This is a genomic window from Diaphorobacter sp. MNS-0 (assembly GCF_019602835.1).
Taxonomy (GTDB): Bacteria; Pseudomonadota; Gammaproteobacteria; order Burkholderiales; family Burkholderiaceae_C; genus Diaphorobacter; species Diaphorobacter nitroreducens.
Genome location: NZ_CP080761.1, coordinates 2225736 through 2281796, shown reverse-complemented (window position 1 = coordinate 2281796; position 56061 = coordinate 2225736). Strand labels below are relative to the sequence as shown.

The following is a 56061-nucleotide window of genomic DNA, read 5'->3' as shown; positions in this document are numbered from 1 at the left end:
AGGTAGCCCGCGATGAACACCACCCCGAACATCAACATGCCCTCATACAACCAGCAGGCCATGCGGCGCCGCAGCGGAGGGGCGATCGCGCTGGATGCCGCCGGGGCGGCAGCGTCGGAAGGGTGGGGGGTCTGCGGATTGGCGCGCGAGGCAGTCATGCGGGACGGCGAACGGAGATCATGCACCGATCATTGCGGCGGATGCAGGGGGGTCAGGTCCACTGGCGGTTCCGGAGCGGGTTCGGGGACCGAGGCGGGCGCAAGGGGGGGGAGCGGCGCAGGCAGTGCGGACGGGATCGTGACCGGCGATGTTTGCACGACCACGGGGGGCGGCACCGGCAAGGCCTGGGGCGAATGGAATTCCGCTGGCGGCTGGATTTTCGGAGGGTTGGGGACGGCCGGTGGCGCATTGGTGGCTGCAGGGACGCGGGCCAGTTTCTTGGGGGACACCGGGCGTACCGTGGTGGCGGCGCCGGTCGGCCGCGGCGCGGCCTTGGCCGCCAGACGCTTCTTCTCTTCCGCACTCAGCGCCTGGTATGCCTCCCATCGGGCACGCCGGCTGTCGGCCGGGAGCCTGCTGGCGGCGGCATAGTTCAGTCGCGCCTGGCTGCGCTGCTGGGTGCTGAGGCTGGCCCAATCGGTAATGCGTGCGAGCATCTTCGCCTGCTCGTCCTCAGAGAGTGCGTGAAAGCCCGCCGCCAGGTTGAGCCAGTTGCGCTTTTGCCCTTCGCTGAGCACGCTCCAGCGGCCTGCAAGGGGGTAGAGCGCTTCTTTCTGAGGAGTGCTCAGTTCTGTCCAGCGGGGGCCGGCCTCGGCTTGCGGAGCCTGCCGGGGCTCGCTGTAGATTTTGTGCCTGCCATCTCCCAGCGCCTCGGCCGGGACAGGGGTACTGGGCGCCACCCGCACATAGGCAGCCATCCACCACCCCGTCGTCGCCAGCGCACCCAGCAAGACAAAAGCCAGCAAGAATGCTGGCAGGTGGGGGCGTGGGGCGTGCGGGGACGGCTCGTGCATGCAGGCAGTGATCTTATTGCGTCGTATTGGCTGTCTTGAGGTATTGCAGGAAGCCGGGGTCAGCATAGGCCGACGGGGGAAGATCGTCGGTCAGAAGCGCAGCGTCGACTTCGGCGATTTCGGTGGCCACCGTCTCGTCCTGCGCCATATTGATGAAGACCAGCCCCACCACCAGTGCCGTCAGCGGCACGGCGGATACCAGGGCGCGCCACCAGTTGCCACCTTCGCTGCCCCAGCCGCTGAGCGTGGCAGTGGAGCCTTGCGAAGACACGTGCGTGGCCGCGGCTGTCTGACGGGCAGACTGTACGGCGGGGCGCTTGCGCTGCGCCAACGCCTGCATGCGGGCGGCGCGCAGGCGCTCGGTGATGTCGTAGGGAAGGCTGGCATTGCCTTCGCTCAGGCGCGCCGTAAGGCGGCGGGCGAACGCATCCGCGGCCTGGGTGATTTCCGGCGGGTATTCTGGAGGGCGGTTCATAGCACGATTCCTTTGGCCTTCAGTGCCTTGCTGAGGGTTTGGATGGCCCGAAAGCAGTGTGTCTTGACGCTGCCTTCGGAGCAACCCATGGCGGCTGCGGTTTCTGCGACATCCATTTCTTCCCAGTAACGCATCAAAAATGCCTCCCGTTGACGCGGGGGCAGTTCTTGGATCTCGGCATCGATATCGCGCAGCACCTGTGCGCGACGCACGGAATCCTCTGCACTCTGTGCCATTTCGCCATTGGCAGCGGCGTGTACCTCGAGAAAATCAAAATCTGAACCATCGTCCGACGGGCCCTCGAAGTCGCTCAGGCTGGAAAAAAGCGCATTGCGTGTCTTCTGTCGCCGGAACCAATCCAGCATGCAGTTGGTGAGGATGCGCTGGAAGAGCATGGGCAGCTCGGCCGGCGGTTTGTCGCCATAGTGCTCGGCCAGCTTGAGCATGCTGTCCTGAACGATGTCCAACGCGGCCTCCTCATTGCGCACATGGTAAAGCGTGCGCTTGAAAGCACGCTTGTCCACGCTTTTGAGGAAGTCGGAGAGCTCTTGTTCAGTAGCCAAAGGCAAAAACCCAAGGAGGGCGAAACCGGAGTGCGCGCGCAGGTGCGTGCGGCAAGCTGCGAAAGGCGGATTATCGCATTGCCGCGTATTTTTTATGCCGTGCTGCGCCAACTGCATGTGTGCAGTGCAATAATGTGTACTGCAATTCAAAAAGGCAAACGGGTCCCGGTCCGGCGCAACACTCATGGCGCCCATGGCCGAGGCCTCAAGTCCCAAGTCGGCTTCACAAGAGTTCGTACAAGGGGCACCCAAGGTTTTTCGTTAGAGAAATTCGCAAAGGTTGATCATGGAAATCTCCAAGGCCGAACTCACGTCGGCGGCTGCGGCCTCTCGCGGCGGCAACTCCTCATCTTCTCCCGGCGCCCAGGACCTCATGGGGTCCGAGATCCTCGTCAAGGCTCTGCAGGCCGAGAACGTCCAGTACATCTGGGGCTACCCCGGCGGCGCCGTGCTGTACATCTACGACGCGCTGTACAAGCAGGACACCATTCAGCACGTGCTGGTGCGCCACGAACAGGCGGCGGTGCACGCGGCCGACGGTTATGCCCGCGCGACGGGCGAGGTCGGGGTGGCGCTGGTGACTTCCGGCCCCGGATTGACGAATGCCGTGACGGGCATCGCCACGGCGTATATGGATTCGATCCCCATGGTGATCATCTCCGGCCAGGTGCCCACGCCCGCGATCGGGCTGGACGCCTTCCAGGAGTGCGACACCGTTGGCATCACGCGCCCCATCGTCAAGCACAACTTCCTGGTCAAAGATGTGCGCGACCTGGCGGTGACGCTCAAAAAAGCCTTCCATATTGCGCGCACCGGCCGCCCCGGCCCCGTGGTGGTGGATATTCCGAAGGATGTCTCGTTCAAGAAGACGGCTTTCCATGGTTATCCGCAGAGCGTGGAAATGCGCTCTTACAACCCTGTCAAGAAGGGGCATGGCGGCCAGATCCGCAAGGCGTTGCAACTGCTGCTGGCCGCGAAACGACCTTATATCTATACCGGCGGCGGCGTGCTGCTGGGCAATGCGGTGCCCGAGCTGCGCACGCTGGTCGACATGCTGGGCTATCCGGTCACCCATACGCTGATGGGTCTGGGTGCCTACCCGGCCACCGACCGCAAATTCCTGGGCATGCTGGGCATGCACGGCACGATCGAGGCCAACAATGCCATGCAGAACTGCGACGTGCTGCTGGCCGTGGGCGCGCGCTTTGATGACCGCGTGATCGGCAATCCCAAGCATTTCGCGCAGAACGAGCGCAAGATCATCCATATCGATATCGACCCGTCGAGCATTTCCAAGCGCGTGAAGGTGGACATTCCGATCGTGGGCGATGTCAAGGACGTGTTGACTGAGCTGATCTCTATGATCCGCGAGACCACGACACGCCCCGACGCTGGTGCGTTGTCGGCGTGGTGGGAGCAGATCGAGAACTGGCGCGGCCGCGACTGCCTGAAGTACGACCGCGGGAACACCGAGGTGATCAAGCCGCAGTACGTGATCGAGACGCTGTGGAATATGACCCGTGATGCGGACGCCTACGTCACCTCCGATGTGGGGCAGCATCAGATGTGGGCCGCCCAGTTTTACAAATTCGACGAGCCGCGCCGCTGGATCAACTCCGGCGGCCTGGGCACCATGGGCGTGGGCATTCCCTATGCCATGGGCATCAAGCTGGCCAAGCCCGAGTCTGAGGTGTTCTGCGTGACGGGCGAAGGCTCGGTGCAGATGAACATCCAGGAGCTCTCCACCTGCCTGCAGTACAACACCCCTATCAAGGTGCTGTCGCTCAACAACCGCTACTTGGGCATGGTGCGCCAGTGGCAAGAAATTGAATACTCGGGCCGCTACAGCCACAGCTACATGGACGCGCTGCCCAACTTCGTGAAACTGGCCGAGGCCTATGGCCACGTGGGCATGCTCATCGAGCGCCCGCAGGACGTGGAGCCGGCGCTGCGCGAAGCGCGCAAGCTCAAGGACCGCACGGTGTTCCTGGACTTCCGGACCGACCCCACCGAGAACGTGTTCCCGATGGTGCAGGCTGGCAAGGGCATCACCGAGATGCTGCTGGGGTCGGAAGACCTTTAAGCATCAAAAAGGCCTGTAACGCTTGTCTGACGAGCGCTGGTAGCTATTTATTTAATAGCGTTTTCTGACGAATCTATTGTCTGCCAAGCCTGGCGCTTACCGGCGCCAGGGGAGGGCAGCGAGAAGAGGAAGCTCATCCCATGAAACACATCATCGCCGTCCTGCTGGAGAACGAACCGGGTGCGCTGTCGCGCGTCGTTGGCCTGTTTTCCGCGCGGGGCTACAACATCGAATCGCTGACCGTGGCGCCCACCGAGGACGCGTCCCTGTCGCGCATGACCATCCAGACCCATGGATCGGAAGACGTGATCGAGCAGATCACCAAGCACCTGAACCGCCTCATCGAGGTGGTCAAGGTGGTTGACCTGACCGAAGGCGCCTACACCGAGCGCGAACTCATGATGGTGAAGGTGCGCGCCGTGGGCAAGGAGCGCGAAGAGATGAAGCGCATGGCCGACATCTTTCGCGGACGCATCATCGACGTGACCGAAAAGAGCTACACGATCGAGCTGACCGGCGACCAGTCCAAGAACGACGCTTTCCTGCAGGCCATCGACCGTACCGCCATTTTGGAGACGGTGCGCACGGGCGCCAGCGGCATCGGCCGTGGCGAACGCATCCTGCGTGTGTAAGTACGACAATCCCCCCGTTTTCCTTTCCCCCTGAACAGAATCCCAACCGGAGCGACCATGAAAGTTTTCTACGACAAAGACTGTGATCTGAGCCTCATCAAGGGCAAGACCGTGGCCATCATCGGCTATGGCAGCCAAGGCCACGCCCATGCCCAAAACCTCAACGACAGCGGCGTGAAGGTCGTGGTCGGCCTGCGCAAGGGCGGCGCTTCGTGGGACAAGGTCGGCAAGGCCGGCCTGACGGTCAAGGAAGTGAACGACGCCGTGAAGGAAGCCGACGTCGTCATGATCCTGCTGCCCGACGAGCAGATCGCCGAGGTCTATAAGAACAACGTCGAGCCCCACATCAAGCAGGGCGCCTCGCTGGCCTTCGCCCACGGCTTCAACGTGCACTACAACCAAGTCGTGCCCCGCGCCGATCTGGATGTGTGGATGGTGGCGCCCAAGGCCCCCGGCCACACCGTGCGCAACACCTACACCCAGGGCGGCGGCGTGCCCCACCTGGTGGCCGTGCACCAGGACAAGTCCGGCAAGGCCCGTGACCTGGCGCTGTCCTACGCCATGGCCAATGGCGGCGGCAAGGCCGGCATCATCGAGACCAACTTCAAGGAAGAGACCGAGACCGACCTGTTCGGCGAGCAGGCCGTGCTGTGCGGTGGCGCTGTCGAGCTGATCAAGATGGGCTACGAGACGCTGGTGGAAGCCGGCTACGCCCCCGAGATGGCCTACTTCGAGTGCCTGCACGAGCTCAAGCTCATCGTGGACCTGATCTACGAAGGCGGCATCGCCAACATGAACTACTCGATCTCGAACAACGCCGAGTTCGGCGAGTACGTGACCGGCCCTGAAGTGATCAACGAGCAGTCGCGCGCCGCCATGCGCAATGCCCTGAAGCGCATCCAGAACGGCGACTACGCCAAGATGTTCATCCAGGAAGGCCGCCTGAACTACCCGAGCATGACGGCCCGCCGCCGCAACACCGCCGACCACAGCATCGAAGTGGTGGGTGCCCAGCTGCGTGCGATGATGCCCTGGATCGCCAAGAACAAGCTGGTGGACCAGACGCGCAACTGATGCGCGAGCGCGGCCGGGCCGCGCTGGCGTCTTTCCCTAAGGCCACCCTGGTGGCCTTTTTTGCGTGCGGGGCAGCGGCTACACTGCGTCCTTTTCCGCACGCGTGTGCGGAACAAAAATACTATTGATTTTATAGCTGTTGGCGCTTGCTGGATGGGCGCTGGAGGTCGATTGAATGCATGATGGCAACGACGCCGCCGAAAACACGGGCGTGATGGTGCGCAAGCGCCGCAAGGGCATCTACATCCTGCCCAACCTGTTCACGCTGGCAGCGTTGTTTGGCGGGTTCTACGCCATTGTCATGGCCATGAATGGCCGCTTCGACTATGCGGCGGTGGGAGTGTTCTGCGCCATGGTGCTGGACAGCCTGGATGGCCGCGTGGCGCGCATGACCAACACGCAAAGCGCGTTCGGCGAGCAGATGGATTCGCTGTCGGACATGGTGTCCTTCGGCGTGGCGCCTGCACTGATCGCCTACGAGTGGGCCCTCAGCGGCCTGGGGCGCTGGGGCTGGATCGCGGCCTTCGTCTACTGTTCATGCGCTGCCCTGCGGCTGGCGCGCTTCAACGTCAACACCGGCACCGTGGACAAGCGCTGGTTCCAGGGGCTTCCATCTCCGGCCGCGGCGGCGCTGGTGACGGGCTTTATCTGGCTGCTGTCCGACGCGGGTGTGCAGCGTGGGCAGGACGGCCTGCTGACCTGGAGCCAGCTCTCCTGGGTGATGTTCGGGCTGACGCTGTACGCCGGGCTCACCATGGTGACCAATGCGCCGTTCTACAGCTTCAAGGACCTGCACCTCAAGCGCAGCGTGCCCTTCACGGCCATCGTGCTCATCGTGCTGGGGATCGCCATCATCAACATCCATGCGCCCACGGTGCTGTTCAGCATTTTCGTGGCTTATGGATTGAGCGGCTACGGCGTGTATGCATGGCGGCGTGCCAAGGGGTATCGGGCCAGCGTGATCAGCACCTCTAAGGACGAGCCTGAGGAGCGCGGGTTGCACGAGTAGCCCTGCGTGTCGCCGTGTGTTTTTTGTGCTAGAGTCGTTCGCATGCATTTCCTGTCGCTAGCACTACTACTGAACTTGTCCCTCGGGCAGGCATAGTAGCGCGCGCGTACACACCTACTTCCCACGGCCCGTGAGCACCAGCGACGGGCCGTTTTTGTTTTTCCGGGGTCGCTGGAGCACAGGTCAGACACCTACCTTGTTCCACGAAAGAGAGAATTCCGATGCTGCAGAACCCCGCCGCCAAATACCGTCCCTTTGCCCCCGTGCGCTTGACGGACCGCACCTGGCCCGACGCGGTGATCGACCGCGCGCCCATCTGGTGCAGTGTGGACCTGCGCGACGGCAACCAGGCGTTGATCGAGCCCATGGACATCGCGCGCAAGATGCGCATGTTCGAGCAACTGGTGAAGATCGGATTCAAGGAGATCGAGGTAGGCTTCCCGTCGGCCTCCCAGGTCGAGTTCGACTTCGTGCGCAAGCTCATCGAGGAAGACCGCATTCCTGACGACGTGACCATTCAGGTGTTGACCCAGGCGCGTGACCATCTGATCCGTCGGACGTTTGAGGCTTTGGAAGGCGCGCCCCGCGCCATCGTCCACCTCTATAACGCCACCGCGCCCGTGATGCGCCGCGTGGTGCTGGACATGAGCGAGGAGGAAATCGTGGAACTGGCGCGTGGAAACGCGCAGATGTTCAAGGACATTGCTGCCCAGTACCCCCTTACCGACTGGACGTTCCAGTATTCGCCTGAGATGTACTCGGACACCGAACTGGAATTTTCCAAGCGTGTGATCGATGCGGTGACCGACGTGTGGCAGCCGACACCCCAGAAGAAGTGCATCATCAATCTGCCGACCACGGTGGAACACTCCACGCCGAACATCTTCGCGGACATGGTCGAGTGGACGCACCGCCACATCCAGCGCCGCGACAGCGTGGTGCTGTCGGTGCACCCGCACAACGACCGCGGCACCGGCACTGCAACGGCAGAGCTGGCCTTGATGGCGGGCGCTGACCGCCTGGAGGGCTGCCTCTTCGGCAACGGCGAACGTACGGGTAACCTGGACGTGGTGAACGTGGCCCTCAACATGTACACGCAAGGCGTGCATCCGGGGCTGGACTTTTCGGACATCGACGGCATCCGCAGCACCGTGGAGTACTGCAACCAGTTACCCGTGCACCCGCGCCATCCGTACGTGGGCGATCTGGTCTATACCTCTTTCTCCGGTTCGCATCAGGACGCCATCAAGAAAGCATTTGCCGCCCGGCGCGAGGGCGATATCTGGGAGATGCCCTACCTGCCGATCGATCCCAAGGATCTGGGGCGCAGTTATGAAGCCATCATTCGCGTCAACAGCCAGTCCGGCAAGGGCGGCATCGCGTATCTGTTGGAGAGTGAATACGGCGTGCAACTGCCGCGGCGCTTGCAGATCGAGTTCAGCCAGGCAGTGCAGCGCGAAATGGACGCCAGCGGCAAGGAGCTCACGGCCGCCGATCTGTGGAGTTTGTTCGAGCGCGAATACCGTCTGGACGAGGCAGCAACGCCGGTATACCGTATGGAAGGCGAAAACGGCACGGTTGCATTGCGCGGACAACTGCCCTGGCAAGGCCAGACGCTGCAGATTGAAGGCGAAGGCACAGGCCCGATCGACGCATTCGTGCAGGCCGTGGCCGCTGCGCTGGACTGCGATGTGCGCGTGCTGGACTACAACGAACATGCCATCAGCGAGGGCGCCCACGCCAAGGCCGTGGCCTATGTCGAGATGCGCATCGATGATCGCCACGCCGTATATGGGGTGGGCATGGATGCCAATATCGTGTCAGCCTCGATCCGTGCCATTCTTTCGGGGCTGCAGCGTGCTCCGCAAGTCCAAGCCCAGGTGATGGTTGCCTGATTCCCTATCCCCACAACGACCTCAAGAGACGATCCATGACCGACAAGCTCATCATTTTCGACACCACCTTGCGCGACGGCGAGCAGTCGCCGGGAGCTTCCATGACGCGCGATGAAAAGCTGCGCATTGCCCGTCAACTGGAGCGGCTGCGTGTGGATGTGATCGAGGCGGGTTTTGCCGCCAGTTCCAACGGCGACTTCGAATCGGTGCAGGCCATTGCGCGCGCAGTGAAGGACTCCACGGTCTGCTCGCTGGCACGTGCCAACGACCGGGACATCGCACGTGCTGCCGAGGCGCTCAAAGAAGCGAGCCGCGCGCGCATCCACACATTCATCGCCACCAGCGCGCTGCACATGGAAAAGAAGCTGCGCATGACGCCCGAGCAGGTGCTGGAGCAAGCCAGGCAGGCGGTGCGTTTTGCACGCAACCTGGTGGAGGACATCGAATTCAGCCCCGAGGATGGCTACCGCAGCGACCCGGACTTCCTGTGCCGCGTGATCGAGACGGTGATCGCGGAGGGCGCCACCACCATCAACGTGCCCGACACCGTGGGTTACGCCATTCCCGAGCTGTACGGCAACTTCATCAAGAACCTTCGCGAGCGCATTCCCAACAGTGACAAGGCCATCTGGTCCGTGCACTGCCACAACGATCTGGGCATGGCGGTCGCCAACTCGCTGGCGGGTGTGAAGATCGGCGGGGCACGCCAGGTGGAGTGCACCATCAACGGCCTGGGCGAGCGTGCGGGCAATTGTTCGCTGGAGGAGGTGGTGATGGCCGTGAAGACGCGGCGCGACTACTTCGGCCTGGACGTCGGCATCGATACCCAGCACATCGTGGCCGCCAGCCGCATGGTCAGCCAGACCACCGGCTTTGTGGTGCAGCCCAACAAGGCCGTGGTGGGCGCCAATGCGTTCGCCCACGCCTCGGGCATCCACCAGGACGGCGTGCTCAAGGCGCGCGACACGTACGAGATCATGCGCGCCGAGGATGTGGGCTGGAGCGCCAACAAGATCGTGCTGGGCAAACTCAGTGGCCGCAATGCGTTCAAGCAACGTCTGCAGGAACTGGGCGTCCAGTTGGAGAGCGAAGGCGAAATCAACGTGGCGTTTGCCAAATTCAAGGAACTCGCCGACCGCAAGAGCGAGATCTTTGACGAGGACATCCTGGCACTCGTGAGCGACGAAAGCGTGACCAGCGAGAAGGAGCAGTTCGGCTTCGTGTCCCTGGCGCAGCACAGCGAAACGGGCGAGCGGCCCGAGGCGACCATCGTGTTCACCGTGGACGGCAAGGAAGTCCGCAGCTCCTCGGAGGGCAATGGCCCGGTCGATGCCTCGATGAAGGCCATCGAGGCGCATGTGCGCAGCGGTGCCGAGATGGTGCTGTACTCGGTGAACGCCATCAGTGGCTCCACCGAAAGCCAGGGCGAAGTCACCGTGCGGTTGCAGAGCGCCGGCCGGGTGGTGAATGGCGTAGGGGCCGACCCCGACATCGTGGTGGCATCGGCCAAAGCCTACCTCAGTGCCCTGAATAAATTACAAAGTAAAGCTGAGCGCGTGGCAGCACAGGGCTGATACCGCGTCCTATAATTCAGGCACTTTCTAAAAGAGTCGCGCAAGGTATTGATCTTGCGCGACTTTTTTTGATTTTGTACACTGCCACACAGTTTTTGCTGCTTGGAGCATTTGATGCATATGCGCGCTCGCATCGTCTCCCGTATCTCTCAGGGATTGGCCCTTTTGGTGATGGGCATCGCACTGGCCTCGCCGGGCGTGCATGCGGCCGAACGCAAGAAGGCGGTGGCAAAAAAAGCCGCGTCCACCACGGTTGCCAAACGCACCCCCGCTAAATCGTCGGCCAAGGCGCCCCGCCGGACCGTGGCCGTGAAGGCGGCGCGCGCGTCTGCAGTGAGTGCCCGTGCGCCCGTGCGCGTAGCGGCGGAGCCCGCGCGCCTCTCGTTCGGGCAGTTGGCAGGGCTGCACGATGTGAGCGATCCGCTGGACCTGAAGTCGAGCGTGGCGCTGGTGATCGATCAGGACACGAAGGAAGTTCTCCTCAGCAAGAATGACCATGCCGTGCTGCCCATCGCCTCGTTGACCAAGCTGATGACCGGCTTGCTGGTTTCCGAGGCGAACTTGCCCATGGACGAGCTCATCACGATCACGCAGGACGACGTGGATACGGAAAAGGGCAGCGGCTCGCGGCTTGCGGTGGGAACGACACTCTCGCGCGGTGAACTGCTGCACCTGGCCCTCATGTCCAGTGAGAACCGCGCCGCCCATGCGCTGGGACGCACGTTCCCGGGCGGGCTGGATACGTTCGTGGCGCGCATGAATGCCAAGGCGAAGCTGCTGGGCATGGCGGATACGCGCTTTGTCGAGCCCACCGGCCTGTCCAGCCGCAACCAGTCCAGCGCGCACGATCTGGCGACGCTCGTGAATGTGGCGCATGGCGACGCATTGCTGCGTGAACTCTCCACGTCTCCAAGCCACGAGGTCGCCGTTGGCCGGCGCACCCTGCAGTACAACAACACCAACCGGCTGGTGAAGAGCCCTTCCTGGGATATCGGCCTGCAGAAGACCGGCTACATCTCGGAAGCGGGGCGCTGCCTGGTGATGCAGGCCGAGGTGGCGGGCCGCAAGCTGATCATGGTGTTCCTCGATTCGGCAGGAAAGTTCAGCCGTCTGGGCGACGCAGAGCGCGTGCGCTCCTGGGTCGAGAAGACTCACCCCAGCGCCGGCGCCATCCTGCACGCAGGAACCAACGGTTAGCCGCGGCTGACTGCGGCCACGGGTCGCATGCGTCTTGCGACACACCCGCCGGACGGCCGGCGTCAGGCCATTCAGGTCTTGAGCGGGCCGTCCAGGGCCGTGCGCTGCCCCGCCGTATAACCCAGCGCCTGGGAGATTTCATCGGCGGTGGACTGGAGCTTGGGCAGCCATCCGTCATCCAGTCGGTCAGCGGGCGCTGAAATTGACAGGCCTGCCACGAGCTGGCCCTGGTCGTCAAAGACCCCCGCCGCGATGCAGCGCACCCCGAGTTCCAACTCCTCGTTGTCCCGCGCAATGCCGTATTGGCGCGCCTTGCCCAGCTCACGTTCCAGGATGGGCAACTGGGTGATGCTGTTGCGCGTGTGCCCTGGCAGGCCGGTACGCGTGGCGTACGCGCGCACGCGCTGCGGATCGTCGGCCGCAAGGAAGAGCTTGCCCGTAGAGGTGAGGTGCAGCGGGGCGTGGCCGCCAATGGCGCGCACCACCTGCATGCCCGAACGCTCGCTGTAGGCGCGTTCCACGTACACGATCTCGTCCCCCTGGCGCACGCTGAGGTTCACCGGTTGCTGGATCTGCTTGTGCAATTGCCGCATGGGTGCCATGGCGGCGTCGCGCACGCTCAGGCGCCCCTTCACCAGATTGCCCAGCTCCAGCAGGCGCATGCCCAGGCGGTAGCTGCCCGACTCAGGACGGTCCACGAAACGGCCGATGGTCAGGTCATTGAGGATGCGGTGGGTGGTGGACGGATGCAGGCCCGTCTTCTCGCTGATCTCCTTCAGCGAGATGGCTTCCTCGCGCGAAGCGAGTACGTCAATCAACTGGAACATGCGCTCCAGCACCTGGACACTGGGTTTGGCGGGCGCGTCCGGCGAGTGTTTCTTCATGAGGCAGGGCAGAACCAAGGAACCGGTGATTTTATCTTGTGAAATGCCGCGCTGCTTTTACTCACTGGCTGTCCGGCCGGTCCGTGCCTCCCTCAGTGCAGCGCCAGGCCTCGTGCAGGGAACCGCCGCAGCGAAGACTTGAACGCAGGTTGATAAAAACTTGCGGCCTAGCCACCCCAATCGGTAGGCCAGGCCGGGACCGGATCTTCAACTGCGGAGCAAGGTCCCGCTGCGCTCAAGCGCCGCGGGTGACCGGTTGGGCCGCACCACGACCGTAGGTGCCGTATTTGCCCAGTTCCCATTTGGCGATGGCGTTGCGGTGCACCTCATCCGGGCCGTCGGCGAAGCGCAGGGTGCGCGCGTTGGCATAGGCGTAGGCCAGCGGGAAATCGTCGCTCACGCCGCCGCCGCCATGCACCTGCATGGCCCAGTCGATCACCTGGCACGCCATGCTGGGGGCGACGACCTTGATCATGGCGATCTCGGTCTTGGCGACCTTGTTGCCCACGGTGTCCATCATCCAGGCGGCCTTGAGCGTGAGCAGGCGCGCCATGTCGATCTTGCAGCGGGCTTCGGCAATGCGTTCCTGGGTCACGCTCTGTTGTGCCAGCGTCTTGCCGAAGGCCACCCGGTTGCTGGCGCGGCGGCACATCAGTTCCAGCGCGCGCTCGGCCTGGCCGATCAGGCGCATGCAGTGGTGGATGCGCCCGGGGCCCAGGCGTCCCTGGGCGATCTCGAACCCACGGCCTTCGCCCAGCAGGATGTTGTCCACCGGCACGCGCACGTTCTCGAAGAGGACTTCGGCGTGGCCGTGCGGCGCATCGTCATAACCGAACACGTTGAGTGCACGCACCACCGTGATGCCTGGCGTATCGGCTGGCACCACGATCATGCTTTGTTGCGAGTGCTTGGGCGCCTCGGGGTCGGTCTTGCCCATGGTGATGAACACCTTGCAGCGCGGGTCGTTGGCGCCGCTGGTCCACCACTTGCGCCCATTGATCACGTAATGGTCGCCCTGGCGCTCGATGCGCGTTTCGATGTTGGTGGCGTCGCTGGAGGCGACATCGGGCTCGGTCATGGCAAAGGCCGAGCGCATGCGCCCTTCCAGCAGCGGCTTGAGCCACTGGGCCTTGATGGCCTCGGACCCATAACGCGCGATGGTCTCCATGTTGCCCGTGTCGGGGGCCGAGCAGTTGAACACCTCGCTGGACCACAGCACGCGGCCCATGATCTCCGCCAGCGGCGCGTACTCGGCGTTGGTCAACCCGGCGCCTTCGTAGCCCGATGCTTGGGCGGTGTCCACCGGCAGGAACAGGTTCCACAGCCCCGCGGCCTGCGCCTTGGGTTTCAGGTTTTCGATGGTTTGCAGTGGTGTCCAGCGCCTGCCCGCGGCGGTGTTGGCCGCCATCTCCTCGGCATAGGCCTTCTCGGCGGGGTAGATGTGGTCGTCCATGAACTGGATCAGGCGCGCCTGCAGTTCCTTGGTCTTGGGCGAGTAATCGAAGTCCATGGGGTGCTTTCTCGTCAGTGGGGAAGGGGGATCAACTCTTTTGCGCGAAGGACCACGCCAGCTGCGCCATGGGCCGTGCGGTGGCGCCAGCGGCCTTGGCCTGTGCGCTGGCGGCCGTGCCGGCCTCCACGCGCTTGGCAATGCCTTGCAGGATGGCGGCGATGCGGAACATGTTGTAGGCCAGGTAGAAGTTCCAGTCCCGGTGCAGCGCATCCACGTCGGTGATGCCGGTGCGTTCGCAGTAGCGCTGGATGTAGTCGCGCTCGCACGGGATGCCCAGCGCCGCCAGGTCCAGCCCGCCGATGCCCCGGCTCAGCGATGCGGGGATGTGCCAGCTCATGCAGTGGTAGGCAAAGTCCGCGAGCGGATGGCCCAGGGTGGACAGCTCCCAGTCCAGCACCGCGATCACACGTGGCTCGGTGGGGTGAAACACGAGGTTGTCCAGCCGATAGTCGCCATGCACGATGGAAACGCGGGTTGCGTCGCGCGCGCTGTCGGGCATGTGCGAGGGCAGCCATTGCATCAGTGCGTCCATCTCGGCGATGGGCTGGGTGACCGAGGCGGTGTACTGCTTGCTCCAGCGCGAGATCTGGCGTTCGAAGTAATTGCCCGGCTTGCCGTAGTCCGCCAGGCCGCGCGCCGTGAAGTCCACCCGGTGCAGGGCGGCGATCACGCGGTTCATCTCGTCGTAGATCGCCGCGCGTTCGGCCGGCTGCATGCCGGGCAGCGACTGGTCCCACAGCACGCGGCCTTGCATGAACTCCATCAGATAAAACGCGCGCCCGATGACGGACTCGTCCTCGCACAGCGCAATCATGCGCGGCACGGGCACGTCGGTGCCGGCGAGCCCGCGCATGACCGCGTATTCGCGCTCGATGGCGTGTGCCGACGGCAGCAGCTTGGCCACCGGGCCGGGCTTGGCGCGCATCACATAGCTGCGCGTGGGGGTCACAAGCTTGTAGGTGGGGTTGGACTGGCCGCCTTTGAACATCTCCACCGTCAGCGGTCCGGCAAACCCTTCCACATGCTGCGACAGCCAGGCAGTGAGCGCGTCGGTATCGAAGGCATGCTGCTCGGAGACGGGGCGTGTGCCGATGAAGTGCTCGAAGTTGCTCATGGGGATGGAGGGTTCTTTCAAAAAAGTGAGCTGCTTGCGCTTGTCAGCTATGGAATTCAAAGACTTTTCACATGGAAGCCATTGCGGGACAAGCGCTGGAAGCTATGGTTTTTGTAAACCTGGCTCATTGGTTGGCTTCGGAGATGCGCATCAGCGCATCCCGGTCGCGTATCACGAGGCCGCCGGGCTCGATGCGGATGGCGTCCTCGCGCTCCATGGCCTTCAGCTCCTGGTTCACGCGCTGGCGTGACGCGCCCAGCAACTGCGCCAGTTCTTCCTGGGCCAGTTGCAGGCTGATGCGCACTTCGTTGCCGTCGGACAGGCTGGGCACGCCATAGCTGCGCACCAGGTGCAGCAACTGCTTGGCCAGCCGCGAGCGCAGGGGCAGGGTGTTGAGGTCTTCCACCAGCCCGAACAGCTGCCGGATGCGCCGCGCATGCAGCCGCAGCATGGCCTCGTACAGTTCCGAGTGCTGTGCAAGGATCTTCTTGAAGTCGGCCCGCGCCACGCACAGGATGGTGGTGTCGCCATGGGCGTAAGCATCGTGCGTGCGCCGGTCCCCGTCGAAGATCGCCACGTCGCCGAACCAGATGCCCGGCTCCACATAGGTCAGCGTGATCTGCTTGCCGGAGATCGAGGTGGAGCTCACGCGCACGGCGCCGCGCGCGCAGGCAATCCATTCCTCGGGCGGGTCGCCGCGTGCTGCGATGAGTGCGCCATCCTTGAAGCGTTTGACGTAGGAACATCGCAGTATGTCGTGGCGCAAAGAAGGGGAGAGGGAAGAAAACCAGCGACCTGAGTTGATCGCCTCGCGTTCATCGATGGTAAGAATCGGATCGTCCATGGTCTGTCGTTTGCGTGACTGGGTTGCAGTCCATTGTCGCGTGAGGGACCGGGGCGCGGGGAGCGGGCTGTCACATGGGCGTCCGCGGGCGCGCGCGTGCTGGCGCCGCTGCCGCGGAGCCAGCAATGCCATGGATGGGTTTGAATGAGGCAAGCCGCCGACGCTTGACCGTCAAGCGTTAGTAGCTATAAAAATAGTAGCTTTAAGCGCGTGGGTCGGCAGAAGCCGCCCAGGTTTCGCCCGCCGGGGCATGCTGGAGGTTGCGCACGAAGTGGCTGCGTTCCAGCGCGAGCTGTTCGGTGAAGCTGTGGTGCCGCGCCTCGCTCACCAGTTCCTTGATGCTCGCCAGCGCATGGGGCGGGCCATCGTTCAGGCGCTGGGCCAGCGCCAGCGCCTCATGCAGGGCGCGGCCGGGATCGGCCAGCCGGTTGACCATGCCCAGGGACTGCAGTCGTGCGGCGTCGATGCGGTCGCCGCACATCAGGATCTCATGCGCCAGCGCGCGGGGCAGCATTTGCGCCAGGCTCCAGCTGGCACCCCCATCGGGCGACAGGCCCGCGTGGACATGGTTCATGGCAAACACCGCGTTGCGCGCGGCCACCATCAGGTCGCATGCCAGCGCGAGTGAAAACCCCGCGCCCTTGGCTTCACCCTCCACGGCGGCGATCACGGGCTTGGGATGGGTGCGTATCGCCTCGATCCAGTGGTGCAGCAGATCCAGGCCATGCACCTGCGCTGGCGCGCTCTGATGCCGCAACGCCTGTAGCCGCTGGGGACTGCTGCCGGCGCTGAACAGGCCGTCCGCGCCCGTGATGACCACGCAGCGCACGTCGGGATTGCGCTCCGCCACGTTCAGGGCCTCGATGCCCGCCGCGCAGATGGCCGGCTCCAAGGCATTGCGCAGCTCGGGGTGGCGAAGGGTCAGGACCAGGGTCTGGCCCTGGCTGGTGCTTTGCAGTTCGGCGGGCATGGCGGCGCGGGTGGTTGCAGGGTCAGGGTTCTTCGTGCGTCAGGCTCAGGCCGATGGCGCCGCGCCGGCGCAGCCAGGGGCTGGGGCGGTAGCGCGGGTCGCCGTACACGGTCTGCATGTTGAAGAGCACTTCCAGGATGTTGGTGGGGCCCCAGCGGTCGCCCATGGCCAGCGGGCCCAGCGGGTAGCCCAGGCCCAGGGTCACGGCGGTCTCCAGGTCCTTGGGGCTGCAGATGCGCTGCTGGCAGATGTCCGCGGCGATGTTGACGATGCTGGCCACGACGCGCTGCGTGACGAAGCCGCCGCTGTCGCGGATCACGCTCACTGGCTTGCCGTCGCGCGCGAACAGCGCGTGCGCGGCGTCGCGCATGTCTTCGCGCGTGGCGGGGTTGGTCGCCAGCACGCGCCGGCGGGTGGCCGCGTCGTCGATCAGCATGTCGATGCCGATGGTGCGTGCGGGGTCCAGGCGCTCCACCACGGCCACGGTGGTCACGTCAAAGCCGAGTGGCGCGACCAGCGTGAGCGCCTGGGCCGAGGGCGAGGTGCCCGTCTCGATCGTTGCCCCCAGGTCCTTGAGCAACTGGTACAGCTCGGCGCGGCGGGCTGCGCGCGTGGAGACCCAGACCGGCGGGAGGCCCGATACCTCGGGCACCGGCGGCTCGGCCGGCAGCTCGGGCGCACCGTCCACGTAGCGGTAAAAGCCCTCGCCGGACTTGCGGCCCAGCAGGCCGCCGCTCAAGCGCTGCGCCGTGATCACGCTGGGGCGAAAGCGCGGCTCGTCGTAGTACTGGCGGTAGATCGACTCCATGACCGGGTGCGACACATCGAGCGCGGTGAGGTCCAGCAACTCGAAGGGGCCGAGCTTGAAGCCCACCTGGTCGCGCAGGATGCGGTCCACGGTGGCGAAATCGGCCACGCCCTCGCTCACGATGCGCAGCGCCTCGGTGCCGTAGCCCCGCCCTGCGTGGTTGACGATGAAGCCCGGCGTGTCCTGCGCCATCACCGGGGTGTGGCCCATGGCGCGCGCATAGCCGGCCAGGCGGGTGCAGACATGGGAGTCCGTGCGCAGGCCGGCCACGACCTCGACCACCTTCATCAGCGGCACCGGGTTGAAGAAGTGAAAGCCTGCCATGCGCTGCGGCCGCTGCAGCGGTGCGGCCACGGCGGTGATGGACAGCGATGACGTGTTGCTGGCCAGCACGGCTTCGGGCGAGACGATGGCTTCGAGCTGTTTGAGCAGTTCCTGCTTGGCATCCAGTCGCTCGACGATGGCTTCCACCACCAATTCGCAAGCCGCGAAGTCGTGCAGCGACGTGACGGGAACCAGCCGCTGCACCAGAGCCGGCAACAGGCTCTCGTCCAGCCGACCCTTGTCCACCAGACGCTGCCACTGCTGGTGGATGTGGGTGCGGGCGGCGTCGGCGGCGCCGCCATGGGTGTCATAGAGGTAGACCGTGCTGCCTGCCTGGGCGGCGATCTGCGCGATGCCGCGGCCCATGGCGCCAGTGCCCACGATGCCGATTGAAGTGAAGACCGTTTGCATGGCGGCAATTATCTAGCGCTATCGGATGCGGCAGGGTTATGGCAAAATTTATAAACAAATTGAAACCATTGTGTTTATGCGTAACCTACTTGTCGGCGCCTGGATCTATGCCGCAGCGTTTGGGGCCAGCGCGCTTTCGCTTGGCGGCAGCCACGGCACAGTGGTTCTGGGGTCCACGATCGATCTCACCTTCGAGGTACGGCCCGATCCCGGCAAGACCGTCGCGTCTTCCTGCCTCGGGGCGCGGCTGGTCTTAGGCGCAACCACTGTCCCCGAAACGCGTGTGCATGTCACTCCCCTGGAAGGAGGCGCCATTCCGATGGTGCGCGTGCAGGCGCTCATTCCCGTGGATGAGCCGGTGCTGACTGCCACGCTCACCGCCGGCTGCGAAGGGCGTGTGTCGCGCACCTACACGTTCCTGGCAGACCCGCCCGGCACTGCACCCCCAGCGGCACGGCAGCCCATCGATCTGTCGCGCCTGGCGGTGCCCGCACCACGCGCTACGCCGCAAGTGCGGAATGCATTGGGCGGCGAGGGGGAGGGCGCACGCACGGTCCGGCGGCCTCGTGCGCAGCCGCGTGTTCCCGCGGCGTCCACGCATGCCCCGGCCGAGCGGGCGGCACGCCCATCGCGGGCGGCTAAGACCGCCACGACGCTGCGCATCGGCGCCAAAGCCTCGCCGCCCGCGGCTGCGGCGGCTCCCTCCCGCCTGGTAATGGAACCCCTGGATTTGGGTCCTGACAATGCGTCCGCGCTGCAGCTCACGCGCGAGCCGCCCCAGATGTCGCCGCGCCCCAGCGAGGCCTTGCGTGCGGAGTCGGCCGCGTGGTGGCAGGCGCTGGACACTTCGACGGCCCAAACACATCGGTTTGAAGAGCGGCTCAAGAGGCTCGAGGCCGATGCGGCCGCGCAGGGCCAGCTGGTGGAGCGCGAGCGCGCAACGGCGGCTGAGCTGCGCGAGCGCCTGGCGCAGGTGGAGTCGCAGGGGTTCCCCGCGACCGTGGTGTACATGCTCGCGGGGCTGCTGGTGCTCGCGCTGGCCTGCATTGCCTGGCTGCTGCGCCGCACGCGGCGCGAGGCGCTGCAGGCATGGCGTGACTCGGTGGCACTCAGCGGTGGCCTGCGGGCCGGGGCCGTGGCCGCGGAGGGCCCTGACGGCAAGCTCCGGCTGCAGGTGGAGCCGGATGCGCGCGATGTCTGGCAGCCGACAGCGCCGCCGCCGCAAGGGTCGGACAGTGGGCCGCCTCCGCTCGCGCCTACTACCGCGCCAGTGAGTGCACCCGCGGCGGCTCCAGGCCCCGCGGTGGCGGCGCCGGCTGTGGAGCCCTTGCAGGCAAGGGCCCAGTCCGGTGTGCAGCCCGAGTCGCTGTTCGATCTGCAACAGCAGGCTGAATTTTTCACCTCGGTGGGCGAGCACGAGCAGGCGATCCATGTGCTGCGCCAATACATCGCGCAGCACGGCGAAGACTCGCCGCTGGCGCATATTGAACTGCTGCGGCTGTACCACCAACTGGGGCGAACCGACAGCTTCGACGGCCTGCGCGCGCAGGTCGAGGAGCGGTTCAATGTACGCGTGCCTCCATTTGCACAGTTCCAGCAACTGGGCCGGAGCCTGGAAGACCACCCCGAGGCGCTGGCACGGGTCGAGGCGGCATGGTCCTCGCCCGAGGTCCTGGCCGTGCTGGAGGGCCTCTTATTTCACCGGGGACAGACGCAGGGCGAGGGGCCCTTCGACCTGGCGGCGCTGGACGATCTGCTGCTGCTGCTGTCCATCGCCCAGACCACACCCGCACATTTGCGCGGTGCGCCGCCGCCCCGCGCGCGCACCACCCCGCGTGCCACGCCAGCGCTCCACCCGATGGGCGCGCAGGATGGGTCGGGCCGGTCGTTGGACTCGATGGCGGCCGGCCTGGCGCTGCTGCCGGTGGATGACGGCTCGCCAGCATCCACTTGCGTCGCCGCGGTGGACGTGGTCGTGTCCGGGCCGCCTCACATCACCCTCAGCGATCTGCCGCCCGTGCCCGTCACCCCGGCGCCCGCGCAAGGGCAGGCCGTGGGTTTTGGCATGGAAAACGACAAGCTGGAGTTGCGCTTCGAACTGGAGCAGTCGCAAAAGAACCGCTTCTGAAGCGCGAACGCCCCCCGTGCGCGGACGGGGCTATCGCCTGCCGGCGTCGATGGCCCGCATGAGCTGCGCCGCAGCGGCTTCCGGCTGATCGGCCGCCACCACGGCGCGCACCACGGCAATCGACCCCACTCCGGTGGCCAGCACTTGCGGGAACTGGGCCAGGCCAATGCCGCCGATGGCAACCAGCGGATAGCCGCGCATCAGCCGGGCATAGCCCGCCAGCCGCGCCACGCCCTGGGGCACTGTGGCCATTTTCTTGAGCGTGGTGGGGAACACCGCGCCCATGGCGATGTAGCTGGGGCTGGCCGCGTCGGCGCGCACCATCTCGGCGTAGCCATGCGTGCTTACGCCCAGGCGCACCCCGGACCCGCGCAGCGTGCGCAGCTCTTCGGGGCTCAGCGCATCCAGATCCTCCTGGCCCAGGTGCACGCCATAGGCCCCGGCCGCGATGGCCTGGCGCCAATGGTCGTTGATGAACAGCAGCGAAGCGGTGCCTTGCACGGCCTGCACTGCGGCGCGTACCTCGCGCGTGATGGCCGCAGGGTCGTCACTTTTGAAGCGCAGCTGCACCGTCGGCACGCCGGCCTGCGCCATGCGGCCCACCCATTGGGCATCGGGCAATACGGCGTAGAGACCCAGGTTCTGCGGGCAGGCTGCAAAGGGGTGCGCATGGGGGCGCGGCTGCAGTCCGAAGTCTGCCGGCTCGTCGGGCCACTGCGCCGGGTCGAAGCGGCCGGTGCGCCGCGTCTGCGCAGCCCAGGCGCGGGCCAGGCAGTCTGCGTCATGGGCGATGAAACCCAGGGCGCTGCAGGCCGCAAGGGCTGCGCGGTACACGGGGTCTTCCACGGTTGTCGCCGGCATCGGCTGCGGCGGGAAGTCCGCAAACGCCGACGCATGGTGCTGGCGGATGGCTTGCTCCATGGCGGCTGCGGAAGGCAATGGCGCGGCGGCTTGCGGCATGCTCAGTCCTGCGCGTGGTGCCAGAACGGCGTGCCCAGCACGGGCGTGCTGGGTTGCGCCGCCTCCTGCGGTGTCATCGCGCCGGCCATGCGGGCGGCGCGGCCTGCGGCCACGGCATCGGCAAAGGCGCCGGCCATTTGCACGGGGTCGGTCGCCAGGGCCACGGCCGTGTTGAGCAGTACGCCGTCGTAACCCCATTCCATCACCTGGCAGGCGTGGGACGGCAGGCCGAGGCCGGCGTCCACAAGCAGCGGCACGTCCAGGCGCTCGCGCAGCAGTTGCAGGCCATAGGGATTCACCGGGCCGCGGCCCGTGCCGATGGGCGCCGCCCACGGCATGACGGCCTGGCAGCCCACGTCCACCAGGCGCTGGCACAGCACCAGGTCTTCAGTGCAGTAGGGCAGCACGTAGAAGCCTTCGCGGACCAGTTGCTCGGCTGCCTGCACCAGGTTCAGCGTATCGGGCTGCAGCGTGTAGTCGTCGCCGATCAGCTCCAGCTTGATCCAGGGGGTGTCGAAGACTTCACGCGCCATATGGGCGGTGGTGATGGCTTCCTGCAGGCTATGGCAGCCGGCGGTGTTGGGCAGCACCGGCACCTGCAGGCGCTTGAGCAGTTCCCAGAAGCTGCTGCCGGATTCGGCCGGGTTGCTGCCCTGGCGGCGCAGCGATGCGGTGAGCATCGCGGGCCGCGCGCGCTGCACGGCGGCCTCCAGCACGGCGGGAGACGGGTAGCGCGCGGTGCCCAGCAGCAGGCGGCTCTGGAACGCCTGGCCGTAGAGCACCAGCGTGTCGGGGGAGGATGTAGGACTGTTCATGAGCAATGGTTTCAACCGCCGGTGACCGGCGCAATGATTTCGATCTGGTCGCCGGACTGCAGGGCGTGCGAGGCATAGCGGGCACTGGGCACGAACTGCAGGTTCACGGCCACGGCAAACGGGGGCTGGGGGGCCAGGTGGGCCACGGCGTCGGCGACGGTAGCGCCATCGGGCAGTTGCACGGCGTTTTGGTTGATGAATACGTTCATGTGTGCAGCGCAGCTTCGCGGTCGAGCTGCAGCGAGAGGTCGAATCCAGGGGCGAGCTCGGATTGTCCCGTGTTCAGCACCTGCATGACCACATCGAGCATGGCCGGTGCGATCATGAAGCCGTGGCGGTACAGACCGTTGACCTCCAGCACGCGATCCTGAACTACGCGCACGGCGGGCAGGTTGTCGGGCAGGGTGGGGCGGCAGTGGGTGGAGATCTCCAGGATACGCGCCTCGGCAAAGCCCGGGTGCACGGCGTAGGCGGCGCTCAGCAGCTCCAGCGTGGAGCGCACGCTGGCGGGCGACATGTCGTCGGATTCGATCTCGGTAGCGCCGATGACGAACAGGTGGTTCTCCTTCGGTGCGATGTAGATCGGGTAGCGGGGATGCACGATGCGCGTGGGGCGCTGCAGCGTCACGTCGGGCGCGTGCAGGCGTACCACCTCGCCGCGCAGCCCGCGCAGTTGCGGCCATTGCGCACGCGCGCCCAGGCCCCGGCAGTCCAGCACCCAGTCGGGCTGGCCGGCCTGGCCGGGAGTGAAGTCGGCCGGCTGGCGCGCGCTGCCCCAATGCGTGACCACGCCCAACTGGTCCATGGTGGCGGCCAGCGCGGCCAGGGCCTGGCGGTTGTCCAATTGGCCCTCGCCGGGCAGGTACAGGCCCTGGTGGAAGCGCTGTGCGGCCGTGGGCTCCAGTGCAGCCACGCCAGCGCTGTCCAGCGCCTGCATGCGCGGCAGCCCGGGCACCAGGCCTTGGGTCTGCTCGAACTTCAGGCGCATGCGCGCGGCTTCGGGTGCGTCCTGGCGGTGCCACAGGATCAGCGTGCCGTCATGTTGGAAGTACACCGGTGCGGCCAGCGGTGCCAGCAGCTCGGGCCAGCGCGCCAGCGAGTGCACGCCCATGCGCACCACGCCGGGCTCGGCCACGATGGATTCGGCCAGGGGGGCCACCATGGCGGCGGCCACGTAGGCTGCGGCGCCTTCGGCGGCACGGGTGCCGGCCTCGTGCACCTCAACGGCGTGGCCCTGGCGGGCGAGTTCGACGGCCAGCAGGCGGCCCATGAGGCCCGCGCCCAGGATGGTGACGCGGGAGGAGGAGCGAAGGGTGGGGAAAGTGTGCATCGTGTCCGTGATGAAAGGCCAGGCCAAACAACCAAAGGACAAAACGGGAGCGCGCGGCGCGCCGATGCTGTTGAAACTCCCCACGCCAGCATGACCTGGATCGGGTGCTTAGGGTATTTCTCAGTCGCCTGCCGCTTTCGTCAACACGTTCTTAGTGCGGCGGGGACACCCCTGTTTCGTCCGTGGCCGGCATTACAGCACAGGGGTGGTGCCCCTGTTGTTGACGTGGCGCAGGCTCTGGCGTTGCCGCGGCTGCGTTGAATGCGCTGCGGCTTGGCCGATAATTTTTGCCATGAACCAAGAGACACAGACGCCCGGCGGTGGCCGGCGCTATGCGCGCGTGTTGACCATCGCGGGCTCGGACAGCGGCGGCGGCGCGGGCATTCAGGCCGACCTGAAGACCTTCAGCGCCCTGGGCTGCTACGGCATGACCGCGATCACCGCCATCACCGCGCAGAACACGCGCGGCGTGACGGGCATCCACGGCATTCCGCCCGAGATGCTGCGCGCACAGATCGACGCCGTGGTCGAGGACATCGGCGTGGACGCGGTGAAGATCGGCATGCTGCATTCGCCCGAGGTGGTGCAGGTGGTGGCCGACGCGATTCTTCGCCATGGCTTGCCCAACGTGGTGCTGGACCCGGTGATGGTCGCCACCAGCGGCGACCGGCTGATTGCCGAGGAAACCGTGGGAACGCTGGTGCGCGCGCTGTTCCCGCTGGCCGCCGTGGTCACCCCCAACCTGGACGAGGCCGGCTGGCTGCTGGGCCGCGCCATTGCCGACGAAAGCGCGCTGGACGCGGCCGCCACCGACCTGCTGGCGCTGGGCGCGCGCGCGGTGCTGCTCAAGGGCGGGCATCTGCCGGGCGACCGGGTGGTGGATGTGCTGGCCCTGCCTGGCGACGAGCGCCACCGCCTGGAAGCTGCGCGCATCGTCACGCACAACGGCCACGGCACGGGCTGCACCTTGTCGTCGGCGATCGCTGCGCACCTCGCATTGGGCCAGCCGCTGGCGCAGGCGGTGCGGTTGGCTCGCCAGTACATTCTGGGCGCGATCGCTGCCGGGGCCGATGTGCGCACCGGCCACGGCCACGGGCCGCTCAACCATGGCTATGCGCCGGTGGCGCAGCGTGTGATCGAGTAACGGGCGGCTGAGGGAGCGCCGGGCACCGCGCGCGCCACAGGCCCACACCGCCGCGGCACCCGAAATATCACCAGCCCCAGGTCAGGCGCCGGGCCACCCAGCCCTTTTGCCCGTCTTCGCGCTGCACCCGGGCCCAGCTACCCGACTGGCCCAGGCTGCGCACCACCTCATGCTGCTGCAGCTTGCCCACGGTCTTGTGCTGCTGGCCGGGGCCGGCGCGCAGGTTGGCGACGCGTGCCGTCACCACGCGGTGCGGCGCCTTGCTGGTCAGCGGCGCGTACACCCAGCCGAGCGGCTCCTCGAAATCCCGCACTTGGAGCCAACGGCCCTTGCGCTGCTGCACCTGCAGCGGATAGCCCCGGCCCAGCTCCCACAGCGTCGCCGAGCGGGTGCTGGGTTTCTCGCGCACGTTGACCGCATTGCCCTTGATGCTGACGAACTCGCGCGCCTGCACGCCGGCGGGCATGAGCAGGGGCAGGGCCAGCGCGGCGGCGGCCAGGGCTTTGGATAGGATGCGATGCGGCAGGGGCAGTGCGAAGGGCACGGGGTGATCTCCTTGGAGTTGGAACTGAGGGATGACAACCCCCAGGTGGAGGGCCGCCCGCGTGCGAAGTTCCGGCCGTTTCAGGCGCGAACCGATGGCCGAAACGTCAATTGCTATGAAAAATAGAGCTAGCAGCGCACTCTACAAGCCATTCTTAGACATTTTTCTATTTGGAAACAAGGCGGAACGCGCGCTGCAAGCTCCTGCTTCAATAGCGCCCGGCGCATTGCCGCAGGGCGCGCCGCGCCGTCGCCGCAGGTCAGCGGGCCGGGGCGACGCCCAGCCGGACTTGCAGCCGTTCGCTGCTGGTGGTGTATTCCAGGGGCAGCTTGTGGCCCGCCTGCCGTTCGGCCTCGGCGAAGGCGGCGAGGGTGGCTTCGTGGAAGCCGCACAGGATCAGCTTGCGCTTGCCGGGGTAGGTGTTGATGTCGCCGACGGCGTAGATGCCGGGGACGCTGGTGGCGAAAGTGGCCGTGTCCACGGTCAGCTGCTTGCGGTCCATCGCCAGGCCCCAGTCGGCGATGGGCCCTAGGCGCGGAGAGATGCCCAGGTAGGCCAGCAACAGGTCCAGCGGCTGGCGCTGTGGCTCGCCTTGCGGGTCCAGCAGGGCCAGCGCCTGCAGGGTGCCGTCGGGCGCGGTCTCCACGCCCGTGATCTGGCCGATCACGACCTGGATGCGGCCCGCCTCGCGCAGTGCCTGCAGTTGCGCCAGCAGCGCGGGCGCGGCCTGGAAGGCATCGCGCCGGTGCAGCAGCAGCACCTGCGCGGCAGCGTCCACGCAGTCCAGCGCCGCCTGCACGGCCGCCTCGTCGCCGCCATGTACCACCACGCGCTTGCCGGTCGCGGCACGGGTAGCCGTAGCGGCGTCAGGGTGGTAGAGCAACTGGCCGGGGGCCAGCGCCTCCACCCCCTCGGCCTTGATGGCGCGCGGCACGAAGGCGCCCACGCCCGCGGCGATGAAGACGCTGCGCGCCAGCAGCGCGGTGCCGGCGGTGGTGGTGAGCAGAATACGTCCGTCGGCCTGCGCGGCCAGCGTGTGGACCTGCTGGCCCAAGTGCAGCGTGGGGGAGAAAGGGGCGATCTGCCGCTGCAGCAGTTCCACGAGCCCCTGGCCCGTGCACACAGGGATGCCGGGAATGTCGTAGATGGGTTTGTCGGGATACAGCTCGGCGCACTGGCCGCCCACATGGGGCAGCGCATCAACCAGGTGCGCCGCGATGCCCTGCAGCCCGAGCTGGAAGACCTGGAAGAGCCCCACCGGCCCGGCGCCGATCACCACGGCGTCCGCGGCCTGGGGCGTCGGGCTGCTGGGGGATGGGTGCATGCGGGCGTGGCGGGAGCGCGGGAGTCAGCGCTCCAGCAGGTCCAGCTTGCCGGGCTTGCCGTTCCAGTCGTCAGCGTCGGGCAGCGGTGCCTTGCGCTTGGTGATGCTCTTGAACTTGGGCGTCAGCTCGGCGTTGATCTTGATGAAGGCCAGCTGGTCGCTGGGCAGGTCTTCCTCGGCAAAGATGGCGTTGGCCGGGCATTCGGGGATGCACACGGCGCAGTCGATGCACTCGTCGGGGTCGATCACGAGGAAGTTGGGACCTTCGCGGAAGCAGTCCACGGGGCACACATCCACGCAATCGGTGTATTTGCACTTGATGCAGTTTTCGGTGACGACGTGAGTCATGAGTAGTTGTGTTCTGGTATGGGGTTAGCCCGCGATTTTAGGCCGACCGCCGCCTCAGCAGGCCAGCCAACCATGCCTGAGGCGCGGAAACCTTAACGTTGATCAAGCTTTTGGGGCCGGTGCGTTCACCAGCACGGCGCCCGCCGTCTTGTGGCTGGCGGTGTCGACCAGGATGAGCGAACCGAGCACGCGGCTGCGCGCGAACGGCGCCGCGGGCAGGGGTTCCTGCAGCAGCAGCTCCACATGGCCGATGGCATTGGGCTCCAGCTGGGTGGCGTCTTCCTCGGCCAGGGTGTTGATGTCCAGGCGGTGGACCACGCGGCGCACCTTGACCTTGACCCAGCGGTGGCCGTGCAGCGCCCAGTACACGCGGCCCGCCACCAGCGGCTCGTCGTCCATCCACGCGACGGTGGCGGTGATCTCGCGCTGGCCGGGCCATGCGGGCACGGCGGCGGGGGTGTCGAAGTCGTCCTCGGCAGCGGCAGCGGGTGCGGGCGCAGCCACGATCCAGTCGCCGCGCGAGACGTCCACCTCGCGGTCGAGGGTGATGCCCGCGCTCTGGCCCGCGGCCACGCCGGTGGCGCGGCGCGCATGGTCCAGCACCTGCGCCACCTGCGCCAGCTGTCCGCTGGGGAAGATGGCGACCTGCGCACCCGGCTGCACGCGGCCCGAGCCCACCCGGCCCCAGAACACGCGGCGCCCCTGCGAAGTGTCGGACGAGGAAGAAAATTTCTCCACCCACTGCACCGGGAAGGCCAGGGGCAGGCCGGCGTCGGGCGGGGTGTTGGGCAGCCGCTCCAGGATCTGCAGCAGGCTCGGGCCCGCGTAGTCGCACCAGCCGGGCTTGGCCTCTACCACGTTCCAGCCCTTGAGCGCCGACACCGGCACCACGCCCGCCACCGCGATGCCCGCGTGCCGGGCGAACTGCTCCAGCGCGGCACGGATGTGACGGTAGGCGAGCTGTGGGTCGGCCACGGCGTCGAGCTTGTTCACGGCAAACACCAGCGAATGCACGCGCAGCAGGTGCACCAGCAGGCTGTGGCGGCGCGTTTGCGGCAGCAGCGTGAGTTGCGGGTTCTGCCAGTCGAGCTTGGTGGCGTCCACCAGCACTACGGCGGCGTCGGCCTGGGAGGCGGCGGTGACCATGTTGCGCGTGTACTGCTCGTGGCCGGGCGCGTCGCCGATGATGAACTTGCGCGCCTCGGTGGCGAAGTAGCGGTAGGCCACGTCGATGGTGATGCCCTGCTCGCGCTCGGCACTGAGGCCGTCGGTCAGCAGCGCCAGGTCGGTCTCTCCGCCGCGCTGCACCCCGGCCAGGTGGTCCTGCAGCACGGCGCGGCTGTCCACCAGCAGGCGGCCGATCAGCGTGCTCTTGCCATCGTCCACGCTGCCGCAGGTGATGAAGCGCAGCGCGGAAATGTGATCATTTGTGCCGCTAGCGCTTTCTGGTTGTGCGCTGGAAGCTATTGAATTGATAGTGGCGGTGGTCATCAGAAATACCCGTCTTTCTTGCGCTTTTCCATCGAGGCGTCGCTGGTCTTGTCGTCCATGCGCGTGGCGCCGCGCTCGCTGACCTCGGCGGCCAGGGTCTCGATCACGATTTCGCCTGCCGTGGCGGCCGGGCTTTCCACCGGGCAGGTGCAGGTGATGTCGCCCACGGTGCGAAAGCGCACGGTGCGCGTCTGCACCGCTTCGCCGTCCTTCGGGGGCGTGAGCGGCGTGACGGGAACCAGCAGGCCGCGGCGCTCCACCACTTCGCGCGGGTGGGCGTAGTACAGCGATGGCAGGGCGACCTGCTCGCGCTCGATGTACTGCCACACGTCCAGCTCGGTCCAGTTGCTGATGGGAAAGACGCGGAAATGCTCGCCGGGGGCCAGGCGCGTGTTGAACAGCGTCCACAGTTCGGGGCGCTGCGCCTTGGGCTGCCACTGGCCGAAGCTGTCGCGGTGGGAAAAGATGCGCTCCTTGGCGCGCGCCTTCTCCTCGTCCCGGCGCGCACCGCCGATCAAGGCGTCGAAACGGAACTCCTCAATCGCTTCGAGCAGCGTGACGGACTGGTGCACGTTGCGCGATTCGCCGGGGTGGGCCAGGCGCACGGTGCCGCGCGCCATCGAATCCTCGACGCTGCGCACGATGAGTTCGGCGCCCAGCTCCTTGGCGCGGAAGTCGCGGAAGTCGGTCACCTCGGGGAAGTTGTGCCCCGTGTCGATCATCAGCAGCGGGTAGGGAATGCGGCCCGCGCCGAAGGCCTTCTCGGCGCACTTGAGCATGACCAGCGAGTCCTTGCCGCCCGAGAACAGCAGGGCGGGGCGCTCGAAGGCCGCGGCCACCTCGCGCAGGATGAAGATGGTTTCTTCTTCTAGCGCGTCCAGGTGGCGGTTGCTGAGCTGGTTGAGCACTTGGGAGTCAACACGGGCGTTCATTCGATGTTCCAGTCAAATCTGGCTCCAGCGCTTGTGGGGCAAGCGCAGGCAGCTATCGTTTTTAGTGGGCCAGGTGCAGGCCGCATTCGCGGTTGTCTTCGCCCTTGGTGGGGTCCACGTAGTCAAAGTTGTTGGGCAGGCCGTGCTGTTGACAGTACTCGTGCAGCTGTTTGGACGACCAGTGCAATAGCGGCGCGACCTTGATCAGGCCGTCGGGGTTGATGCTCACGGGGTCCATCTGCGCGCGCACGGCGGTGTCGGTGGCGCGCAGCGCGGTGAACCACACCCGGGGTGCCGTTTCGCGCAGGGCGCGGGCGAAGGGTTCGAGCTTCACCTCTTCGGTGAACGCGGCGTGGCGCGGGTCGTCCAGGGCGGGCGTCGGGCCTTCCACGGCCTCGCGGTGGGCGCGCGAGCGGCGCGGCAGGTAGATCTTCAGGTTGAGCCCCAGCTGCTTCGTCACCGCGTCGGCAAAGCGGTAGGTGGCCTCGGTGTTGTAGCCGTTGTCCATCCAGACCACAGGCACGCCCGGCTGCACGCGGGTGACCAGGTGCAGGATCACGGCCTCGAACGGGCGGAAATTGGTGGTGACGATGGGCGTCTGGCCCAGGCCCAGCGCCCAGGCCACCAGCGCGGCGGCATCGTGGCCGTGCTCGGCGTTGACGCGGGCAAGTTCGGCGGCGCTGACTGCCGTGGCGGTGCTCATGCGGCCTCCCGGGCGAACAGCGGGCGCGGCTCCAGAACGTCGCCCTGGTAGAAGGCGGCATAGCGCGCGAACTGGCGTTCGGCCGCGGCCGGGTCCACGCCGGGCGCCAGCACCGCGCTGCTGAAGCCGCTGCGGTGCATGTGCACCAGCTGGTCGATCAGCACGTCGCCCGTGGCGCGGATGTCGCCCGCAAAGCGGTAGCGGCGGCGCAGCAGCAGGGCCTGGCTGTAGGCGCGGCCGTCGGTGAACTTGGGGAACTGCAGCTCGATGCGCTGCACGCCCTCCAGCGCGCCTTCGGCGGCCAGCGCGGCCAGGTCGGCATCGTTGGCGATCTGCAGGGTTTTGAGGTCGTCAGCGCCCAGGGATAAAGCGCCAGCAGCTATGATTTTCATAGTATTCAAGGTCTTTTGAGTGGGGTCAGGCCACGGCCTCTTCAGCCGCCTTGGGGTGGCGCGCACCATTGGCGGCGGCCTTGAAGGGGTCCTGGCCCACGCGGCGCAGGGTGTCGATGAACAGCTCGTTGCCCTTGCGCAGCGCGCGGTAGGTGTCCAGCAGCGCCTCGATCACGTCGGGCACTTCGGCGGCCGAGAACGACGGGCCGACCACCTTGCCGCCGATGGCCGGGCCGGACAGCTGCGTGCCGTCGGAGCCGCCCAGCGTGATCTGGTACCACTCCTTGCCGTCCTTGTCCACGCCCAGGATGCCGATGTGGCCGCTGTGGTGGTGGCCGCAGCTGTTGATGCAGCCGCTCATGTGCAGGTCGATGGGGCCGATGTCGAACAGCTCGTCCAGGTCCTGGTAGCGCTCGGTGATGGCCGCGGCGATGGGCAGCGAACGCGCGTTGGCCAGCGAGCAGAAGTCGCCGCCCGGGCAGGCGATCATGTCCGTCAGCAGGCCGATGTTGGGCTGCGCCAGGCCCAGCTTGCGCGCGGCCTCGTACAGCGCGGGCAGGTCGGCTTCGTGCACCCAGGGCAGCAGCAGGTTCTGCTCGTGCGTCAGGCGCGCCTCGCCGGCGCTGAACTGGTCGGCCAGTTGGGCCAGGGCGTCCAGCGTGTCGCCGTCGGCATCGCCGGGCGCAAAGCCCACGCGCTTGAACGACAGTGTCACCGCCTTCAGCCCCGCCATGCGGTGGCCGCGCACGTTCTGCTGCAGCCAGCGCTGGTACAGCTGGCCGGAGGTGTTCACGCCATGCGGCCGGCCGGCGGGCCGCAGCGGTGGCACGACGAAATGGCCGGTCACGCGGTCCAGCTCGGCCTGGGTGATGGTGTGGGGGGCGCCGTCCTGCTCCAGGATGGCGCGGTATTCGGCCTCCACCGCGTCGATGAACTGCTGGCCTTCGCTCTTGACCAGGATCTTGATGCGCGCCTTCCACTTGTTGTCGCGGCGGCCGTAGCTGTTGTACACGCGCACGATGGCTTCGATGTAGTTCAGCAGCTGGTCCCACGGCAGAAATTCACGCACCACGGTGCCGATGACGGGCGTGCGCCCCATGCCGCCGCCCACCTTGACGGCAAAGCCCACCTCGCCGGCCGCGTTCTTCAGCGCCTGCAGGCCGATGTCATACCAGCCGGTGGCGGCACGGTCTTCCGCGGCGCCGTTGAAGGCGATCTTGAACTTGCGCGGCAGGTAGGTGAACTCGGGGTGCAGCGAGCTCCACTGGCGCGTGATCTCGGCGAACGGCCGGGTGTCCACGATCTCGTCCTCGGCGATGCCGGCGTAGGCCTCGCAGGTGATGTTGCGGATGTCGTTGCCGCTGGTCTGGATGCCGTGCATGTGCACGCTGGCCAGCAGGTCCATCACGTCGGCCGCGCGGGTGATGGGAATCCAGTTGAACTGCACGTTGGTGCGCGTGGTGAAGTGGCCGTAGCCGTAGCGCAGCGGGGGCGCGGCCAGTGTCAGGCCCGGCTGGGCGGCCTGCAGCTGGTCCTGCGTGGCCTGGGCATGGGCCAGCAGTTCGGGCGTGGGGCGGTCGTATTCGCGGGCGATGTGGGCCAGCATGCGCAGCTGGGTGCTATTGATATCGCCATAGGGCACGGCGATGCGGGCCATGGGCGCGTAGCGCTGGATGTACCAGCCGTTTTGCAGCCGCAGGGGCAGCAGTTGCTCGTCGGTCAACTCGCCGCGCTGCCAGCGTTCGAGCTGATCGCGGAATTGCTGGGCGCGCAGGTGGACGAACTGGCGGTCGAATTCGGTGTACTGGTACATGGCAGGGCCGTGGGCGTTTCAACACAGGTGCCGCCGGGCCCCGAATGGCGCCCGCAGCATCGATGGGCGCACTTTAAAAGTCTGTCTTATAAAGACAAACTATTTTTTAATGCTTCATATATTCCGTTATTTGTATATGAAATGCGTGTCGGCTCACTGTGGCTCATATCCTAGCCAGCGCTCGCTGCTCAACGCGCGCGCCAGAGGGGCGTCCAGCGGCAGGGGCTCACTGTGCAGCCGCGCGGCGATCAGTTCGCCGCACAGCAATGACAGCGTGAGCCCGCGCGCGCCCATGGCAGTGCACAGCCACAGGCCGGGCTGGCGCACCGGGTCCACCGGCCCCACGATGGGGCGGCGGTCCAGCGCACCGCAGCGCACCGCCGCCCAGGTGCGCACGGGGCCGTCCGGCGCGGTGGCGGCCTGGGTGAAGGCGGCGTCCATGGCAACGCCCAGGGGGGGCAGCAGCGCGTGCAGTTTGGCCTGATTGGTGGCCAAGCCCTTGGCGTGGTCGTCAGGGCTGGGGGGCAGGGCGGTCTTCAGGCGCTCGAACGTGGAGCCCAGCACCCAGCCTGCGCCACCCTGCAGCGGCACACGGGGCACCAGGTTGCCGTTGCCATTGACCGGCTGGGGCGGCCAGGGGGCGCCCGCGGGGGCCTGGGCATGCAGGCCCCAGGCCAACTGGCCGCGCAGCGGATTCATGGGCCAATGCGCGTGCGTGAGCGGGCCGGTGTGGTGCCCGGCGCAGACCACGGCAAGTTCCGCCTCGGCCAGGACGCGCCCTTCGGCGTCCAGTGCCTGCCAGAGGGGCTGGCCGTCGACGGTGGTGCGGCGCAACTCCGCCACCGCCGCGCTGCCGCGCCAGTGGATGGCCGGGTCGTTCAGCAGGTGGGCGATGAGCTGGGGCGGGCGTACCCAGCCCGCGTGCTCGTGCCAGCAGGCCACCGTGTCTGCCGATAAGCCGTTGGCCTGCAGTTGTGCGGGTGTTGCGGGGCGACTCCAGTCCAGGCCAGGCCCGTCGCTCCAGGCCAATCCTGTGGTGCCGTCCACACGGTGCTCCAGCGTGCCGCACGCGCTCCAGTCGGTGCCGCGCGTCTCGGCGGGAAGCTGCGCCAGCATATTCAGCGTGGTGCGTACCCCCGCGCGCGACAGGCGTGAGATCAGGTTGTCGTCCTGCGAGACATTGGGCGCGAACACCCCCGCCGGCAGGCCGGATGCACCGGCGGCAGGGTGATCGGCCCGGTCCAGCACCTGGACCTGCCAGCCACGGTGCGCCAGGCTGGCCGCCACGGCGGCGCCCGCCAGTCCTGCGCCCACCACCAGGCAGCGGGCCGGGGCGGCCACCGTGGCGTCTGGCAGCACGGGCTGGCCGGCGCGTGGCTCCCAGCGGGGCGCGTAGGTGGCCTGCAGGTTGTCGCGCTTGGGGCGGACACCTGGCACCTTCTGCACCTCGAAGCCGCACTGCACCAGCCCGTCCCGCACGCCGCGCGCCACCGTCCACGTCGCCAGGCGGGTGCCGCGAAGGCAGCAGCGCGCCACGGCCTTGAGGGTGTGGATGTCCCACATTTGCGGGTTGTGCTGGGGGTCGAAGCCGTCCAGGTACACCGAATCCGCCGTGGGCTGCTGCTGCCTCAGCAGGGCTTGCGCGTCACCGATGTACAGCGTGAGCAGCACCTGCCCGCCGTCGAACGAGAGCCGGTGCACGCCCGGCAGCAAGCCCCAGTACTGCGCCGCCAACTGCTGGGCCAGCGATTGCAGTGTGGAATCGATGGGCGCGGCGCGCAGCAGATCGGCCGCGCTCACGGGCCAGGCCTCGCAAGACACGAAGTGCAGCCGCTGTGGCCGGTGGGGGTCGGCGCGCCAGGCGGCCCAGGTCGCGAGGAAATTCAGGCCCAGGCCGAAGCCGGTTTCCAGCACGCGCCACTGCGGCTGGTTCTGCCAGGCCTGGGGCAGGCCGCAGCCGGCGAGAAATGTGCCGCGGGCTTGTTCCAGGCCGCCTTGCTCGCTGTGGTACCGGTCTGAGAAGCGCGGGCTGTAGGGCGTGCCGTCTTCCAGCCATTCAATCGGTTCGGACATGGTGTTGGGTGGCGCGAAAAGATTACAGAAACAGTGTCAGTCCCAGCGCTGCTGGTACGAGAACACCGGCAGGCGCCAGTGGTAGTGCAGTGCCAGCAGCCGCAGCGCCAGGCCGGCGGCGAAACACACCAAAGTGCTGAGGTTGTTTTCCACTTCCATCGTGCGCAGTCCCAGGAACAGCAGGCACACGGCCAGGGATACGCTGGCGTACAGCTCGCGCCGAAAGACCACGGGCACCTGGTTGCACAGCACGTCGCGCAGGATGCCGCCGCTGATGCCCGTGAGCATGCCGGACATCACCACCACCACGGGCGGGTAGCCCAGTTCCAGGGCCACGTTGCATCCGATCAGCGAGAACGCGATCAGCCCCATGGCGTCCAGCAGCAGGAACACGCGCTTGATCCGGTGCAGGTAGCGCGCCACCACCGTCGTCAGCAGGCCTGCGGAGATCACCAGGTACACGTATTCCGGGTGCTGTGTCCAGCCGATCGGGTAGTGGCCCAGCACCATGTCACGGATGGTGCCGCCGCCCAGCGCGGTCACAAAGGCGATCACGCTGACACCGAAGATGTCCATGTTGCGCCGGCCTGCGGCCAGCGCGCCAGACATGGCCTCGGCCGTGATGGCCACAAGGTAGATCACCAGCAGGGTGGTGAACTGTGAGAACTGGAACGAGTCCAGCAATGACACCGACGGCAACATGAAATCTCCTCAGGGAGCCGGGCCTGGGTCGCCTGCCAGGCGCAGTGGGCTACAACGGCAACGCCCCCGCCACAGTGATGCGACGGGGGCGACTGCAAAGAGGCGCTGCTTTGGCGCAGCGCTGCGTTATGCGCCGGGCGGGACTCAGCCAGCCTCAGCGTCTGCGCCGCGCCAAAGAAGTGGCTTTAGCGAAACCGCTTCTTGTAGCGCTGCACTGCGTTACGCGCTGGGCGGCACATAACCCGCCGCAGCGTCTGCGCCGCTGCCGAAGAAGTGGTTTTAGCGAAACCGCTTCTTGTAGCGCTGCACTGCGTTACGCGCTGGGCGGCACATAACCCGCCGCAGCGTCTGCGCCGCTGCCGAAGAAGTGGTTTTAGCGAAACCGCTTCTTGCAGCGCTGCACTGCGTTACGCGCTGGGCGGCACATAACCCGCCGCAGCGTCTGCGCCGCTGCCGAAGAAGTGGTTTTCCATCTGGCGGGCGAGGTATTGGCGCGCGCGCGCGTCGGCCAGGTTCAGGCGGTTCTCGTTGACCAGCATGGTCTGGTGCTTGATCCAGTCGGCCCAGGCTTGCTTGCTCACGTTGTCATAGATGCGTTTGCCCAGATCACCGGGGTAGGGCGCAAAGTCGAGGCCTTCGGCTTCCTTGCCGAGCTTGATGCAGTGGACGGTACGTGCCATGGAGCGATTCCTTGCTGAAACTTCAGACGTCAATGGAATAACGAACTGAAATCTTATTGGTTTGGATTTTGAAGGGCGACTTCCAGAATGCCTTGCATCGGTGAACCGCACCGACGCACCCTGCAACGAAAGCCCTTCATGAACAATCGCCGCGACTTTATCAAGTTTCCCCTGGCCACCTCCCTGACGGCGGTCATGTCCCTGACGTCTTTGCCGTCGTTCGCCCAGCCCGCGCAGTTCCTCAACGTGTCCTACGACCCCACGCGTGAACTCTATGTGGCCTACAACCAGGCCTTCGCGCGCCACTGGAAGGCCAAGACGGGGCAGGAAGTGCAGTTCAAACAGTCGCACGGCGGCTCGGGCAAGCAGGCGCGTTCGATCATCGATGGCATCGACGCCGACGTGGCTACGCTGGCCCTGGGCGGAGACGTGGATGCGCTGGCCCAGCACGGCCTGCTGGCACCCGCCTGGCAAAAGCGCCTCCCGCACAACTCGGCGCCCTATACCTCCACCATCGTGTTTCTGGTGAAGAAGGGCAACCCCAAGGGCGTGAAGGATTGGGATGACTTGGTCAAGCCCGGCGTGCAAGTCATTACCCCTAACCCAAAGACCAGCGGCGGGGCGCGCTGGAACTATCTTGCTGCCTGGGAATTCGCCAAGCGCAAGTACGGCAGCGACACTCAAGCCAAGGATTTCGTGTCCAAGCTCTACAAGAACGTGCCGGTGCTCGACACGGGTGCGCGCGGCTCGACCATCACCTTCGTGCAGCGCGGTGTGGGCGACGTGCTGCTGGCCTGGGAGAACGAGGCGTTTCTTGCGCTCAAGGAGTTCGGCAAGGACAAGTTCGAGATCGTAGTGCCATCGCTGTCCATTCTGGCCGAACCCACGGTGGCGGTGGTGGACAAGGTGGTGGACAAGAAGGGCACGCGCGCGCTGGCGGAGGAGTACCTTTCCTACCTCTATTCCGACGAGGGGCAGGACATCGCTGGAAAGAACTTCTACCGTCCAACCAGCGAGAAGGCCAAGGCCCAGTACGACAAGCAATTCCCCAAGCTCACACTGGCCACCATCGACCAGGCTTTCGGTGGCTGGGCGAAGGCCAATCGGGAGCATTTTGCGGACGGCGCACTGTTTGACCAGATCTACAGCCGGCGTTGATCCGTCTTTGGATGAAAATCGGCGCTAAGCATTGATGAGTAAGCGCTATAAGCTGTAAAAAATATAGCTTTCAAAGCGCCCCGCGCTCCTTTGCCGAAGGGGAGGGACGTGGGTCCGGGCCTCGGCGCGAGGGAAAGCCCACCCATGGCGGGGCACGCCGTGTCGCGGCGGCGCCAACCCTTCGTGCGCGACTGCACTACCATGCCGCCCATGCTGACCGTTCACCACCTGGAAACCTCGCGCTCCCAGCGCATTCTGTGGCTGCTGGAAGAACTGGGCGTGCCCTACGACATCCGCCGTTACTCGCGTGACCCCGCGACCAAGCTGGCGCCCCCAGAGCTCAAGCGGGTGCACCCGCTGGGCAAGTCGCCCGTCATCACCGAAGGCGACATGGTGGTGGCCGAATCTGGCGCCATCATCGAGTATCTGGCCGAGCGCTACGGCGCACAGGCGCCGGCGGATCTGGCCCATCTGGAACCCGCGCGCGGCACGGCAGAACATCGCCAGTGCAGGTTCTGGATGCACTACGCCGAGGGGTCCCTGATGAACTGGCTGGTGATGAAGCTGGTGTTCGACACCATTGCGCGCCAGCCCATGCCGTTTTTTGTGCGCCCCATCGCGCGCACCCTGTGCGCCAAAGTGCAGCAAAAACTCATCGGCCCGAACGTGCAAACCGCCCTGGCCTTCATGGATGCGCACCTGGCCCAGCACGACTGGTTCGCCGGGGGCCACCTGACCATGGCCGACTTTCAGATGAGCTTTGCCGTGGAGGCGGCCCTCGCGCGCGGGGGCGACGAAACGGCCTGGCCGCACCTGGTGGCCTACCGCCAGCGTATGCGGGCGCGGCCGGCCTACCAGCGGGCGCTGGAGCAGGGCGGCCCCGTGGTGATGCAGGCCTGAGGGGCACTGCCGCGCCGTCAGCCAGACCAGTCCTTCCCGTCCCATGCCAGCCAGCGCCCTTGTGTGGCTGCGGCGCGATCTGCGCTGCCATGACCACGCCGCCCTGTACCACGCACTGCGCCGTTTCGAGCGCGTGTACTGCGTCTTCGTCTTTGACACCGACATCCTCGATGCGCTGCCGACCCGGTGCGACCGGCGGGTGGAATTCATTCACGCCAGCGTGTGCGCATTGGATGAGGACCTGCGCGCGCTGGCGGCGCGCAGTGGCGCCCCCGGCGGCGGCCTGATCGTGCGCCACGGTACGGCGGTGCAGTGCATCGTGCAATTGGCTCGCAGCCTGGGCGTGCGCGAAGTGCTGGCCAATCGCGACTACGAACCTGCAGCCCTGGCCCGCGACCGACGCGTGGCAGACGGCCTGGCGGCGTGTGGCATCGCGTTCAGCGACTACAAGGACCAGGTGCTGCTGGAGCAGGGCGAGGTGCTGAACCAGCAGGGCCAGCCCTACAGCGTCTTCACGCCATACAAACGCACTTGGCTGCAGAAGCTGGATGCCTTCCAGACCAAGCCTTATCCCGTGGAGCGCCACGCACATCACCTGGCCGTGCCCCCGGCGGGGGAGCGGCTGCCCACGCTGGCGGATCTGGGCTTCGTGCCCACCAACCTGGCTGATTTGCAGCTGCCTGTGGGCTCGCGCGGCGCGCAGCAGTTGCTGCAGGATTTTCTGCCGCGCATGGCGGCTTACAAGCTGGTGCGCGACTTTCCTGGGCGTAGAGGCGTGTCCTACCTGTCGGTGCATCTGCGCTTTGGCACCGTGTCCATCCGCCAGCTGGCCTCACTGGCCGAGCGACAGGCCGCGCAAGGCTGCGAAGGCGCGCAGACCTGGCTGTCCGAACTGGCGTGGCGCGACTTCTATTTCATGATTCTGTGGCACCACCCGCACGTGGTCACCCAGGCATTTCGCCCCGAGTACGACCGCGTCCAGTGGGATGACGCGCCTGGGTACTGGCAGGCATGGTGCGCGGCGCGCACTGGCTATCCGTTGGTCGACGCCGCCATGCGCCAACTGCTGCAGACGGGCTACATGCACAACCGGCTGCGCATGGTGGTGGCGAGCTTTTTGACCAAGGATTTGGGTGTTGACTGGCGCCGTGGCGAGCGCTTCTTTGCCCAGCACCTGAACGACTACGACCTGGCTGCCAACAATGGCGGCTGGCAATGGGCGGCGTCAACCGGCTGCGACGCTCAGCCCTGGTTTCGCATCTTCAACCCGGTGGCGCAGTCGCAGAAGTTTGACCCCGATGGCAGGTTCATCCGCCGCTATCTCCCGGAGCTGGCGTGTGTTCCTGATAAGCACCTCCATTTCCCTGCAGGCATGAAGCCGCTGGAATTGCAGGCCTGTGGGTTGCGTTTAGGCATCGACTATCCGCTGCCGATAGTGGACCACGCCAGAGCACGGGAGCGTACTCTGATGCGGTTCCATTTCTTGGGTCGCGGGCGAGAGGCATCCTGAAAGGCGGGGAACCGGGATGTTCCATCTTGAAACCCGTGAGGAAGCATGTTTTTTCAAGGGAACAGTCAGATCTTTGAAAAAGTGTCTGTGCAGCATCTATAATGGAGGGCTCCGGAGAGGTGGATGAGCGGTTTAAGTCGCACGCCTGGAAAGCGTGTGTGGGCTAATCCCCACCGCGGGTTCGAATCCCGCCCTCTCCGCCAGATACAGCTCTAAGTCATTGATTTTCAAAGACTTTCAGTAAAGTCATCAAACCGTTATACGGCTGGTTATACGGTTACTTTCAGCCAGTTTTGGCTCAGAAAGCGGCACTCCCACCAGCCTGAAGAAGTTCTAGAGCCCCTGGCCCTAGAACTTTTTTTCATTGGTGGCTTCCCTTTTGACATCCACCCCCACCAGCCCGGTACCAAGCGCCAGTGCAGCCCCCTGCGGCTTTCCTGCCAGCGCCACCATGCCGCACATCAGCAGCCAGTGCTCGGTCGCCTTGAGCGCCGTCTCCAGCGCCCAGCGCTTCACGTCAGCCACTGGCATATCTTTGGGCACCCATACTGCTTCATCCCAGTGCCATGTCGCCAACCATGTGGCTTGGTGACCGCCATTTGCACTGGCATACCGCAACTGCGGCGCCCGGTGCCCCGCAGCCTCAAACCGCTCGGCAATGGCCGCTTGGTGCATTGCCGACAGCCGCCCCTCCCCCTGAATCTCAAGCCACAGCCCCAAGCCTTGTGCCCAACTTCGTTGGCGCAGTCGCAGCGCTGTGACTACGGGGGAATTGGCTTGTAGTTCCCTCGCCTGAGGTTCAAGCGCCACGCCAGCTTCGCCGTGACGCAATGCCGACGTTGGTGATAACTCAACACGCCATTCGTCGCTGCTTGCGGCGGAGCTTGTTTCTTGGGCTACATGCACCTGCAACGCTTCGGCCACACACTGCCACCAGAGCACCCGCAGGCCTGGCGCATCATCAACCCCCATCGCTGCCCGCTCCCAATGGGCTACTTGCCGAGCCAGCACCCTTTGCGGCACACCCATTGCCTCTGCCGCATCCCGAAACGCCAGCATGGCTGGCCCCTCACTCACCGAATGCCCCAGCGCCCTGCGGGCAAACCGCAGCACCCAGGCGTGGTCTGTACGTCCTGACTTGGCTTGCCACAACAGCACTACCGCTACAGCGCCCAGCGTATCGAGCGATTCCCGCAAGGCTTCTTCAAACCCACTCGTGCCCATCCACGCATGCCACTGCCCCAGCTCGGTAACGTCATACGCCGCCATGAACCACACCAGCACGCGCAGCGCCCGTACATGCTCCTGGGCTTCCACACCCCATAGCAAGCGCGCCACTTCGGCATCGCCTTCGTCACTTTGCGGGTTCTGCTCCAGCAAGCCCTGAAGATCCCGCCAGGACGCCAAGCCCAGGCGATGGCGCGCGTGTTTGCAGAAATACCGCACTGCAGCCATGCGCTGGGGTTGCGCAGGCGGGGTGTGCAGCGCCGTATCCAGCACTTCCAGCACCAATTGCGCCGTACCGTCACCGGCTTCGTGTGGGGAGGCCAAACCAGGCAGGGGCAATAGGGGCGGCAGCTCCAACAGCGCAGTGAGCAACCGCTCCAGCGGCGGGGGCGTCAAGGAATCGTCGGTCATCACAAAGCACCTCCAAGCAAAACAACTCAAAAACGAACTCCCGCCCGCCATGCGCTCATGCGGCAGCGGCACTTGGCTCACAGCCCAGCGCTACGGGAAGCGGAAGTTCAGGAAGAAGAAAAGGGAAAAAGGAAAAAAAGAAAACGAGCGAAGCTGAACGACACAACTGCCGAACGGCCTACTCGCCCTCTTGCGCCTGAACCACAGGCGACAGCACCAACACCGCGTCGATGTTCACGCGCTCACTGATCGTGGCCACCACACGCCGTGGCTGTTTGCTCGCCCAGCCGGTCAGCATGGCATTCCACGGCACCAGCGGTATCGGGGCCATGGCCGGGTCCAGCACCAGCAAGTCAGCGGGTTCCTCTGCCTCAAAGCGCATGCCCACGGCCAGCACCCAATGCATGTAGCGCTCTGTAGAAAAGCACACCAAGCACAGCTTTCCATCGGCCAGCGCATCCAAGGTGCGTTCAGCCACGCGTGAGCGCAATTCCTTGCAGTGCACCTGCTCGGCATAGGGGGCCAGCTGCTGTTGCAGCTCCTGGACCTCGCAGCCATCGAAGTAGTACCGCTGCGCCACTTTGCGCAGCGCTTGCAGGCGCACATCGCGGGTGTCCCAGATCAGCGCATTGCGCCGCACTTGGCCCAGCACCATTAATGCCATCAAAACGCAGTGGTAGCCGCAAGTGGCATCCACCTCCCCCTGGCGCACATGCAGCCGCTGGTTGCCCACCATGGGGCCATGCATGCCAGCACTGATGCGGGGGTGGCAATGGTAGGAATGCAGCATTGCTCAGTATTCCTCCGGCAGCAGCAAGGTGGTCGAGCGTCGGTCAGCCTCCGTGATGATCCACAGCCTGTGGTTCGGGGGGATGTCATAGGCCGACAGCAAACGGCTGCCGTAAGTGAGCGCCGCAGCGTTCGCCTCCTTATCCTCTTGGCACAAGTCACCCCAATCCCCCGCGACGTGGCGCAGCACAAACGGCAGCGGTGCCAACTGCAGTGCTTCGAGCATGTCGAGTGCACCGGGGGTGATCAGCACGGTGCCCAAGCTGAACAAGGGAGTGCGTTGTTGTTCATAACGCGCGCATGCGGCGGCCTGACCAGGCGAAGAGGTCATGGGAAAGCTCCTGAGAAGAAGAGAAAGGGAAAGGGAAAAAGAACGAAGCGCAGCTATACGCTCGGCACTACCGCCAGCACGCCCTGGCGCGATCCGCCACCACACAGCCCACTACCACCGCGATGACACGGCCACGGCGGTGCCACGCGTGCTGTCATGGCGACAGCCGCGCGCACGCTACCGTGGGATTACGGCGCGAGGGAAATCAAGCAGGGGGATAGGAGAAACGACCTGGGAATACAGGCGGGGAGAAAGCTGATATTGATATGTCGAATCGATGGCAAATCAAATATCGAGCAATATCATTATATCACAAAGCAAAATCAACAAAATAACAGCCGAATATCATTCAATATTCAGACCTCAAAAGAAAGCCATTCAAATCCCAGAAATATCAAAGGCAGAATTTGATGGTCATCACTATTTGAATAGTGCAAAAGGCGCTAAAAGACCAAGTGTTTAGCGCTATCCTCATAGGCTTTACTGGAAAAAAACCTCATGAGTACCTACCAAGAACTACTGGCTCAAAAAGCTGCACTGGATCAACAAATTGCCGTGGCGCGCAAGGCGCAAGCGAAGCAAGCGCTGGAAACGGTCCATGAGTTGATAGCCGAGTTTGGCTTTACTGCGCAGCAGGTCTTTCCTTGGAAGCCTGCGGTCAAAAGCGTGGCGGCCAAGTACCGCGACCCGCTGACGGGAGCGAGTTGGAGCGGCAGAGGAAGAGCGCCAAAATGGATCGAAGGGAAGAATCGGGCAGAGTTTTTGGTTTGACTCGCTTGTTGCTGCAAATGCTTGGCAGTGGTCACCAATCTCATCGACGGTCGCTGGTAACGTGGCCGCTTCAGGCTGCGAGCGGTCGGTCATCACGCCGCCGATAGACTGCTTCGAGGAAGAGTCGCCACTGGGCGTCCTCGCCACGCTCGCTTTCGCGCGGCCGTCCACAAGGTACGTAGAAAAACCACACGTTCTTGATAGTCTCTACGCCCGTAGCCGCTCAATCTCCGGGCTTCGCCGGCAACGCTCAGCCTGAGCATCCTCGAACTGTTGTCGAAGTCTGCCTAGTGGTATCCGGCCTCCGTGTCGTCCCAGTCTTGCATGCGCCGAGCGTGATCGGCGTCATCCTCTGCCTGGGTGGTTTTGCGCTGGATGGCGACGACCAGTGCGTCGCCTCCTGAGAGCAAGTCTTCAATCAGCGTTTGAAGTGCCGCGGTCGTGCTGCTGTCCGCGCCAATGTAGCCCGATTGCAGAAGACTGTGGAAGGCTGTCTGGCGCATGTATCGTCCCTCTAAGGCCGTGTAGCTTAGGTGTACCTTTTTGGATCGCGGTGCTCTCGATGGACCACGCGCCAGTGCTTTGAAGTGTTCCAGCGGAAGGAGGAAGCTCGATTCCGAATCACCGTAGCGGCGGACGAACTTGAGGTAGAAGAAGTCGTCGGAAAGCCGATAGCTCTTCTCTGAACTCACTACGCGGCGGGAAAACCGCTGCATCGCGCTCAGTTGCTTGGACAGGTGACGGTCCTGAGTGTAGGTCCAGTCGTCGCGCCCGCCCGCGCCGTCGTGTTCAAGCATCTTGTACTGGACCATCACGAGGTTGTCGTGGAAGTGGTTGACGTAGATGAGATCGACACCGAACACCTCCTCTAGCTTCTTGCGATTGGCGGTGATGACCTCTAGGGTCTGCTGGCCCTTGCGGAACATCGCGCGCCCGGTGGCATCGCTGCCGACGAGCTGGAACTCAGGGACCTGGCGCGCATCGTGCTCGATCACCGAATCCTCCATAAGGCGTGCGCCGACCAGCCGGCTCTCCTTGCCCTTGACGAGTTCGAGATGCACGGCGGGCGCATCGCCCGAAAGCCCGAAGGCCTTCAGCGCCATGTCAATCGCCTCCCCCTGCAGTCGTGCGGAAGGACCGAGAGGAGGTGGCTCGAGCCCGGCGGATACCATGCGCAACGCGCCATGGTTGCCCCGGGAGTTGGCCATCGTGTCCACGAGGATCGCGCTGAGCTTGGGCGACAGTTTTATCACCGGCGACGGGTCTGCCAGGCGTGCGGAGAATCGCTCTGCGGCGCGTGCCTCCTGGATCAGTCCAACCAGTTGCGACGCTGACGGCGTGACGCGCGCGGTTCTCTCGACCTTGATCCGTGTGTCGAGCGTCGCAGTAACCTGCTTGGACTTGATGACACCCACGTAGAGCATCTCCTCGCCATCCTCGTGATCCTGGAGGCCTCGCAAACGCGTGCCGGTGATCAGGCACAGGCAGGGAGCGACGACTTCGCGCAGGTAATCATGCGGAATGTTGAGCGTGAACTCCCGCATGCCCTTCCTGGAGTTCAGGATGGCGCCGTATTGATGGTCTTCGAGTCGAAGGATGGCTATCGGGCGGCGGGTCACGAACCTTCGCAGGAAGGACTGCCACCCTGGGGTGGTTGAATCGGTCACGGGTAAAAAGTAAGACGGTGGATCTGACGCCATACCGAGCGACGGCCTGCGTGTGGTCGACGCGCACTCGATGGCTAGTTTGTAGACCGACGCTTCCAATCACGAGGTATAAGGCCCTTGCCCGACGCCTTGGTCCAGCGCTCCTTCGTCGCGGCTACGTAACGAGGGTCCGACGGAAAGTAGGCATGCTCAAGCAGAAGTACTTGCAAGCCGCTGCGCGCCTCAACCTCCTTGAAGAGGAAGTCGATGTGCTGTCGCATGGCCACATAGTCCTCGTCGTCGGAAATCGATATCTCGTCCGGTCGGGATTCTTCTATGTCCGAATCGACCTCGGCGACATCCTCATCCCCTTCGTCCTCAACTTCATCGGCGTCCTTACTCTGATTCGGGAAGTAGGGACGGCTGAGCTGGTCGAGGACGATGACGCCGGGTACGGGCCTGCGCTCTTTCTCGAAATGCCTTTGCAGTCCAAACGCCAGTGCTACGTGGACTGCCAGCCAGTTCTGATCTGAACCTAAATCCGCCATCGAAAGCACCGCATCTTCAGGCCCGGCCTCAATGACAGAGATGGAGGGCTCCCGGGCCGAGAATATGAGCTCTGCGTCAACACAGGGCTCAACCTTTGGCAGCTTCGAGAAGGCTTCAGAGGCGTACTGTGAGACGGCGGCTTCCGCACGACGCATGCGGATGCGTCGGTTGTCGGCGTCAATCTTCGCTTCCAGTTCCGCAATTTCATCCCGCTGTTTAGTCAGGTCTTTGGCAGGCTTCAGAAGCTGGTCGTCGATAGTTTCAAGGAAATATGTGGCCTTGCCGCGGAAGAAGTACTGCAGCTGAGCAAGGTCGGCAAATTGCTTGGCCTCGGCAATCTGGTTCAGCGCCGACGCGACCGCAGCATCGAGTTCCCTCAGAAGTCCGCTGAGCTCTTCAACTCGCTTGTTCAGCTGCTCTGCCGCTTCGCCGATCTGCGGTCGAAGGCGCCCAACTGCACTGGTCTCTGCACGAATAGTCTCGAGTGATCGCCTCATGGCGACGGCGACTTCGGCGCCAGCGGCAGTTTCAGACTCACAGATCGGGCATTTGGTGGGAACATCCAGCAGGTGAAGATGCTCGGCAATCCGGAGTTTCTGCTGCTGGGTACTAACCGCAGCCTCGTAGTCCAATGACTCCTGTTCCGTCACGGCCAGCGCTCGAAGCTTGCGCTTAGTCTGGTTCAACTCCTTCAGTGTGGCTTGGCGGCGCTCCTGCAAGCTGTCAAGCTGGTCAGCGCCTGGGTATTGCAGCGGACGAGCTGCTGGCGATGCTGCCCTGCGCAACATGCCGATGAGGAAGGCTTCGTCAGCTCCTTCGGGCGGGCGTTCTACAAGTCCAAGTTGCTGCGCTTCACCAAGCAGCACCCGCGACCTTTGCTTTAGCAAGCTGTCCTTTGCGACGCGGGCCTCTTCACGAGCAGCGTCGATCTCCAAGGCTCTGCGCGCCTGTCGAAGGCGTCTCTCGGCCGCCGCCGTTGACCCATTCACCACGCCCAGGAAGTAGGGCATTGTCGCGATGATGGGGGGAGCTTTGCGACTATCGTCAAGCCCATGAAGCAGGACCGTCTCGCTGTCGATAACCTCCTTGGTGACGAACACGTATGGCGCGAACTGGCGGATCGACGGTCTGTCCAGCGAATCTCTTTCGGGTTGTTCGGAGTCTCCTATAGGCATCGCCTCGATGCCGAACGCCTCGCCCAACCTAGCCTTGCTGACTGCCACAGGCCCTCTGCCTTCAAACTCTTCTACGGAGCGAGGTACCTTCAGGTTTCTCCCCGTAGTCACATACATGTAGGAGTTTGGCGCCTTGCCGACAAGCGGGACTTGGCGGCACGAGATCATCTCTTCGGTACCCCTTACCCACTTGACTCCAACAGCAACACAGCGGCGCCGTACATATACAGGAAGCTGGCATTTTGACGACCCCAGGCAATAGTCCAATGCCTTGATGACCGCCGACTTGCCTGTGCCCGATGCGCCGGTGATGATGTTCACGCGGTCAGCGTCCAGTTCGATGATGCGGAAAGCACCTTCCTCGCCAATGAAGAAGACGCTTGCGATGTTCCATCGTTTCATACAGATACTCCCAATGCTTCCAGGACCGACCTGGGAGAGCCCATCCCAGCCATCCAAATCCCCAGCAGGCGGGCCCGTTTTAAGGCAGCGCCAGCCACGCCGGTCGTCACCGCTGCCGGAAACGTCTTACGTGTGCTCTCAACACCTCCGTCGGCTGTGAGCTTGAAGATGCCGGCGATGCAGCCAAAGCGGATGGCGGCGGTCGTGATTTCCAGCGTCGAGTTGACCTTCTTTGCCAGGTCGACTGACACCTTCGGGTTTCGGCTCATCCAAAGGGTGAACCCGGTCTCCCGATTGCAGCCTTCAAAGGTCGGCGCCAAGTCTTCCGAGATCGCGAGGGGTACGACTAGGTATAACAACGCCGCTGCCGGGCAGACTCCCGGCCGAGCAGCCTGGTAGGCTGAACAAAACTGTGCGAACACTGCACCACAGAACGCCGGATTGGTCTCGGCGAACACGTCACGCGCGGCAATCATGGGCAGCCCTTCAACAGGGTCACGTAATCTGGGTGCCAGCCAACACTCTGCTCAACCGCTAGAACCTGATAGCTGCCACGCACGTAATAGGAAGCGCTCCAGTTTTTCGCGAAGGGGTCGACTTCCTGGTGGGCCTGACTGAACGACCACCGAAAGATCGCCAAGCCGGCGGCCTGCTTTTCGTTCTCCGAGGCTGACTGATGCTGCTCCGTCATCGGCTCATGCCGGTCTCTCCATTCTTGGACGAGATATTCGTCGTATCGATGGATACGGCCAGCCATGTCCGCTCGATCAGTCATCCACTTGTGACGCTGGGACCGTGCTTTCCATTCTTCGCGTTGCGCCGACCGAATCTCGGCTTTGGTGCAGTTCACGAGCTGTAGTTGCGTGGCAATCATGGACGGCGGGCTGTGATCGTCGGGTGGAGCCTCGAACTGGAAATCGGCGAGCAACTCGTCGCGTGCCAGCTCGCCAGCCATCTCGAGCAATCGCTGTTGAACCTCGAGTGTGGTGATGAACCGCTCTCTCTTGGCACAGAACGAGTACACAATCTGCAGATCCCACCACTCCATGAGGCGCCGCGAAATCGCTTCACGCTGGTCGGGAGGGAAGTTCGTGAGCGCGTTCGCGATGTCGCGTTGAATCTTTTTGATGTCGTTCGCAGCAGGCTGGATCGTCGCCTTGGACAGGAGCTTCTCTCGGGTAACCTCCGCGAGGGCAAGATAGGCAGAACAGCCGGGTAGCCGCTCAATGTGCGGCAAAGGTCTCTTGCCATTCTGCTTGGCTGCAGAGTGCTCATTCACTACGCGTTGGGCCTCCGCCTCCAAGAGTTTCAAGAGGCCTGTGCGCGACGCCTTTTCATCAAGGAGCGGCGCCAAGACGCTGCTGGGCGGCAGCGGAGCCACAGTGACGAGTTGGAAGCGCGTGTCGTCAAGGCTTACCTTTGGCAGTACGTCGATCCATGCCTTGAGTGTCTTCCAGAGGGCCACGGAAGCCAAGCTAACCCCCGCTGGCTTCTTGCTCAGCGAGTGCTTTAGTTGAACGAGCAGCGATCGGCCGTTTAGGGCAATCTCCACATCGTCTAAACGCTCCAGACATACCGCTGCATCGTCTTCAACGGCTTTGACAATAAGCAGCAGCCCGTATAGCGATTGATAGTAGAACCCCAACGCCGCATCGATAGCGGAGTGATCGTCTACTGTGACCGTTGTCGCAGAACTCACGTTGCCCCCTCAATCTCCACTTGTTCGCCGCGGGCGTCTGCCCCTAACCGATCACATGCGAAGCGGTCAATTTATGTTCGCAAACTGTAACAAGTTTCAGGGCGTGCTGAAACATTGGCTGCGACCACTCCGAGCGTTTTGATTGGTCGCCAACTATGAACACGCAGGATGGATGACAGAACAGCCTCCACGATCGTTAGGGGGCCAGAGGCATAGCGGATGAATTGATAACAGCTTCGTGCAAGGAAGCAGACATGCAGCACCGAATGTCGTACGACGGCTATCGCTGCATTCCAGCAGCCCACATAGTGGCATAGCTACTCTTCTGGACCCGAACGCATTCTTTGCGCAGGTAATTGCTGACCTAACAAACGCTTGCGCCAAAATAGTGCAAACGCCACAAAAACATCGGGAGGAACCATGGCCAGACGCAAGAAATCCAGTCCACTAGAAGATGTCCTGGACTTGCTTGCCATGCTCCCCTGGTGGGTCTGCTTGGTGCTCGCAGCGGTCAGCTATTTCTTGCTGCACCGCCTAGCGGTACCCATCCAAACCTCTGACATTCAAGGCCAAGGAGGCGCCATGGTGGGGGCCATGATGCAAAAGGCCATCATCCAAGGCCTGGCAAACGCCGGTCAGTACATCGTGCCGCTGCTGTGTATTGCAGCGGCAGCCCTTTCAGCCTGGCGGCGCAAACAGCGCCAAGCCCTGGTTTCGGACGTGGCACAAGCACGCAATGCCGACGCCCTGGACGGCATGAGCTGGCGGGAGTTTGAGCTGCTGGTCGGTGAAGCCTACCGACTGCAGGGATACCGCGTGGCAGAAATCGGCGGGGGCGGCCCTGATGGCGGTGTTGACCTCGTCCTAGCCAAGGGTTCGGAAAAATTCTTGGTGCAGTGCAAACAATGGAAGGCCTACAAGGTGGGCGTGACCACCGTGCGTGAACTCTATGGCGTCATGGCTGCCAAAGGTGCTACGGGCGGCTTTGTCGTCACCTCGGGGCGGTTCACGAGCGATGCCAAAGACTTCGCCCAAGGGCGCAACATCGAACTCGTTGATGGCCCCCGGCTCTTTGCCATGATTCAGCAGGCACGGGGCGCCCAAGGCAAACCAGCAGCCGCACAACGCGAGATTCCCAGCTCAATGGGGAGCCCGGCACCTCACCCCCAATCGACAATCCAAGCTCCCCAGGCTACCGCCAAGGCTCCTGCCCAACCTGAATGCCCACGTTGTGGTGCCTCTATGGCACTGCGCACCGCCAGACAGGGGGCCAATGCAGGCAACACGTTCTGGGGCTGCGTATTCCACGCGATGGCGGACACGATTCCATGCTGATGGCGGACAGTGTTCCAGCGTGATGGCGGACAGTGTTCCACGCTGAAGGCGGACAGCATTCCAAACTGATGGCGGACACCTGCGGGGTGTTCTGAGTGACCCGAACGCGGCATACGCTGCCCGGTTTTTTGACCGGAACAAGCGATGCCCACACCCAGGGTCACCATGAGCAAACTACGACACACACTGCAACTGCTGCACGGCGGGGTCTTGAGCACCCGTCAAATCGGTGCCGCCCTCGGCATCTCCAAATCCACTGTCAGCGAGATAGCCAGCTACGCGCGCGTGGCCGGCGTGGACTGGTCACTGGCCCAGAGCCTGAACGACGACGAACTCCAGGCCCGGCTCTACAAGCCACCCGTGGCGCGCGAGTCCCGGCACCTTGAACCCGACCACGCCCATATCCACCGCGAGCTGCGCCGCCCCGGTGTGACCCTGCAGCTGCTGTGGGAGGAATACCAGCAACAGCACAGCGGGCAGGCGTACAAGTACAGCGCCTTCTGCGAGAAGTACAAGGCCTGGGCCCGGCGCCTGCAGCGCTCCATGCGCCAGACCCACACCGGCGGCGACAAGCTCTTTGTGGACTACGCCGGCCAGACCGTTCCCGTGGTGGATGCTGACACTGGCGAGATACGCCAGGCCCAGGTCTTCGTGGCCGTGCTGGGTGCATCGAACTACACCTACGCCTGCGCCACCGCCAGCCAGAAGGCCACCGACTGGGTGGCCAGCATCATTGGCGCGCTGGAGTTCATCGGCGGCGTGCCTCGTCTGCTGGTGCCCGACCAGCCGCGCGCCCTCATGGCCCGACCCGACCGCTACGAGCCCACCGCGCACCGCCTGCTCGAAGAGCTCTGTGCGCACTACAGCCTGGCCGTGATGCCCGCGCGCCCGGCCAAGCCACGCGACAAACCCAAGGTGGAGGTCGCTGTGCAGGTGGTCGAGCGCTGGATTCTGGCCAGGCTGCGCCACCAGACCTTCTTCAGCCTGGCCGAGATCAACCGGGCGATTGCCGCCTTGCTGTTGGACTTGAACCAGCGCGCGTTCAAGAAGTTGCCGGGCAACCGCACCAGCGCCTTCGCCGAACTCGACCAGCCAGCCCTGCGCCCCCTGCCGCCGGTGCGCATGCCCATCGCGCGCTTCAAACCCGCCCGCGTCAACATCGATTACCACGTCGAGCTCGACGGCCACTACTACTCGGTGCCCCACGCCTTGGTGGGCGAGCCGGTGGAGTTGCGCATCACGGCCGGCACGCTCGAAGTCCTGCATGGCGGCAAGCGTGTGGCCGCCCACGCCCTCAATCCCCGACGGGGTGCACACACCACCACGCCCGAGCACATGCCGGCCTCGCACCGGGCGCACCTGCAGTGGACGCCGGCCAAGCTCATCGCCTGGGGTGAGCGCGTGGGCGCGGCCACCGCCGCCGTGGTGCGCTGGCAGATGGAGCACCGCCAGCATCCCGAGCAGGGTTACCGCTCCTGTCTGGGCCTCATGCGCCTGGGCCGTGAGTACGGGGCTGACCGGCTGGAGGCCGCCTGTGCGCGGGCGCAGTCGATTCGCTCACCGTCCTACAAGAGCATCGCCTCCATCCTGGGCTGCGGCCTGGACCAGCGGCCGCTGGATGCACCGATGGCCGTGCAGGCGAGCCTGCCGCTGCACGAGAACGTGCGCGGGCCGGGCTACTACCACTGACACCGCGATACAGACAAACAAAGCACCAACGACCATGCTCAACGAACAGACCTTGAACCAACTGCGTGCCCTGCGCCTGGACGGCATGGTGGCCGCCCTCAGCGACGCGGCCACCCACATCACGGCCAGCGAGCTGCCCTTTGAACAACGCCTGGCGCTGCTGGTGCAGCGCGAGGTGGACTGGCGTGACAGCAAGCGCCTGGAGCGCCTGTTGAAGGCGGCCCGCCTGAAGGTCTCCAGTGCCTGCCTGGAGGACATCGACTGGCGCGCCAGCCGGAGCCTGAGCCGGGAGGTCATCAGCAGCCTGGCCGGCGGGGACTGGCTGCGCCATGGCCACAACGTGCTGGTCACCGGCGCCACTGGTTGTGGCAAGACATGGCTTGCCTGCGCACTGGGGCAGCAGGCCGCACGCCTGGGCTTCTCGGTGCTCTACACCCGCGCGCCACGGCTGCTGCAGGAGCTGCACGTAGCCCACGGCGATGGCAGCCTGGGCAAACGGCTGGCGCAACTGGCGCGGCTGGACCTGCTCATCCTGGACGACTTCGGCATCGCGCCGATTGCCGCGCACGAGCGAAACGACCTGCTGGAGTTGCTGGACGACCGGGTGGGTACTCGCTCGACGCTCATCACCAGCCAGTTGCCAGTAACGGCCTGGCACGCCTGGCTGGACGAGCCCACGCTGGCCGACGCCATCCTGGACCGCATCGTGCACGGCTCACACAAGATAGCCCTCAAGGGCGAGTCGATGAGAAAGCTCACCAAGGCCGTCTGAGCCGGCCGCGCCGACCGCCATTCCACGCTGATGGCGGACACTTCGGCTACGATTTGAGCGTCACTCAGGACACCCGCGCAACGTGTCCGCCATCGCCTGGAACGCTGTCCGCGATGGAAATGGAATCACTGTCCGCCATCAGTGGAATGCGCACTGGGGCTGCACCACCTACCCCAAATGCCGGGGAACCGTAGCTGCCAGCTAGTTCGAGTTTGAAACCAATGCGCTTCTTGTCTTCTTCACGTTTGAACCTGACCCGCCACCTTCATTGGTCGTTCGCCCTGCTGGGCTTGTTGAGCTTCAGTCTCTCTGCCCACGCACAAAAGCCCGTCTACCGCTGCGAGACGGCAGGCAAGGTGAGCTACTCGGATGCACCTTGCATGGGGGCCAAGGAAATCGACACGACACCCACACAAGGCATGGACAAAATGACCGGTGCCAGCCGCAAGGGTGCTGATGTGCAGCGGGCTGAACACAATGCCTTGATGGCCGATGCCTTGAAGCCACTGACGGGAATGAGCCCTGAGCAGTACCAGGTCTACAAGCACCGATTCAAACTCAGCCCCAGAGACAAGGCGGAATGCACCCGGCTGGATACCGAACTGCCAGAACTCAAGCAGCGAGCAGCCACAGCCACAGCCACTCCCACCGAAAAAGCCCTGGCAGACGTGGAGCTGTACAAGGCCCGCAAACAGTTCAACAACCTGAACTGCTAGCTCAGATCCCCTTGAGCAGGGTCAGCACCTGCTCCGGCACTGCATTGGCTTGCGCCACCATGGCGGTGCCTGCGTTTTGCAGGATTTGCTGGCGAGCTAGCTGTGCCGTCTCTTGGGCAAAGTCGGCATCGACGATACGTGCGCGGGCGGCTGCGGTGTTTTCTGACGAGATTTCCAAGTTGGCAATGGTGGCTTCAAAGCGTGACTGCACAGCACCCAGGTCAGCACGAGCTCTTGATACTTGGTTGATGGCCGCATCAAAGATACGTAAAGATCGACTTGCATCCGCTGTGGAATCAAAAGATATCTGATCTATTGTTGTCTGTTTGGCGGAAAACCAGCCGTTGGATGGTAAGAGGCCGATTTCATTTCCATCAACGTCATAACCACCATCCCACTTTAATGAAATTGGGGAATCAGACACGTACGAAATATCCCCAATAGCATATGCGTCATCAATTCCAAACTGCCCGCTGCCCAACATGGAATTAGCACCATAGAACCAACTGTATGAAACTCCATATTCACTATAGTTGGCATCTGCCAAGCTGACAAACGCAGCTGGGTTGGAATTATTTAGTACATGGATGTTTTCTCCAGTATCGCTCACTAGGCGAAAAAGCGGATAGTTGATTGGATTCCCATTTAAATCCGTTGAGCCACTAGGCAATTCGGCAGGACGGAAATCCTCTGCCCGAATACCAGTGATGCTCGATAGCTCATTGATGGAGCGCATAGCAGCCAGCCCTGCTGCACTGGAGCCATCCCAGTTTAATGAGAGAGTTCGCGCTTTGCTGTAGTCTTCGCCAGCAACGAGACTGATTGTCACCACGCCATTCGGATTCGGGGGGATGACCAAAGTTATTTTTGTTTTAGCTTCTATTTCTACATCGTTAGGTGAATTGGATTTCAGTTTTTCTGCAAGATCGGCCATTGAAAATATGTCTTCTCCCGGAAATTCAACACCATCAATGCCAAAGGTTCTTCCTGCTGGTAGTGAAGTAGCAACCCAGTTATTGAATCCTTGTGAAGCTCCCCGCGACAACACGAAAGAGTCTTCTAGAAACCTACCGTAAACACCAACAGTGCTTTCCTTCAACGCGGGCACTGACACATCAATGGTCTGCCCAGCGTTGGCTCCCACCTGAAACGTCTGCGCGGTGAAGCTGCCGTCCAAAAGCTTGTGACCATTAAAGTTGGCCGTCTGGGACATGCGCTCGAACTCTTGAAGCAATTGGGAGTATTCGGAGAACAGGGCTTGGCGGTCACTCCGGGAGTTGGTGCCGTTGGCCGCCTGCACTGCCAACTCACGGCCACGCTGCAGGATTTCGGTCATCTTCTGCATTGAACCCTCGGCCACCTGAGCCAGCGAGATGCCGTCGTTGGCGTTGCGCTTGGCGGCGTCCATGCCTTTCACCTGCGTCAGCATGCGCTCACTGATCGCCAAACCCGCCGCGTCGTCCTTGGCCGTGTTGACACGCAGGCCCGAAGACAGGCGCTGCATGGTCGTAGCCAGGCCTGCCTGGTTCGCGCTCAAGTTGCGCTGCGCATTCAGCGAAGGAACGTTGGTGGAAATGGTCAGCGCCATGCCATTCCCGCTGCTTCAATCCTCGCCGCAACGGCCCCTATCGCACCAACGCCAATGAGCGCATTCCTCAGTCCGTTCGAAGTCTGCCTCCCCGTCATTGATGCTCCTCCTGCTGCTACAGGCCATCTCGACCTTCGCCCTAAAACTACGTAAATCGTAGCCATTGAGAATATTCAGATAGGCAGCCATCAAAGGCAGGAAGTAGCTGGTGATAGCTACGCAATTCGTAGCTTCGAGGGAAAATCGGGGGAGGCAGGGTGACAGCCCGGGGCTTTCAGCACGCTATCGTGCTCAGCACTTCCTGGCGAGCCACTGAAGAGGTGCTGGCCGCGTTCATCGTCAGGTTGTACGGCCTGTACAACGCAACTCGTAGTATCGACAAGCCCGCATAACTACGACTCTCGTAGTCCTATGGGACGAGAGATGTCAGAGGCGGATCAACGGTGGGGAGCCAGGCTCAAGCAAGCTAGGCTTAACGCTGGCTTGTCTCAAAAAATGCTGGGTATCGAAGCTGGGATTGATGCCTTCGTAGCGAGCACGCGGATCAATCGTTACGAGCTGGGCATCCACCGGCCTGACTTGCTCACCGCGCGCAAATTGGCCAAGGTGCTGAATGTGCCTGTGGCTTTCTTCTTTGCGGATGAGGATGATGACATTGCAGAGCTACTTCTCGCGTACAAGAAGGCGGGATCACCCCTGCGCCAAAATATCCTGAAGTTGCTGTCCGATTCATAGGCAGCTGTAGATGCCTGCGACTCTGAACTACGAGTGCGCATTATTGGCTAGTTGTGTTGACCTCCCTCCCCCTTAGTCCAGGAGATCACTCAGAGATGAGTAACCCATCTCCAGTGATCACCACGTCAGACAGATATTCAGAAGCGTAGGCATAAGTGATCTCAGCCAAAAGCTTGTACTGAATTCGCGATGCGTTTCTCCTGACCAATCTGCGTGGTATAGAACCGCTGCTCAATACCGTAAACTAGCAGCTTTAGCTCTCCATCCCCTGGAATCTCAAATTGACCTGTTTTTGCGTCAAGAGTGAGTGAGTTCTGGCAGTATGCGTTGATATATGAAATCATAGCCTGCTTGTCTTGTGCAGGCAGTGCGGCCAATGTTTCTAGTGCTAGCGCGATTCGCTTACGATTAGGTTTTGAAACTTTCTCTGCGTCGAAACCATTTGTGAGCTTTATAAATGGCTCTTTCAGGAAATGGCGAACCTCTTCCTGTGTAGCTTCTTTGTAGAGTTCGTCAATACCAGGAAATATGCTGGATATAGTTGCAAGACTCTTGAAGGCGAGTGTATCAATCGCTGGATAGTAGACCGCATCTGGCTGAGAGTTGACTACAAGCCTCTGCTTGTTGTCATCGACTTCTGCTGCATCGCCGAAATAGATGGTCTTCTGTTTTAGGAACAAGGAGGGCGTTACTTTTTGAAAATACAGATCCTCACCTTGAACGGCGCAAAGGTAGGTGATGTCAGTGAATCTACTCTTTGGCAGATCGTTGTAGTTCTTTATGTCAAAGGGTTGCTTTGCAAAGCCTGGGCAGTACTCCTGAACAGATAAGTCTTTGACAACAAACCATGCATCTTCGTCCAAGTTATGGTCGGTTTTGTATGCCACGCACAACTT

The 56061-nt window shown here is 64.1% G+C and carries 52 protein-coding genes, 1 tRNA gene and 1 riboswitch (1 of these 54 cut by a window edge); of the genes, 19 read left to right on the top strand and 34 right to left on the bottom strand.

Going from position 1 to position 56061, the window contains the following annotated elements:
* The 4 genes in view from K2L43_RS10840 to K2L43_RS10825 are tightly spaced (at most 30 nt apart) and all read right to left on the bottom strand, a layout consistent with a single transcriptional unit that may run on beyond the window.
* On the bottom strand, positions 1 to 158 hold the 5' portion of the coding sequence (locus K2L43_RS10840) for an RDD family protein (protein ID WP_220637535.1). Its footprint begins 403 nt before the window's first position; 158 of the gene's 561 nt are visible here — the first part of the coding sequence; it begins with the start codon at positions 156 to 158; the stop codon falls past the left edge of the window.
* Between the two features lie 30 nt (positions 159 to 188).
* On the bottom strand, positions 189 to 1013 hold the full coding sequence (locus tag K2L43_RS10835) for a DUF3106 domain-containing protein (protein ID WP_220637534.1): 825 nt from the start codon (positions 1011 to 1013) through the stop codon (positions 189 to 191).
* 13 nt (positions 1014 to 1026) lie between these two features.
* A complete protein-coding gene (locus tag K2L43_RS10830) occupies positions 1027 to 1488 on the bottom strand; it encodes a DUF3619 family protein (RefSeq protein WP_011805031.1) in 462 nt (153 codons plus the stop codon).
* Positions 1485 to 2051: an RNA polymerase sigma factor gene (locus K2L43_RS10825; protein ID WP_011805032.1), complete on the bottom strand. Its 567-nt coding sequence runs from the start codon at positions 2049 to 2051 to the stop codon at positions 1485 to 1487. The genes K2L43_RS10830 and K2L43_RS10825 overlap by 4 nt, the downstream gene beginning before the upstream one ends.
* 286 nt (positions 2052 to 2337) lie before the next feature.
* Between K2L43_RS10825 and K2L43_RS10820 the strand changes: the two genes are divergently transcribed.
* The 7 genes from K2L43_RS10820 (at position 2338) to K2L43_RS10790 (ending at position 11515) form a co-directional block, all read left to right on the top strand.
* A complete protein-coding gene (locus K2L43_RS10820; RefSeq protein ID WP_015913459.1) occupies positions 2338 to 4134 on the top strand; it encodes an acetolactate synthase 3 catalytic subunit in 1797 nt (598 codons plus the stop codon).
* Positions 4135 to 4274: 140 nt separating this feature from the next.
* Complete coding sequence (gene ilvN, locus K2L43_RS10815) at positions 4275 to 4766, top strand: acetolactate synthase small subunit (protein WP_011805034.1); 492 nt, start codon at positions 4275 to 4277, stop codon at positions 4764 to 4766.
* 57 nt (positions 4767 to 4823) lie between these two features.
* Positions 4824 to 5840: a ketol-acid reductoisomerase gene (gene ilvC / locus K2L43_RS10810; protein ID WP_011805035.1), complete on the top strand. Its 1017-nt coding sequence runs from the start codon at positions 4824 to 4826 to the stop codon at positions 5838 to 5840.
* Positions 5841 to 6015: 175 nt separating this feature from the next.
* Entirely contained in the window at positions 6016 to 6849 is an 834-nt protein-coding gene (gene pssA / locus K2L43_RS10805; RefSeq protein WP_220637533.1) for a CDP-diacylglycerol--serine O-phosphatidyltransferase, read from the top strand.
* Between the two features lie 221 nt (positions 6850 to 7070).
* On the top strand, positions 7071 to 8744 hold the full coding sequence (gene leuA, locus K2L43_RS10800) for a 2-isopropylmalate synthase (RefSeq protein ID WP_220637532.1): 1674 nt from the start codon (positions 7071 to 7073) through the stop codon (positions 8742 to 8744).
* A gap of 35 nt (positions 8745 to 8779) precedes the next feature.
* Positions 8780 to 10318: a 2-isopropylmalate synthase gene (locus tag K2L43_RS10795; RefSeq protein WP_135147787.1), complete on the top strand. Its 1539-nt coding sequence runs from the start codon at positions 8780 to 8782 to the stop codon at positions 10316 to 10318.
* 114 nt (positions 10319 to 10432) lie between these two features.
* Complete coding sequence (locus K2L43_RS10790; RefSeq protein ID WP_088886588.1) at positions 10433 to 11515, top strand: serine hydrolase; 1083 nt, start codon at positions 10433 to 10435, stop codon at positions 11513 to 11515.
* Between the two features lie 71 nt (positions 11516 to 11586).
* On the opposite strand, the gene K2L43_RS10785 is transcribed toward K2L43_RS10790, so the two are convergent.
* The 6 genes from K2L43_RS10785 to K2L43_RS10760 all read right to left on the bottom strand — a co-directional run bounded on the left by K2L43_RS10785 (position 11587) and on the right by K2L43_RS10760 (position 18383).
* The gene (locus K2L43_RS10785) at positions 11587 to 12399 is read right to left on the bottom strand and encodes an IclR family transcriptional regulator (RefSeq protein WP_011805040.1); all 813 of its coding nucleotides are present in this window, start codon (positions 12397 to 12399) and stop codon (positions 11587 to 11589) included.
* Between the two features lie 235 nt (positions 12400 to 12634).
* Complete coding sequence (locus tag K2L43_RS10780) at positions 12635 to 13909, bottom strand: acyl-CoA dehydrogenase family protein (RefSeq protein ID WP_103737727.1); 1275 nt, start codon at positions 13907 to 13909, stop codon at positions 12635 to 12637.
* Positions 13910 to 13940: 31 nt separating this feature from the next.
* Positions 13941 to 15026: a phosphotransferase gene (locus tag K2L43_RS10775; RefSeq protein WP_220637531.1), complete on the bottom strand. Its 1086-nt coding sequence runs from the start codon at positions 15024 to 15026 to the stop codon at positions 13941 to 13943.
* Between the two features lie 124 nt (positions 15027 to 15150).
* Positions 15151 to 15870 carry a Crp/Fnr family transcriptional regulator gene (locus tag K2L43_RS10770; protein ID WP_047351330.1) on the bottom strand — a complete coding sequence of 240 codons (720 nt, stop codon included), beginning with the start codon at positions 15868 to 15870 and terminating at the stop codon, positions 15151 to 15153.
* 202 nt (positions 15871 to 16072) lie between these two features.
* Positions 16073 to 16840, bottom strand: a complete 768-nt coding sequence (locus K2L43_RS10765) for an oxepin-CoA hydrolase, alternative type (RefSeq protein ID WP_220637530.1) — start codon at positions 16838 to 16840, stop codon at positions 16073 to 16075.
* Between the two features lie 22 nt (positions 16841 to 16862).
* Positions 16863 to 18383 (bottom strand): 3-hydroxyacyl-CoA dehydrogenase, encoded by a 1521-nt coding sequence (locus tag K2L43_RS10760; protein WP_220637529.1) that lies wholly within the window; start codon positions 18381 to 18383, stop codon positions 16863 to 16865.
* 283 nt (positions 18384 to 18666) lie between these two features.
* Between K2L43_RS10760 and K2L43_RS10755 the strand changes: the two genes are divergently transcribed.
* The gene (locus K2L43_RS10755) at positions 18667 to 20511 is read left to right on the top strand and encodes a hypothetical protein (RefSeq protein WP_255580432.1); all 1845 of its coding nucleotides are present in this window, start codon (positions 18667 to 18669) and stop codon (positions 20509 to 20511) included.
* 30 nt (positions 20512 to 20541) lie between these two features.
* On the opposite strand, the gene K2L43_RS10750 is transcribed toward K2L43_RS10755, so the two are convergent.
* The 4 genes from K2L43_RS10750 to K2L43_RS10735 are packed head-to-tail and all read right to left on the bottom strand — an operon-like array spanning position 20542 to position 23616.
* Complete coding sequence (locus K2L43_RS10750; RefSeq protein WP_220637527.1) at positions 20542 to 21471, bottom strand: thiamine phosphate synthase; 930 nt, start codon at positions 21469 to 21471, stop codon at positions 20542 to 20544.
* A gap of 2 nt (positions 21472 to 21473) precedes the next feature.
* On the bottom strand, positions 21474 to 22286 hold the full coding sequence (locus K2L43_RS10745) for a thiazole synthase (RefSeq protein ID WP_196995468.1): 813 nt from the start codon (positions 22284 to 22286) through the stop codon (positions 21474 to 21476).
* An 11-nt stretch (positions 22287 to 22297) separates the two neighbouring features.
* Positions 22298 to 22495, bottom strand: coding sequence for a sulfur carrier protein ThiS (gene thiS, locus K2L43_RS10740; protein WP_220637526.1), 198 nt, complete (start codon positions 22493 to 22495; stop codon positions 22298 to 22300).
* Positions 22492 to 23616, bottom strand: a complete 1125-nt coding sequence (locus K2L43_RS10735) for an FAD-dependent oxidoreductase (RefSeq protein ID WP_047351325.1) — start codon at positions 23614 to 23616, stop codon at positions 22492 to 22494. Before K2L43_RS10735 ends, thiS begins: the two co-directional genes overlap by 4 nt.
* Positions 23617 to 23676: 60 nt before the next feature.
* Positions 23677 to 23799: riboswitch (TPP riboswitch) on the bottom strand.
* A gap of 109 nt (positions 23800 to 23908) precedes the next feature.
* On the opposite strand from K2L43_RS10735, the gene thiD reads away from it, so the two are divergent.
* A complete protein-coding gene (thiD, locus tag K2L43_RS10730) occupies positions 23909 to 24760 on the top strand; it encodes a bifunctional hydroxymethylpyrimidine kinase/phosphomethylpyrimidine kinase (protein ID WP_047351324.1) in 852 nt (283 codons plus the stop codon).
* A gap of 67 nt (positions 24761 to 24827) precedes the next feature.
* Here thiD and K2L43_RS10725 read toward each other — a convergent pair whose 3' ends face one another.
* The 11 genes from K2L43_RS10725 to K2L43_RS10675 form a co-directional block, all read right to left on the bottom strand.
* A complete protein-coding gene (locus K2L43_RS10725; protein WP_255580597.1) occupies positions 24828 to 25226 on the bottom strand; it encodes an SH3 domain-containing protein in 399 nt (132 codons plus the stop codon).
* Positions 25227 to 25563: 337 nt separating this feature from the next.
* Positions 25564 to 26628, bottom strand: a complete 1065-nt coding sequence (locus tag K2L43_RS10720) for an NAD(P)/FAD-dependent oxidoreductase (protein ID WP_220637524.1) — start codon at positions 26626 to 26628, stop codon at positions 25564 to 25566.
* 24 nt (positions 26629 to 26652) lie between these two features.
* Positions 26653 to 26976 (bottom strand): ferredoxin FdxA, encoded by a 324-nt coding sequence (gene fdxA / locus K2L43_RS10715; protein WP_047351321.1) that lies wholly within the window; start codon positions 26974 to 26976, stop codon positions 26653 to 26655.
* 102 nt (positions 26977 to 27078) lie between these two features.
* Complete coding sequence (locus K2L43_RS10710) at positions 27079 to 28467, bottom strand: sulfate adenylyltransferase subunit 1 (RefSeq protein WP_220637523.1); 1389 nt, start codon at positions 28465 to 28467, stop codon at positions 27079 to 27081.
* Positions 28467 to 29399, bottom strand: coding sequence for a sulfate adenylyltransferase subunit CysD (cysD, locus tag K2L43_RS10705; RefSeq protein WP_011805056.1), 933 nt, complete (start codon positions 29397 to 29399; stop codon positions 28467 to 28469). Before cysD ends, K2L43_RS10710 begins: the two co-directional genes overlap by 1 nt.
* 61 nt (positions 29400 to 29460) lie before the next feature.
* Positions 29461 to 30102 carry a phosphoadenosine phosphosulfate reductase family protein gene (locus K2L43_RS10700; RefSeq protein ID WP_011805057.1) on the bottom strand — a complete coding sequence of 214 codons (642 nt, stop codon included), beginning with the start codon at positions 30100 to 30102 and terminating at the stop codon, positions 29461 to 29463.
* The gene (locus K2L43_RS10695; RefSeq protein WP_011805058.1) at positions 30099 to 30494 is read right to left on the bottom strand and encodes a DUF934 domain-containing protein; all 396 of its coding nucleotides are present in this window, start codon (positions 30492 to 30494) and stop codon (positions 30099 to 30101) included. Before K2L43_RS10695 ends, K2L43_RS10700 begins: the two co-directional genes overlap by 4 nt.
* 25 nt (positions 30495 to 30519) lie before the next feature.
* Positions 30520 to 32307 carry a nitrite/sulfite reductase gene (locus K2L43_RS10690; protein ID WP_011805059.1) on the bottom strand — a complete coding sequence of 596 codons (1788 nt, stop codon included), beginning with the start codon at positions 32305 to 32307 and terminating at the stop codon, positions 30520 to 30522.
* Between the two features lie 153 nt (positions 32308 to 32460).
* On the bottom strand, positions 32461 to 34380 hold the full coding sequence (gene mnmC / locus K2L43_RS10685; RefSeq protein ID WP_220637522.1) for an FAD-dependent 5-carboxymethylaminomethyl-2-thiouridine(34) oxidoreductase MnmC: 1920 nt from the start codon (positions 34378 to 34380) through the stop codon (positions 32461 to 32463).
* 36 nt (positions 34381 to 34416) lie between these two features.
* Positions 34417 to 35082, bottom strand: a complete 666-nt coding sequence (locus K2L43_RS10680) for a trimeric intracellular cation channel family protein (protein WP_135149470.1) — start codon at positions 35080 to 35082, stop codon at positions 34417 to 34419.
* Positions 35083 to 35489: 407 nt separating this feature from the next.
* Positions 35490 to 35762 (bottom strand): oxidative damage protection protein, encoded by a 273-nt coding sequence (locus K2L43_RS10675; RefSeq protein WP_011805062.1) that lies wholly within the window; start codon positions 35760 to 35762, stop codon positions 35490 to 35492.
* Positions 35763 to 35900: 138 nt separating this feature from the next.
* Here K2L43_RS10675 and K2L43_RS10670 point away from each other — a divergent pair, with 138 nt between their 5' ends.
* The 4 genes from K2L43_RS10670 (at position 35901) to K2L43_RS10655 (ending at position 39533) form a co-directional block, all read left to right on the top strand.
* Positions 35901 to 36920 (top strand): sulfate ABC transporter substrate-binding protein, encoded by a 1020-nt coding sequence (locus tag K2L43_RS10670; RefSeq protein ID WP_220637521.1) that lies wholly within the window; start codon positions 35901 to 35903, stop codon positions 36918 to 36920.
* Positions 36921 to 37130: 210 nt separating this feature from the next.
* Positions 37131 to 37820, top strand: a complete 690-nt coding sequence (locus K2L43_RS10665) for a glutathione S-transferase family protein (RefSeq protein WP_220637520.1) — start codon at positions 37131 to 37133, stop codon at positions 37818 to 37820.
* Between the two features lie 43 nt (positions 37821 to 37863).
* Positions 37864 to 39330 (top strand): deoxyribodipyrimidine photo-lyase, encoded by a 1467-nt coding sequence (locus K2L43_RS10660; RefSeq protein WP_220637519.1) that lies wholly within the window; start codon positions 37864 to 37866, stop codon positions 39328 to 39330.
* A gap of 113 nt (positions 39331 to 39443) precedes the next feature.
* Positions 39444 to 39533: transfer RNA gene (locus K2L43_RS10655), tRNA-Ser, on the top strand.
* 145 nt (positions 39534 to 39678) lie between these two features.
* Here K2L43_RS10655 and K2L43_RS10650 read toward each other — a convergent pair.
* From K2L43_RS10650 to K2L43_RS10640, 3 genes are all read right to left on the bottom strand, one after another.
* On the bottom strand, positions 39679 to 40968 hold the full coding sequence (locus K2L43_RS10650; RefSeq protein WP_220637518.1) for a hypothetical protein: 1290 nt from the start codon (positions 40966 to 40968) through the stop codon (positions 39679 to 39681).
* A gap of 178 nt (positions 40969 to 41146) precedes the next feature.
* A complete protein-coding gene (locus K2L43_RS10645; RefSeq protein WP_220637517.1) occupies positions 41147 to 41758 on the bottom strand; it encodes a hypothetical protein in 612 nt (203 codons plus the stop codon).
* 3 nt (positions 41759 to 41761) lie between these two features.
* Positions 41762 to 42088, bottom strand: coding sequence for a hypothetical protein (locus K2L43_RS10640; RefSeq protein ID WP_008903593.1), 327 nt, complete (start codon positions 42086 to 42088; stop codon positions 41762 to 41764).
* A gap of 498 nt (positions 42089 to 42586) precedes the next feature.
* Between K2L43_RS10640 and K2L43_RS10635 the strand changes: the two genes are divergently transcribed.
* A complete protein-coding gene (locus tag K2L43_RS10635; RefSeq protein ID WP_220637516.1) occupies positions 42587 to 42859 on the top strand; it encodes an H-NS family nucleoid-associated regulatory protein in 273 nt (90 codons plus the stop codon).
* A 287-nt stretch (positions 42860 to 43146) separates the two neighbouring features.
* Here the strand turns inward: K2L43_RS10635 and K2L43_RS10630 are convergent, their stop codons facing one another.
* From K2L43_RS10630 to K2L43_RS10615, 4 genes are all read right to left on the bottom strand, one after another.
* The gene (locus tag K2L43_RS10630; RefSeq protein WP_220637515.1) at positions 43147 to 44526 is read right to left on the bottom strand and encodes a hypothetical protein; all 1380 of its coding nucleotides are present in this window, start codon (positions 44524 to 44526) and stop codon (positions 43147 to 43149) included.
* Between the two features lie 74 nt (positions 44527 to 44600).
* Complete coding sequence (locus tag K2L43_RS10625; protein ID WP_220637514.1) at positions 44601 to 46631, bottom strand: DUF3732 domain-containing protein; 2031 nt, start codon at positions 46629 to 46631, stop codon at positions 44601 to 44603.
* Positions 46628 to 47107: a three component ABC system middle component gene (locus K2L43_RS10620; RefSeq protein WP_220637513.1), complete on the bottom strand. Its 480-nt coding sequence runs from the start codon at positions 47105 to 47107 to the stop codon at positions 46628 to 46630. Before K2L43_RS10620 ends, K2L43_RS10625 begins: the two co-directional genes overlap by 4 nt.
* On the bottom strand, positions 47104 to 48330 hold the full coding sequence (locus K2L43_RS10615; protein ID WP_220637512.1) for an ABC-three component system protein: 1227 nt from the start codon (positions 48328 to 48330) through the stop codon (positions 47104 to 47106). Before K2L43_RS10615 ends, K2L43_RS10620 begins: the two co-directional genes overlap by 4 nt.
* Before the next feature lie 420 nt (positions 48331 to 48750).
* Between K2L43_RS10615 and K2L43_RS10610 the strand changes: the two genes are divergently transcribed.
* From K2L43_RS10610 to K2L43_RS10595, 4 genes are all read left to right on the top strand, one after another.
* Entirely contained in the window at positions 48751 to 49665 is a 915-nt protein-coding gene (locus K2L43_RS10610) for a restriction endonuclease (protein WP_220637511.1), read from the top strand.
* A gap of 144 nt (positions 49666 to 49809) precedes the next feature.
* The gene (gene istA, locus K2L43_RS10605; RefSeq protein ID WP_220637510.1) at positions 49810 to 51354 is read left to right on the top strand and encodes an IS21 family transposase; all 1545 of its coding nucleotides are present in this window, start codon (positions 49810 to 49812) and stop codon (positions 51352 to 51354) included.
* A gap of 34 nt (positions 51355 to 51388) precedes the next feature.
* Positions 51389 to 52126: an IS21-like element helper ATPase IstB gene (gene istB, locus K2L43_RS10600; RefSeq protein WP_220637509.1), complete on the top strand. Its 738-nt coding sequence runs from the start codon at positions 51389 to 51391 to the stop codon at positions 52124 to 52126.
* A 245-nt stretch (positions 52127 to 52371) separates the two neighbouring features.
* Positions 52372 to 52842, top strand: coding sequence for a DUF4124 domain-containing protein (locus K2L43_RS10595; protein ID WP_255580431.1), 471 nt, complete (start codon positions 52372 to 52374; stop codon positions 52840 to 52842).
* Position 52843: 1 nt separating this feature from the next.
* Here K2L43_RS10595 and K2L43_RS10590 read toward each other — a convergent pair whose 3' ends face one another.
* Positions 52844 to 54430: a flagellin gene (locus tag K2L43_RS10590; RefSeq protein WP_255580430.1), complete on the bottom strand. Its 1587-nt coding sequence runs from the start codon at positions 54428 to 54430 to the stop codon at positions 52844 to 52846.
* A gap of 423 nt (positions 54431 to 54853) precedes the next feature.
* Between K2L43_RS10590 and K2L43_RS10585 the strand changes: the two genes are divergently transcribed.
* Positions 54854 to 55165: a helix-turn-helix domain-containing protein gene (locus K2L43_RS10585; protein ID WP_099656070.1), complete on the top strand. Its 312-nt coding sequence runs from the start codon at positions 54854 to 54856 to the stop codon at positions 55163 to 55165.
* A gap of 161 nt (positions 55166 to 55326) precedes the next feature.
* Here K2L43_RS10585 and K2L43_RS10580 read toward each other — a convergent pair whose 3' ends face one another.
* Positions 55327 to 56052: a hypothetical protein gene (locus K2L43_RS10580; RefSeq protein ID WP_199173431.1), complete on the bottom strand. Its 726-nt coding sequence runs from the start codon at positions 56050 to 56052 to the stop codon at positions 55327 to 55329.
* Positions 56053 to 56061: the final 9 nt, after the last annotated feature.

What these genes read in the sequence shown, in the direction of transcription:
- K2L43_RS10835 (WP_220637534.1), bottom strand. Translation starts at nt 1,013, where the DNA reads ATGCACGAGCCGTCCCCGCACGCCCCACGCCCCCACCTGCCAGCATTC.
- K2L43_RS10830 (WP_011805031.1), bottom strand. Translation starts at nt 1,488, where the DNA reads ATGAACCGCCCTCCAGAATACCCGCCGGAAATCACCCAGGCCGCGGAT.
- K2L43_RS10820 (WP_015913459.1), top strand. Translation starts at nt 2,338, where the DNA reads ATGGAAATCTCCAAGGCCGAACTCACGTCGGCGGCTGCGGCCTCTCGC.
- ilvN (WP_011805034.1), top strand. Translation starts at nt 4,275, where the DNA reads ATGAAACACATCATCGCCGTCCTGCTGGAGAACGAACCGGGTGCGCTG.
- ilvC (WP_011805035.1), top strand. Translation starts at nt 4,824, where the DNA reads ATGAAAGTTTTCTACGACAAAGACTGTGATCTGAGCCTCATCAAGGGC.
- pssA (WP_220637533.1), top strand. Translation starts at nt 6,016, where the DNA reads ATGCATGATGGCAACGACGCCGCCGAAAACACGGGCGTGATGGTGCGC.
- leuA (WP_220637532.1), top strand. Translation starts at nt 7,071, where the DNA reads ATGCTGCAGAACCCCGCCGCCAAATACCGTCCCTTTGCCCCCGTGCGC.
- K2L43_RS10795 (WP_135147787.1), top strand. Translation starts at nt 8,780, where the DNA reads ATGACCGACAAGCTCATCATTTTCGACACCACCTTGCGCGACGGCGAG.
- K2L43_RS10790 (WP_088886588.1), top strand. Translation starts at nt 10,433, where the DNA reads ATGCATATGCGCGCTCGCATCGTCTCCCGTATCTCTCAGGGATTGGCC.
- K2L43_RS10785 (WP_011805040.1), bottom strand. Translation starts at nt 12,399, where the DNA reads ATGAAGAAACACTCGCCGGACGCGCCCGCCAAACCCAGTGTCCAGGTG.
- K2L43_RS10780 (WP_103737727.1), bottom strand. Translation starts at nt 13,909, where the DNA reads ATGGACTTCGATTACTCGCCCAAGACCAAGGAACTGCAGGCGCGCCTG.
- K2L43_RS10775 (WP_220637531.1), bottom strand. Translation starts at nt 15,026, where the DNA reads ATGAGCAACTTCGAGCACTTCATCGGCACACGCCCCGTCTCCGAGCAG.
- K2L43_RS10770 (WP_047351330.1), bottom strand. Translation starts at nt 15,870, where the DNA reads ATGGACGATCCGATTCTTACCATCGATGAACGCGAGGCGATCAACTCA.
- K2L43_RS10765 (WP_220637530.1), bottom strand. Translation starts at nt 16,840, where the DNA reads ATGCCCGCCGAACTGCAAAGCACCAGCCAGGGCCAGACCCTGGTCCTG.
- K2L43_RS10760 (WP_220637529.1), bottom strand. Translation starts at nt 18,383, where the DNA reads ATGCAAACGGTCTTCACTTCAATCGGCATCGTGGGCACTGGCGCCATG.
- K2L43_RS10750 (WP_220637527.1), bottom strand. Translation starts at nt 21,471, where the DNA reads ATGCCGCAAGCCGCCGCGCCATTGCCTTCCGCAGCCGCCATGGAGCAA.
- K2L43_RS10745 (WP_196995468.1), bottom strand. Translation starts at nt 22,286, where the DNA reads ATGAACAGTCCTACATCCTCCCCCGACACGCTGGTGCTCTACGGCCAG.
- thiS (WP_220637526.1), bottom strand. Translation starts at nt 22,495, where the DNA reads ATGAACGTATTCATCAACCAAAACGCCGTGCAACTGCCCGATGGCGCT.
- K2L43_RS10735 (WP_047351325.1), bottom strand. Translation starts at nt 23,616, where the DNA reads ATGCACACTTTCCCCACCCTTCGCTCCTCCTCCCGCGTCACCATCCTG.
- thiD (WP_047351324.1), top strand. Translation starts at nt 23,909, where the DNA reads ATGAACCAAGAGACACAGACGCCCGGCGGTGGCCGGCGCTATGCGCGC.
- K2L43_RS10725 (WP_255580597.1), bottom strand. Translation starts at nt 25,226, where the DNA reads ATGCCCGCCGGCGTGCAGGCGCGCGAGTTCGTCAGCATCAAGGGCAAT.
- K2L43_RS10720 (WP_220637524.1), bottom strand. Translation starts at nt 26,628, where the DNA reads ATGCACCCATCCCCCAGCAGCCCGACGCCCCAGGCCGCGGACGCCGTG.
- fdxA (WP_047351321.1), bottom strand. Translation starts at nt 26,976, where the DNA reads ATGACTCACGTCGTCACCGAAAACTGCATCAAGTGCAAATACACCGAT.
- K2L43_RS10710 (WP_220637523.1), bottom strand. Translation starts at nt 28,467, where the DNA reads ATGACCACCGCCACTATCAATTCAATAGCTTCCAGCGCACAACCAGAA.
- cysD (WP_011805056.1), bottom strand. Translation starts at nt 29,399, where the DNA reads ATGAACGCCCGTGTTGACTCCCAAGTGCTCAACCAGCTCAGCAACCGC.
- K2L43_RS10700 (WP_011805057.1), bottom strand. Translation starts at nt 30,102, where the DNA reads ATGAGCACCGCCACGGCAGTCAGCGCCGCCGAACTTGCCCGCGTCAAC.
- K2L43_RS10695 (WP_011805058.1), bottom strand. Translation starts at nt 30,494, where the DNA reads ATGAAAATCATAGCTGCTGGCGCTTTATCCCTGGGCGCTGACGACCTC.
- K2L43_RS10690 (WP_011805059.1), bottom strand. Translation starts at nt 32,307, where the DNA reads ATGTACCAGTACACCGAATTCGACCGCCAGTTCGTCCACCTGCGCGCC.
- mnmC (WP_220637522.1), bottom strand. Translation starts at nt 34,380, where the DNA reads ATGTCCGAACCGATTGAATGGCTGGAAGACGGCACGCCCTACAGCCCG.
- K2L43_RS10680 (WP_135149470.1), bottom strand. Translation starts at nt 35,082, where the DNA reads ATGTTGCCGTCGGTGTCATTGCTGGACTCGTTCCAGTTCTCACAGTTC.
- K2L43_RS10675 (WP_011805062.1), bottom strand. Translation starts at nt 35,762, where the DNA reads ATGGCACGTACCGTCCACTGCATCAAGCTCGGCAAGGAAGCCGAAGGC.
- K2L43_RS10670 (WP_220637521.1), top strand. Translation starts at nt 35,901, where the DNA reads ATGAACAATCGCCGCGACTTTATCAAGTTTCCCCTGGCCACCTCCCTG.
- K2L43_RS10665 (WP_220637520.1), top strand. Translation starts at nt 37,131, where the DNA reads ATGCTGACCGTTCACCACCTGGAAACCTCGCGCTCCCAGCGCATTCTG.
- K2L43_RS10660 (WP_220637519.1), top strand. Translation starts at nt 37,864, where the DNA reads ATGCCAGCCAGCGCCCTTGTGTGGCTGCGGCGCGATCTGCGCTGCCAT.
- K2L43_RS10650 (WP_220637518.1), bottom strand. Translation starts at nt 40,968, where the DNA reads ATGACCGACGATTCCTTGACGCCCCCGCCGCTGGAGCGGTTGCTCACT.
- K2L43_RS10645 (WP_220637517.1), bottom strand. Translation starts at nt 41,758, where the DNA reads ATGCTGCATTCCTACCATTGCCACCCCCGCATCAGTGCTGGCATGCAT.
- K2L43_RS10640 (WP_008903593.1), bottom strand. Translation starts at nt 42,088, where the DNA reads ATGACCTCTTCGCCTGGTCAGGCCGCCGCATGCGCGCGTTATGAACAA.
- K2L43_RS10635 (WP_220637516.1), top strand. Translation starts at nt 42,587, where the DNA reads ATGAGTACCTACCAAGAACTACTGGCTCAAAAAGCTGCACTGGATCAA.
- K2L43_RS10625 (WP_220637514.1), bottom strand. Translation starts at nt 46,631, where the DNA reads ATGAAACGATGGAACATCGCAAGCGTCTTCTTCATTGGCGAGGAAGGT.
- K2L43_RS10620 (WP_220637513.1), bottom strand. Translation starts at nt 47,107, where the DNA reads ATGATTGCCGCGCGTGACGTGTTCGCCGAGACCAATCCGGCGTTCTGT.
- K2L43_RS10610 (WP_220637511.1), top strand. Translation starts at nt 48,751, where the DNA reads ATGGCCAGACGCAAGAAATCCAGTCCACTAGAAGATGTCCTGGACTTG.
- istA (WP_220637510.1), top strand. Translation starts at nt 49,810, where the DNA reads ATGCCCACACCCAGGGTCACCATGAGCAAACTACGACACACACTGCAA.
- istB (WP_220637509.1), top strand. Translation starts at nt 51,389, where the DNA reads ATGCTCAACGAACAGACCTTGAACCAACTGCGTGCCCTGCGCCTGGAC.
- K2L43_RS10590 (WP_255580430.1), bottom strand. Translation starts at nt 54,430, where the DNA reads ATGGCGCTGACCATTTCCACCAACGTTCCTTCGCTGAATGCGCAGCGC.
- K2L43_RS10585 (WP_099656070.1), top strand. Translation starts at nt 54,854, where the DNA reads ATGTCAGAGGCGGATCAACGGTGGGGAGCCAGGCTCAAGCAAGCTAGG.